The following is a 56,231-nucleotide window of genomic DNA, read 5'->3' on the forward strand; positions in this document are numbered from 1 at the left end:
CCCCCTCAACCACCATGACCCTGCCCTCCCCGCCGTCCCCGTCGTCGCTGCACCCCTGGCAGGTGATCGGCGCCGGCATCTGCGCCCTGGTACTCACCGTGGGTCTGGCCCGCTTCGCCTACACGCCGCTGTTGCCGCTGATGCGCGCCGATGCCGGGCTGAGCGCCGCGCAGGGCGGCTGGCTGGCAACGTTCAACTACCTGGGCTACCTGCTCGGCACCCTGCTGGTGGCGCGCGTCGGCGACCCGCAGCGCCGGTTCCGCTTCTACCGGGCCGGCCTGCTGCTCGCGGTGGCCGCCACGGCGCTCATGGGCTGCACCACCCGGCCGTGGCTCTGGAGCGTGCTGCGCTTCATCGCCGGCATGTCCAGTACCGCCGGCCTGCTGCTGGCCTCCGGGCTGGTGTTGAACTGGCTGCTGGCGCAGCGCCGACGACCGCGGCTTGGCCTGCATTTCGCCGGGCTCGGACTGGGTATCGCGGTGTCCGGCCTGGCGACCGCGCTCCTGGCCGGGCACGCCGGTTCGAGCGGACAATGGGTCTGGCTGGGGCTGCTCGGCGTGGTCTTCCTGGTGCCGGCGTGGCGCTGGATGCCGGCACCCGCCGCGCCGTCGGCGGCACACCTGGCCAGCGCGCCGCCACCGCCATCACGGCGCTGGCGCGTGCTCCTGGTCGCTGCCTACTTCTGCGCCGGCTTCGGCTTCGCCATTGGCGCGACCTTCATCGTCGCCATACTCGAACAGACCGCCGTCTTCAGCGGGCATGGCAGTGCGGTATGGGTGCTGGTCGGCCTGGCGGCGGTGCCGTCGACGTTCCTGTGGGATCGGCTGGCTGCGCGCGTGGGCATGATCCGCGCGCTGTGGGTCGCCTTCGCGCTGCAGGCCCTGTCGTTCGTGCTGCCGCTGCTCGACGACGGCCTCGCTGCGGGCGTCGGCAGCGCGTTGCTGTTTGGGATCACCTTCGCCGGCATCGTCAGCCTCACGCTTACCGTGGTGGGCCGCCACTATCCGCAGAACCCCGCTGCGGCGATGGCCACGCTCACGCTGAGCTACGGCGTGGCGCAGATCATCGCGCCGACGGTGGCCGGCATGCTCGCCCGCGACAGCGGTTCCTACCGCGCGTCGCTGCTGCTGGCGACGATCCTCATGGCAATCGGCATCGTGCTGCTGGCCGGCATGCGCGAGGCCGCGCGGCACCCTCAGCAGCAAATGTGAAATTTTTTTGATGAAAGGCTTGCCGAACCTCTCAGACCTCCGTATTATTCGCGTCCTCGCCAGCGGCAACGCAGCGATGAAGTGGCCGAGTAGCTCAGTTGGTAGAGCAGGGGATTGAAAATCCCCGTGTCGGCGGTTCGATTCCGTCCTCGGCCACCACTATTTGAAAAGACCTGCAGAAATGCAGGTCTTTTTTTTTGCCTCATGCCGTTCGCGGCATCCGCTGGCGGGCGCTAACTCACCTTCTTGGCAACAGTCATGCCGAGCAGGAACAGCACGACGGCGATGATGATGCCGGCCCAGAACAGGAATTTGGCGATGCCGATGGCTGCCCCGCCGATGCCGGCGAAACCGAGGGCACCGGCGATGAGGCCGATGACCAGAAAAATGATGGCCCACTTGATCATGCTGTTTTCCCCTGTCGGGATACCGTTGGAGCATTCAAGCTAGTCATCGCGCCGTCCCGTCGTCGTGAACACATCGCAGCGCATGCGTGAAAACACGGCGCCTTCCGTGCGTCCGCCTGTCGCCGATGCCCCGGCACGCCACACCGCGATGACGAAACTTTTACACCGGCGCGGCCGCCGCCTCCTAAGCTCGAGCGTCCACCGAGGAGTCCTCCCATGCGTCTGCGTCCTGCCCTGCTTGCCCTCGGCATGCTTCTGTCGGCCACCGTCGCCAGCGCCGCCGCGCCGGTGCGTTCGGTCCCCGCCCTGGACATGGGACGCTATGCCGGCCAGTGGCACGAGATCGCCCATCTGCCGGTGTCGTTCCAGAAGAAGTGCGTGGGCGACATCACCGCCACCTATGCGCTGCGCGCAGACGGTCGCATCAGCGTGCACAACGCGTGCCGCACCGGGGACGGCGGACATATCGCGGCCGAGGGCGTGGCGCGTCCGGTGCCGGATGAGCCTGGCCAGCTGCAGGTGCGCTTCGTACCGGACTGGCTGGCCTGGGTGCCGCTGGTGTGGGCCGACTACTGGGTGATCGCGCTGGACCCGGACTACCAGTGGGCGGTCGTGGGCGATCCGGACCGGAAGTACCTGTGGATCCTGTCGCGCTCGCCGAGCATGGACAAGGCGCAGTTCGCCGACCTCAAGGCCCGGGCCGAGGCGATGGGTTACGACCTGGGCCCATTGCGGGTCATGGCGCCGCTGGACTGAGCGGCGCGACGCGTCCTCCTACCTGAACGACACCGTCTCCGCCTACCCTTGCGGGGAGGCCGCCGCGCGGCCGCACAACCACCATACGCCGTAGTATGCTTTCACCCACGCAGCACCCTGCACGAGGATTGCGCCCATGTTCCACCGCTTCCGTACCGCCGCGATGATCGCCCTGGTGGCCGGCACCACCCTGGCCCTGGCCGCCTGCAACACCGGCGTAGTCAAACGCGTCTCGCCGCCGGCAGCGAGCCTGCAGCAGTTGACCGTGCGCGCCGACGGGGGCTGGGATGTCGCCCTGCGGCTGCAGAATTTCAGCTCGATGCCCATGACCTTCGATGCCGTCGCGCTGTCCCTGAAGGTGGACGACGAAGACGCGGGCACCCTGCAGACCACGCCTGCACTGTCGATCGGCGGCGAGTCCGCCGACGTCGTCACCCTGCGCCTGCAACCTTCCTCCGGCGCCCGCCTGGTAGTGGCCGACGCCCTGGCGGGCAACCGCACCCTGGCTTACAGGCTCACGGGCACCGTCAGTGCCACGCCGCAGGAAAAGAAGCAGCGCAGTTTCGAGATCGACCAACGCAGCACGCTCAACCAGGCCCCCGGCCTGCCCGGCGTGCTGCGCTGACCGGCGGCGTGTCCGCCTTCCCTTGCACCTGATCGAGACCTACCGATGAGCAGCTACACCGCCCCGCTTTCCGATATCCGTTTCGCCCTGCACGACGTCCTCAAGGTGGAATCGCTGTTTGCCCGCCTGGGCTTTGCCGATGCCACCACCGACGTGGTCGATGCCGTGTTGGAAGAAGCCGGCCGTTTCAGCACCACCGTGCTGGCACCGTTGAACAGCGTGGGCGATGAAATCGGCTGCGTGCTCGACCAGGCCACCGGTGAGGTCACCACCCCGCCCGGCTTCAAGCAGGCCTATGCGCAGTTCGTGGAGGGCGGCTGGACCGGCCTTACCGCCGCGCCCGAGCTGGGCGGCCAGGGCCTGCCGCACACGCTGGGCGTGCCGCTCAACGAAATGATCAACGCCGCCAACCTGGCGTGGGGCAACTTCCCGCTGCTCTCGCATGGCGCCATCGAAGCGCTCAAGCAGCACGGTGAAGCCTGGCAGCAGGAGGCCTTCCTGAAGCCGCTGATCGAAGGCCGCTGGACGGGCACCATGTGCCTGACCGAACCGCACTGCGGCACCGATCTGGGCCTGCTCAAGACCAAGGCCGAGCCGAACGCCGATGGCAGCTACGCGATCACCGGCACCAAAATCTTCATCACCGCCGGTGAGCACGACCTCACCGACAACATCGTGCACCTGGTGCTGGCCAAGCTCCCCGACGCCCCGGCCGGCGCCAAGGGCATCTCGCTGTTCGTCACCCCCAAGTTCAAGGTCGACCGCGACGGCAACGTGGGCGAACGCAATGCGCTGCGCTGCGGCTCGATCGAACACAAGATGGGCATCAAGGGCTCGGTCACCTGCGTCATGAACTTCGATGGCGCCCAGGGCTACCTGGTCGGCCAGCCGCACAAGGGCCTGCAGGCGATGTTCACCATGATGAACACCGCGCGCCTCGGTGTCGGCCTGCAGGGCATCGGCCTGTCCGAGCGCGCCTACCAGAACGCCCTGGCGTACGCGCGTGACCGTCTGCAGTCGCGCGCACTGAGCGGTGCCAAGTTCCCCGACAAGCCGGCCGATCCGATCCTGGTACATCCGGACGTCCGACGCATGCTGCTGACGGTCAAGTCCCTGGTCGAGGGCAGCCGCCTGCTCGCGCTGCACGCGGCCACGCTGGTCGATGTTGCCCACCACGCCGACGATGCCGCCGAGCGGGAACGCGCCGATACGCTGGTGAGCTTCCTGACCCCGATCTCCAAGGCCTGCCAGACCGAATGGGGGATCGAGAACACCTACAACGCCCTGCAGTGCTTCGGCGGCCACGGCTACATCCGCGAGCACGGCATGGAGCAGCTTGCCCGCGATGCGCGCATCACCACCCTGTACGAAGGCACCACCGGCATCCAGGCGCTGGACCTGATCGGGCGCAAGACCGCGTCCAGCCAGGGCGCGGGCCTGAAGCTGATGCTGGCCGAGATCGAGGCGTTCGCCAAGGCCAATGAGGGCGACGCGGCGCTGGCCGAGTTCATCACCCCGCTCCGCGCCAAGGCCGACGAGTGGGGCTCGCTGACCCTGGCCACCCTGCAGCGCGCGGCCGGCAACCCCGACGAGCTGGGCGCGGCCAGCTTCGACTACCTGTTCTACTCGGGCTACGTGGTGCTGGCCTACTGGTGGGCGCGCAGCGTCGCCGCCGCCGACGCCTCCGCCCAGAGCGAGGCGTTCAAGCAGGCCAAGCGCGAGACCGCGCGTTTCTACTTCGCCCGTGTGCTGCCGCGCACGCTCAGCCACGCGGCGGCCATCCAGGCCGGGGCGGAATCGCTGATGGCGATGGACGACGCGCGGTTCGGGGCCTGACTGTGCAGGGCCGGTGCCGACCGACCGTCGGCCCGGCCCGGCGCGCACCTCCGTTGCGCGCCTATACACAATTCGTAATGATTCGGGTATAAGCTGTTTTCCCGATGGAGACAGACACTACACGCTTGGGTCTGATCGATACCGGAGCCTCGTCCGCCCCGGTCGCCGAAGCATCGCCCATCGCCACGCTGCACCGGCCCGGCTCGGTCCGCCTGTTGTCGCTGGATGCCCACGGGCGGGTGCTGGACTGGATCACCTGGCAGGATGCGGCCTGCCTTTACGCCCGTGATGCCGTCGCCTGGACCCTCGGCGACCCCTGCGTGCACATCCACGGTGGCATCAGCCGCGATACCGGCCTGCGCAGCGGCATGGACCTGCACCCGATCATCGCCGCGCGCGGCCATGCGCGCTCGCGCGCGCTGGACCCCACCCCGAACCTGTCCAACCCGGCGCTGTTCGCGCGCGATTCGCACCTGTGCCTGTACTGCGGGCAGCAGTTCAATCGCCCGCAATTGACCCGCGACCACGTCATGCCGATTTCCAAGGGCGGCCTGGACGTCTGGGAGAACGTGGTCAGCGCCTGCTTCCACTGCAATTCGCGCAAGAGCAACCGGACCCCGCAGCAGGCCGGCATGCCCCTGCTGGCGGTGCCGTACCGGCCGAGCTGGATCGAGCACATGATCCTCTCCAACCGCAATATTCTGGCCGACCAGATGGCCTTCCTGCGCGCACAGCTGCCCAAGCGCTCCAAACTGGCGGCCTGAACCGCGGCAGACTGACGCAGGCACCCTCACCATTTGGTCACCGACGTGGCGGTTTGCTTGCCCCACCCCGGTTTGGGGGCGAAAATAGGCGCTTGAGAAGAAGCGCGATAAAAATGATCGATTCCGCACGCTATCCCCGCCTCGCGCGCATCCAGTCACCGGATGATCTGCGCAGGTTCGAAGAATCCGAACTGCCCGCCATTGCCGACGAGTTGCGCGCGTACCTGATCGAATCGGTCGGCAAGAGCGGCGGCCACTTCGGCGCAGGCCTGGGCGTGATCGAACTGACTGTCGCGCTTCACTATCTGTACCAGACGCCGGTCGACCAGCTGGTGTGGGACGTGGGGCACCAGACCTACCCGCACAAGATCCTGACCGGCCGCCGCGACCAGATCCACACCGTCAAGCAGAAGGACGGCGTGGCGCCGTTCCCCAAGCGCGAAGAAAGCGAATTCGACACCTTCGGCGTCGGTCATTCCTCGACCTCGATCTCGGCCGCGCTCGGCATGGCCATCGCCCGCCAGCGCGAAGGCGACGACCGCAAGGTAGTGGCGGTGATCGGCGACGGCGCGATGACCGCCGGCATGGCCTATGAGGCGCTGAACCACGCCGGCGGCATGGAGACCGAGCCGAACCTGCTGGTGATCCTCAACGACAACAACATGTCGATCTCCGAGGCCGTCGGCGGACTGACCAAGATGCTCGGCCGCGCCACCGGCAGCCGCACGCTCAATGCGCTGCGCGAGGGTGGCAAGAAGATTCTCGGCGACAAGAAGAACAACCCCACCGCGCGCTTCGTCAAGCGCTGGGAAGAGCACTGGAAAGGCATGTTCGTGCCGTCCACGTTCTTCGAGGAAATGGGCTTCCACTACACCGGGCCGATCGACGGCCACGACATTCCGGCGCTGGTGGCCACGCTGAAGACGCTCCGGAGCCTCAAGGGTCTGAAGCTGCTGCACGTGATGACCACCAAGGGCAAGGGCTACGAACGCGCCGAAGGCGACCAGATCGGCTACCACGCCGTGGGTCCGTTCGATCCGGACAAGGGCCTGATCGCCAAGGGCGGCGCCAAGAAGCCGACCTATACCGACGTCTTCAGCGACTGGCTGTGCGATGCCGCCGCCACCGAACCGCGCCTGCTCGGCATCACCCCGGCGATGCGCGAAGGGTCCGGCCTGGTGCGTTTCAGCAAGGAGTACCCGGAGCGCTACTTCGACGTGGCCATCGCCGAGCAGCATGCCGTCACCCTCGCCGCCGGCATGGCCACCCAGGGCGCCAAACCCGTCGTGGCGATCTACTCCACGTTCCTGCAGCGCGCGTACGACCAGCTGGTCCATGACGTGGCCGTCCAGCAGCTGGACGTGCTGTTCGCGATCGACCGCGCCGGCGTGGTCGGCCCGGATGGCGCCACGCACGCCGGCAACCTGGACCTGAGCTTCCTGCGCTGCGTGCCCCACATGGTGGTGATGGCGCCGTCGGACGAGGCCGAATGCCGCCAGATGCTGACCACCGGCCTGCGCTACCCCGGCCCGGCCGCTGTGCGCTACCCGCGCGGCAGCGGCACCGGCGTGGCGGCCGGGACCGACCTGTCCACACTGGAGATCGGCAAGGCCGAGGTACGCGTGCCCGGCAGTCGTGTTGCCCTGCTCGCATTCGGCAGCACCCTGCCGGCGGCCGAGGAAGTGGGCCGCGAACTCGGCCTGACGGTCGTCAACATGCGCTTCATCAAGCCGCTCGACCGCGACCTGCTGCTGGAGCTGGCGCAGCGCCATGACGGCTTTGTGACCCTCGAGGACAACGTCGTGGCCGGCGGCGCCGGCTCCGGCGTGGCCGAACTGCTCAATGCCGAGGACGTGCTGCGGCCGTTCCTGCACCTGGGCCTGCCCGACAGCTTCCAGCACCACGCCAGCCGCGAGGATCTGCTGGCCGAAGCCGGTATCGATGCCGCCGGCATCCGTGCCGCCGTGCTCAAGCGCTGGCCGACCCTGGCCACCCTCGGCCAGCCGCTCAGCGCGGCAGGCTGAGTCCCGCCGCGCGTGCCGGGCGTTGCCCGGTACCGCGCGCTCAGCCGTAGCTCACAGCTTCCACGCAGGCACCGCTGGCTTCCACACGCACCGCGCTGCGCTGGCCGGTATCGGCGTGGTGGAGGCGCGCCAACGCGTCGGCGAAATCAAAGGCGATGGCACTGTTGCGGAAACGCAGCCCGTCGGGCTTGTCCGGGTGGACCACGCGCCACAGGCGCTCGTCCAGTTGCAGGCGGATCAACATGCGTTGCTCTCTCCTTGAGGCGGCATATCGGGCCAGAGCGTGACCGCCGCCAGCGTGGCGCGGTCACTCTGGCGCGTCGGGGCCGCATTCGGCCCACGACGCGCACAGTAATCCATCGAAACTGTGATCTGTATCAGATTTTTCTGACGCCCGAGGCACGGGGCCCGGGTGGAATCAGTTGACCAGGAACTGGCCGCGGCAACCGCCGGTCACCCACACGCCATTGCGGTCCCAACCCCACGTCTGCCCCTCGATGCACGCCGTGCCCGAGGTCTGGCGTACCAGCCGCACATCGCGGCGGATAGTGACGTTGCAGCGGCGATCGCGACGGTCCTTGGAGTCGCAGCTGATGATCTCGCCACGGCCGCCGCCGTTGTTCCAGCCGCCGCCGCCATTCCAGTGGCCACCGCCATGCGAGGGACGCCCACGCTCGGCGATGAACTCCGCACGGCAGCCCCGGGTCACCCACACGCCATTGCGTGCCTGGCCCCAGGTCTCGCCTTCGATGCACGGCGAGCCGGAAATCTGCCGCACCAGCCGCGCGCGGCCGTCCAGCGGACACTGCTGGGTGCGGTTCTTGTTCGACTCGCAGCGCACCGGGCCACTGTTGTAGCCGTCGTCATAGCGTTCGTACTGCTGCGCGTGCGCGGTGGCGCCCAGCACCAGCATCGAGGGCAGCAACGCCCACAGCCATCGCTGCTTTCCCTGCCTCATCCCATTGCTCCTCATGCCTGCCTCGAAACCGTGTGTGGTGGTGGCGAACAGGATGTGGCAAAGCGGCCGTAGGCGACATAGGCCGGAAGTCGTCGATTTCATGCCCTATTTAGGTAACCGACGCCTGCCTGACTGACGCGCATGAGGTGCTGTCACATCTGCCACTGCAGACCATCACCTCCAGCATGCGCTGCGGCGGCGGCGTGTGGAACAGCCGTCGATGGCGCAGACACGGCGCGGCTGGAGCGCGATCAGCGGATCCGACGCTTCCCGGACCCGCATCGGCCACGTCCCCAGCGTATCCAGCGGACGCCGCGGGCACTGCGGCGGCTGGCGCTGGCACGGGGAACCCTCCGCCCGCGGGCGCGGTTACCCGTAACGCACCGCTTCCACTGCCGCGTCCTGCACTTCCACGCGCACGGCGCTGGCGCCGCCGGTACTGGCGTGATGCTCGCGCGCCATCGCATCGGCGAAATCAAACGCCACTGCACCATTCGGGAAATCGATGGCGTCCGGGCGCGACGGATGAACCACGCGCCATTGGCGCTCCTGGCATTGCACGGTGATCAACATGATGGGCATTCCTATCGTTTCCGTGGCGGGGGCACGCGGCGACCCTCCAGTTCCCTGGAACCGGTGGCACACGCGGGGGCATCGGGAGAGCGTCCAGCTCTCGGGAACCACGATAGATCGCCCCTTCCGTTTGGAACATCGGAATAGTCTGAATTTTCGACTCCGACCGGCCGGCGTGATCCGGCCAGCCGCTCAGTCCGGCGTGCCCAGGAACGCGAACGGTGCCGACGGCCGGAACTGCGGCAGCGCGTCGCCGGCGAACACATTGCGCTGGTCCGGTCCAAGGTCCAGCGTGAGAACCCTGCCGGTCGCCCGCGAGAAGTCGATCCTGTTGAGGTCCACCCAGAAGGTGTTCGGCGTCAGCGCGGATTCGAAGAAGTACAGCCGGCGCTTGTGGTCGGCCACGGTACGCCAGCGCGTGGATGAAATGTTCGGTTCGCCCGGCGTGGCGATGCCGTAGGGCACCGAGACGTTGCGGATCACGCTGAACACGCTGGCCAGCGCGACCACCGGGTCCTCGCTTTTGGGAATGGCGTTGACGTAGAACGACGCGCGCGCGAACCGGTCGGCCGATCGGTTCGTTCCCGGCAGCATCACCGTGCCACCGATCTGCTGCCAGTAGCTGTTGAGCGCCAGCTGCTGTTCGAACACCGGCGAGTTGGTCATCACCTGGTAGGCCCGGTCATGGTGGATGACCTGGCGGCCGCCGATGTACTCGACGATGGCACTGTCGCCGGTGGCATCGGACATGGACAGGTGCAGCGTGGCCAGCCGTGCTTCGCCGGGCACCGCATCGGTGACGATCGAGAACGGCTCGCGCTCCAGCGCGGCGACCGCCTCGGCCACGGTAGCGAAATTGTCGAGTACATACTGCGCCCACAGCGAGATCGCCAGGCCCGGCTTGCCGCTGCGCTGCTGCGGATACTCCGATTCGACCAGCCACAGCAGGTTCGCCGACAGGCCGGCCTCGTTGAGGCCGTCGGTGGTGGAGATGTCATATCCGCTGGCAATCACGCTGCCGTAGCGCGAGGTCCAGCGGATCGAATTGCGCCCGGCCTGTCCCTCGCGTGCGATACCCTGCGGAAACACCCACAGGTTGGTGGCGACGTCGGTCTTCCAGTCCATAGAGCGGGCGGTGATCACGTCCTGGTTGTCGCCCAGATACACCAGGCGGGTGCAGGCCTGCGCCGGTGGCGGCACGCACGCGGCGGCAAGCGCAATCAGGGCCCAACGCACGGCGGAAACAGGCATCATGCGGATTCTCCCGGGGCAACGCGCGGGGCTGTGCGGATGCCAGCCTCCCTGCCGTGCCCGGGCCATCACACCCAAGCGGTGGTGATGGACAGGTGAACCCCAGGCGCATCGGCGCCAGGTGAGGACGCCGTCAGGATCGCGGGCCCGCAGGGCGTTACCCTGCGGCCATCGCCCCCCGGACACCGCCCCGATGAGGACTGCCCTGTCGCTTCTGTTGTCCTGCGGCCTGCTGGCCGCCTGCTCGCCCGCGGTGCCGTCAGCGCCGCCCTCGCCCCCTGTTGTCGGCGGCGACCGCGACAGCCACGGCTGCATCGGCTCGGCCGGCTATCGCTGGTGCGCGCGCAGCGGCCAGTGCGAGCGGCCGTGGGAGCTGGCCAAGGCACAAGGCCTGGACAACACGCCTGCGGCGATCGACGCCTACTGCGCCAGCCCGGCAGCGAAAACGCCGCAACCGCGCTGAGCGGTCACGGCCTACGGCTCAATCGCCCTTGTTCTTGCCGCTGAAGTCCAGCGGCTGGTCACTGCCGCGCTTCTCGCTGGACCACACCTGGATGCTGTCGCGGCACCGGCTTTCGCGCCGGGCCACCTGGTCGGGCAGTTCCTTGACCAGCGGCGAGTCCTCGCACTGCGGCGGGCCGGCAACGTCATCGGTGGTCGCACAGGCTGACAGCGACAGCGACAGCACGGCGGCAACGGCCGCAGTACGTACACACAGGGACAGATTCATGCAGCCTCGCCAGGAAAGGGGGAACCCGACCGATTCTTCGCCCCCACGCCGGGCGCTTCGCCTGCCATAGGTCATGGCAACGCGCTGTCCAGCGGCAGCCGCATGCGGAACCGCGCGCCGCCGGTGGCCGCCTCCACCACGGCGATGGTGCCGCCGTGGCGATGCACGATCTCGCGTGCCAGGTGCAGGCCCAGCCCACTGCCGCTGCCGCTGGGACGCAGCCGGTGGAACGGTTCGAAGATCGATTCACGCTCGGCCAGCGGCACCCCGGGGCCGTCATCGCTGACACACAGCTCGGCGGCGGGGTCCAGCGCGATCTCGATGGTGCCGCGGCCGCCGCCATGCGCGATGGCGTTCTGCACCAGGCTGGCCACCACGCGGTGCAGCGCATGCGGGTCGCCACGGACCCACACCGGCTTCGACGGCGCGTCCACCGAGAACGCATAGCCGGCGTCGACCACCAGCGGCGCCACGTCGCCGGCCACGTCGCCGGTCAGTGCGGCCAGGTCCACCCGCTGCGACTGGCTGGCATGGTGGTCCAGGCGCTGCAGGTCCAACAGCTGTTCGGTGATGTTGCCCAGCCGGCTCAGGTCCAGCTGCAGGCGTGCGCGCTCGGCACCTGCGGGCAGGTTGGCGATGCGCGTGGCCAGAATCGCAATCGGCATGCGCAGTTCGTGCGCGGCGCCGGCCAGGAAACGGTCCTGCGCGTCGTAGCTTTCGCCGATCCGCCGCACGGCTGCGTTGAAGGCGTCCACCAGCGGGTAGATCTCGGCCGGCACCGCACGCGTGTCCAGCCCGGTGCCGCGCTCGGTGACCTGGATCGCGGCGGCCTGCGCGGCCATGCGGTTCACCCCGCGCAGCGAACGATGGATTACCCAGGGCGCGGCCACCAGCGTGATCACGATCAGCGGGCCGGCGATCCAGCCCCCGAGATAGCGCATCACCACCAGCATCTGCCGCCACAATCCGTGCTGCGGCATGCCGCCCATCATCACGTGCACACGGTCGTCGCCATGCTCGCCCACCATCACCCGCACGGCGAGTTCATCGCCACGGGTGCGGGTGCGGACGTCGGTGGGTTCTATGTGCTGAAGCTGCTGCACCAGCGACCGGTAGACCGGCGGCACGGTGCCGTGGGTCAAGCGCCGTCCCTGCTCATCGGCGGCCACGAACCAGAAGCCCGCCGGGCGATCACGGCTCACCGCATTCACCGCCACCCAGTCCACGCGCAGCGCGTCGTCGTGGACCTGGATCGCATCGGCCAGGGTCTGGCTCAGGTTCCAGTCGATGTAGGCCGCGCTGCGGTCGCCGTACGCCAGCACCAGCGCGCCCAGTGCGATGGCCACCATCGTGATCTGGATCAGGCAGATCTTCCAGGCCAGGCTGAAGGACAGCGAGCCGGGCTTGAGGAACTTCATGACGCCTCCTTCAACAGATAGCCGATGCCGCGCATCACGTGCACCTCCACGCGCGCATCGGCTTCGGCCAGTGCCTTGCGCAGCTTGGACACGTGCGCGTCCAGCGCGTTGGATTGGATCGCATCGTCGAAGCCGTACACCGCTTCGAGCAGCGCCGCGCGCGCCACCGTGCGTCCCTGGCGCAGCGCCAGCGCTTCAAGCACCAGCAACTGCCGTCGCGGCAGCGCGAGCAGTACACCGTCCACGCTGGCCTGGCGCGCCACGAAATCAAACTGCAGCCGCCCCAGCGCCAGTTCAGGCAATGCGATCTGCGAGGGCCGCCGCGAGATCGCACGGATGCGCGCCAGCAGCTCCTCGACCGCGAACGGCTTGGTCAGGTAATCGTCCGCACCGACGTCCAGCCCGGTCACCCGGTCGGCGACCGATCCGCGCGCGGTCAGCATGATCACCGGCAGGTTGGCGATCAGTCCGCGCGCCACCTGCACGAAGCCGGCACCGTCGCCATCGGGCAGTTGCCGGTCCAGCAGCAGGATCTGGTGCACGCCGGCGCGCAGCGCTTCGGCGGCCTGGGCCATGCTGCCCACCACGTCCACGACCATGCCGTGCCGGCCCAGGCTCACCTGGATAGCGCCGGCCATTTCCGGGTCGTCTTCGAGCAGGAGGATGCGCATGCGGGATACGGGGGGCGAGCGGGGGGCTCGATGGTACCGCGCGATCCAGCGCAACGTTCCGACAATGTAGCCCGTCCATCCTGTCCGCTGATCCTCCCCCCGCGACAGGTACATGCAGCTCCGTCTTCCCGCTCTCCCGCGTCATCCGGCCGCCACCCTGCTGGCACTGCTGCCCTTGGTGGCCGTTCCCGCCGCCCAGGCCGGGGACACCGCCCCGGCTCCCAAACGCACCAGCGTCGGAGTGGCCGTGGTGGCCCTGAAGTCGCCCTACGCCGGCTACGACACCGATACCATCCCCGCGCCGCTGATCAGCTATGAAGGCAGATCGTTCTACTTCCGCGGCGGCGCGGTGGGCTACCGCCTGGTCAATCAGGGTGGCACGGAGCTGTCGGCCACGCTGTCGCCGTACATGATGCGCTTCAAGCACCGCGACACCGACAACCCGCAGCTGCGTCAGCTCTCCAACCGCAGCCTGTCCGGCATGGCCGGTCTGGCCTGGCGCCACAGCGCCGACTGGGGCGTGGTGCAGGCCAGCGCCGAGGCCGAGGTCACCGGCCACGGCGGCGGCGTCGCTGCCGATGCGCGCTACAGCTACCCGCTGCCGGTGGGCAAGGTGCGGCTGATTCCGGGCGTGGGCGTCAACTACGCCAGCAGCAAACTCAACGATTACTACTTCGGTGTCAGCCAAGCCGAAGCGCTGCGCAGCGGCCTGGCCCGCTACGAGGCCGGCAGCGGCGCGTCGCCGTACATGGATGTCACCGTGGTGATGCCGCTGGGCACGCACTGGACCGGCACCGCCTCGCTGCGCCGCAGCCGGCTGTCCGATGCGGTGCGCGACAGCCCGATGACGCGCGGCGACCATATGGATTCGGCGGCCGTCTCCCTCAGTTACGGCTTCTGACCATGCCCGGGGGACCCGTACGTCGTATCACCGGACGCGCTCTGCAGATCGAGCCGGACCGCCGCGCCGTCATTGAATGGATTCTGTATTCCCCCGCCCGCCACGGAGTCGACCGATGAACCCGAGCAGCAAGATCACGCATGCGCCCCACCCGGGCGTACCCGTTCCCGCGACGGAGGCCAGCGCGGCCGCGGTGTTGCGCTTCGACGACGCCGTGCGCCAACGCATGGCCATCGACCCGATGGCCTACGGCCGCTTCTCGCGCGCCTACATCGCCACGCTGCTGGACGCGTCGCGCTCGGCGGCCACCGGCGCGCACACCCGCTGCGTTGAACCGGACTGGATCAGCGCCCGCCGTCGCTGGCTGCACGAGCGCCTGCAGCAGCATCCCGAAGAAGGCCGCGACCCACGCCTGATCGCGGCCCGCTACGCCGCCGACGGCGTATGGCTGCAAAGCGCCTGCACGGGACGGCCCGCCGCCGGCGACACCGACCGCGTCCTGCACGCCCTGATGGCAATGACGCGACCGGCACACTGAGCGAGGCGGCCGCATCGCCGCCGCGCCCTGCACATCCGCGCGCGGCCGGAGTGTGCATACTCCCGGCCGTGTCCGCCGCCGGCGGACGGTCCGTGGTTCCGCTGCCTGTCCGGGAGTTGTCGATGCGCCTGCCTGTTGCTGCATGCCTGCTGTTGTTCGCCGCCACCGCCCATGCCCAAGGCAGCGACGACACGCAACCGCCGTCGTTCGATCGTCCCGGCATCGGCTTCTCCACCGACACTGTGCCGCGTGGCGCGCTCGCGCTGGAACTGGGCCTGCCCAGCCTGGAACGTGATCGCGACGCCGACGGCGTGCTGAGCACGCAGTACAGCAGCGACATCACCCTGCGCATGGGCCTGGCCGAACGGCTGGAGCTGCAGGCCTTCGCCACGCCGTGGAACCGGCTGCAGCTGCGTCCGCGCGGCGGCCCCACCCACACCGAACGCGGTGCGGGCGATGCCGGCCTGGCGCTCAAATTCGCCCTGCCCACGGGATCGGACCGGCACAGTGTGGCCCTGCTCGCCAGCAGCACATTCGCCACCGGCGACCGCGACTTCTCCGAGGGCGGCACACAGTACGCGCTCGGGGCCAGCTACGAATACATCTTCAACGACCGGTGGAGCGGCGCGCTGTACGCCAACGCAGTGCGCGGCGCGGGCGCGGACGAATTCACCTGGTCGCCCAGCCTCAGCGTGGCGCTCACCGACACGGTCAGCAGCTATGTCGAACTGGGCTTCACCGACAGCGACGGCGATCCCTCCACCGCCATCGCCGGTGCCGGCGTGACCTGGATGCTGCGCCCGCGCGTGCAGCTGGATGCCTCGTTCGATGTCGGCCTGGACAACGCCAGCCCCGATCTGCAGGCCGGGCTGGGTGTGTCGTTCTACTTCGACTAGGCAGGTTGGAACAGCGTGCAACGAAAAAGGGCCCGCACATCGCTGTGCAAGCCCTTGTTCTGATCGCCAACAATGGTCGGGACGGCCGGATTTGAACCGACGACCCTCTGCCCCCCAGGCAGATGCGCTACCAGGCTGCGCTACGCCCCGATGATGCTGGCAATGTCCCCGCCTTGCAGCGGGCCGACGAGTATAAACGATCCGATCGAAAAAGGGTTCAGCGGCGCAGCAATTGCAGCACTTCTTCCAGTTCCATCCGCGTCTGCCTGATGATCTGGTTGCTCAGTGCCGATTCGTCGCGCGCGCCGGCGCCTTCCAGGCGCAGCCGCGCGCCGCCGATCGTGTAGCCCTGTTCGTAGAGCAGGCCGCGGATCTGGCGCACCATCAGCACGTCGTGGCGCTGGTAGTAGCGACGGTTGCCGCGCCGCTTGGCCGGCTCGAGACTGGGAAACTCGGTTTCCCAGTAGCGCAGCACGTGCGGTTTGACATCGCACAGCTCGCTGACCTCACCGATGGTGAAGTAGCGCTTGGCCGGTATCGGCGGAAGTTCGCGGTTACTGCCCGGATCCAGCATATGCCTCCACCCTTTCCTTGAGCTTCTGGCCCGGACGGAAGGTGACCACCGTGCGGGCGGAAATAGGAATTTCCTCGCCGGTCTTGGGATTGCGACCCGGGCGCTGGTTCTTGCGCCGCAGGTCGAAATTGCCGAAGCCGGAGAGCTTCACCTGACGTCCCTGTTCCAATGCCTCTCGCAACACATCGAAGAACGCGTCGACAAATTCCTTGGCTTCACGCTTGTTCAGACCGACTTCGTCGAACAGCTTTTCGGCCATCTCAGCCTTGGTCAATGCCATTGCCTGCTACCCCCATGCTTCCCGCTCAACCACGGATCCGGGCGTGGTGTTCACGCTCCATGACAGTGACCGCCTCGGCCACTACCGAATCCACGTCGCGGTCCGTCAGAGTGCGCGACTTGTCCTGCAAAATCAAGCCCATAGCGAGACTCTTGAAGCCTGGCTCGACCCCCTGCCCGACGTACCGGTCGAACAGGATGACTTCCCGCAGCAGCGGCCCGACGGCCCGGCGCAGGGTTGCCTCCAGGTCCGTCCAGGCGGCCGCTTCGGGCACCAGGAAGGCCAGGTCGCGGCGCACCGAGGGGTAACGCGACAGCTCGTTGGCACGCGGCAGGGCGCGGGCGGCCAACAGCGCCAGGTCCAGCTCGAAGGCGTACACGTCCACGTCGATGTCCAGCGCCTTGGCCAGGCGCGGGTGGACCTGGCCGATCCAGCCCAGGTTGACGCCGTCGCGCAGCACCTCGGCTGACCGTGCCGGGTGGCCGTAGGGGCGCTGCGACGGCTGGAAGGTCAGTACCGCGCCACTGGCGGCGGCCAGCGACTCCAGGTCGCCCTTGAGGTCGTGGAAGTCCACCTTGCGCGAAGCGATGCCCCACTGCTGGGTATCGGCGTCGCCACAGATGGCCGCAGCCACGCGCTGGGTTTCCAGCGGTGCCGGCTGGCCCTCGCCGGCCTGGCGGTGGAAGACGCGGCCCAGCTCGAACAGGCGCACGCGGCCCAGCTGGCGGGCGGCATTGCGCCCCAGCGTGGCGACCAGGCCCGGCAGCAGCGACGGGCGCATCACGGCCAGTTCGGCCGACAGCGGGTTGGCCAGCGGCACCAGCGCCTCGGCGAGCTGCCACTGCGCGAGCAGGTTGGCGTCGACGAAGGCGTAATTGATGGTTTCCTGCAGGTCGCGGGCCACCAGCTGCCGGCGGGTGCTGAGGTCGTCCAGTCGGGTCTCACTGGGCATCGCCACGCGCGAGGCACCGCCCGGCAGCGTGGTCGGGATGCGCTCGTAGCCGTGAATACGGGCCAGTTCCTCGATGAGGTCTTCTTCAATGGCGATGTCGAAGCGACGGCTCGGCGCGGTGACCTGCCAGCCCTCGGCCGCGGCGGTCACGTCCATGCCCAGCGCGCGCAGGATCCGCTCCACGTCGGCATCGGCGATCTGGATGCCCAGCACACGGGCGATGCGCGCGCGGCGCAGGGTGATGGCAGCGGTTGCCGGCAGGTCGCCGGCATTGACGGCTTCGGTCACCGGTGCCGGCGTGCCGCCGGCCAGGTCCAGGATCAGACGGGTAGCGTACTCGACCGCCGTACGCGGCAACGCCGGGTCCACGCCCCGCTCAAAGCGGTGTCCGGCATCGGTATGCAGGCCCAGCTTGCGGCCGCGGCCCATGATGGCGGCCGGCGCGAAGTGCGCCGCCTCCAGGAACACGGCAGTGGTGTCGTCGGTGACACGGGTATCGAAGCCGCCCATCAGGCCGGCCAGCGCGACCGGACGGTCCGCGTCGGTCACCACCAGGAAGCTGTCGTCCAGCGCGGCGTCGCGGCCGTCGAGCAGTTTCACGGATTCGCCGGCGCGCGAACGGCGCACGCCGATGCTGCCCTGCAGGGTGTCCAGGTCGTAGGCGTGCATCGGCTGACCCAGTTCCAGCATCACGTACTGGGTGATGTCCACCAGCAGCGACACCGGCCGCACGCCGCTGCGGCGCAGGCGCTCGGCCATCCACAGCGGGGTTGCCGCGCGCGGGTTGACGCCTTCGATGACGCGGCCAACGAAACGCGGTGCCTCGGCGCCGGCCTGCAGCGCAATGGTCAGCTCACGGCTGCCCACGGCCGCGACCGGTGCGGCATCGAACGGCACCACTTCGCTGGCGCACGCGGCGGCCACGTCGAAGGCGATGCCGCGGATGCTGAAGCAGTCGGCGCGGTTGGGGGTCAGCTTGATCTCGATGCTGGCGTCGGGCAGGCCGAGGTACTCCACCAGCGACTGGCCGACCGGCGCATCGTCGGGCAGCTCGAACAGACCCGATGCATCGCTGTCCAGGCCCAGTTCCCTGGCCGAGCACAGCATGCCGTTGGAGGCCACGCCGCGCAGCTGCGCCGGCTTGATCTTCAGCTCGCCGATCTGCGCACCAACCATCGCCAGCGGTGCAACCAGCCCGGCGCGCGCGTTCGGGGCACCGCAGACGATCTGAAGGTGCTCGCCCTGCCCTGCGTCGACCTGGCAGATCTGCAGGCGGTCGGCTTCCGGATGGCGTTCGGCGGACACGATCCGCGCCACTACCACATGCTGCAGGCCCTCGCCCAATGCATCGACCTCTTCCACTTCGAGGCCGATGGCGGTCAGCACCGCGCCGAGTTCATCGCGTGAAACGGTGGTCGGGACGTGGCTGCGCAGCCAGTTTTCAGAGAATTTCATGGTGTCACCCTGGTGGGCCGGCGCATGCGCCTGGCCGTAATTCAACAATCGTGGTGCCGGGCGCTGCCCGGCATGCCGTCATCAGGCGAATTGCTTCAGGAACCGCACATCGTTCTCGAAGAACGCGCGCAGGTCGTTGACCCCGTAGCGCAGCATCGCGAAACGCTCCACGCCCAGGCCGAACGCGAAGCCGGTGTAGCGCTCCGGATCGATGCCCACGTTGCGCAGCACGTTCGGGTGGACCATGCCGCAACCGAGCACTTCCAGCCAGCGGGTGCTGCCGTCGGGCTGCTGCCAGGCGATGTCCACTTCGGCGCCGGGTTCGACGAACGGGAAGTAGCTGGGGCGGAAGCGCATCTCGAAGTCGCGCTCGAAGAAGGCGCGCACGAACTCGGACAGCGTGCCCTTCAGGTCGGCGAAGGTGGAATGCTCGTCGACCAGCAGGCCTTCGACCTGGTGGAACATCGGCGAGTGGGTCTGGTCGCTGTCGCTGCGATAGACCTTGCCGGCGGCGATCATGCGCAGCGGCGGCGCGTGGTCGCCCATGTAGCGCACCTGCACACCGGAGGTATGCGTGCGCAGCAGGCGGCCATCGCCGAAATAGAAGGTGTCGTGCATCGCACGCGCCGGGTGGTGCGGCGGGAAGTTCAGGGCTTCGAAGTTGTGCCAGTCGTCTTCGATTTCCGGACCTTCGGACAGTTCATACCCGAGGCGGCCGAAGATCTCGGTGATGCGCTCCAGGGTACGGGTGACCGGATGCAGGCCACCACGTTCGTCGCGGCGCCCCGGCAGGGTGATGTCGATCGCTTCGGCGGCCAGGCGCGCGTCGAGCGCAGCGTCTTCCAGCACGGCCTTGCGTTCGCCCAGCGCGGTGGTCAGCGCGTCGCGGGCACGGTTGATCGCCTCACCGGCGGCCTTGCGCTCGTCGGCGGGCAGTGCGCCGAGCTGCTTGAGCTGGGCGGTGATGCTGCCGCTCTTGCCGAGCAGTGCCACGCGCAGGGCTTCCAGCGCGTCCGGGCTCTGGGCAGCAGCCACGTCGGCCAGCGCCTGGGTGGTCAGGGATTGGATGTCACTCATGGATAGCCGGAGCCTCGCGTCGGTATGCCATCGCGATGCGCGTCGGGCCGACCCCCGTCGCCACCGCTGTCGAGCGATGGCACCGGGAGGGCCATCGCCAACACAAAAAAGAATGGGGAAGGACTTGCGCCCTTCCCCATGCATTTGCCTTACCCACAGCCGTTGCGCGTGAACGGCAACGGCAGGGGAATGGACTTATGCCGCCAGTGCGCCCTTGGCCTTTTCGGCCAGTGCAGCAAAACCGGCTGCGTCGTGCACGGCGATGTCAGCCAGAACCTTGCGGTCCAGGGTGATGCCGGACTTGAGCAGGCCATTCATGAAACGGCTGTAGCTCAGGCCGTTGATGCGGGCAGCCGCGTTGATGCGGGTGATCCACAGCGAACGGAAATTGCGCTTCTTCTGCTTACGACCGATGTAGGCGTACTGCTGTGCCTTGATCACGGCCTGCTTGGCAACGCGGAAGACCTTGCGGCGAGCGTTGTAATAACCCTTCGCCAGGGTCAGGATTTTCTTGTGACGGCGACGCGCCTGTACGCCACGCTTTACTCGTGCCATGGGTCAGTCCTCAGAGGTAGGGAAGCATACGGTTCAAACGGCCTGCGTCTTCTGCACGAACATGGTTCGTCTGACGCAGATTGCGCTTCCGCTTGGTCGACTTCTTCGTGAGGATGTGGCTACGGTTGGCGTGGCCAGCCTTGAACTTGCCGGAGGCGGTCTTGCGGAAACGCTTGGCCGCCGCCCGGTTGGTCTTGATCTTGGGCATTGCAATGTCCTTGATGGTGTTTTGTCACTGACCAGGGCGGTGGCATTGCCACACTTTCCGTCCGTGCCCTTGCCTGCTTGTAAGCCCGGGATCCCCACTGGGAACCAGGCCGGTCCTGTTGCCGTTGAAAAGCGTGAAACCGTTCAAAACAGCACCCCCGCAATACGGGGCCGCCCATTATGCCCGCGCAGACAGGCACTTGCAACCGATTGATTGAACGGGCGTTTGGCGCGGGTGCGCGAACCTGAAGGGTGTGGACACCGCGCAGGGGGCGGCATCCCGCCCTGTCTACACAGAGCGGCTGAAGGCGCCGTTGGCGCCCCCTGCCTTTCACGCGAACCGACTCTGCCGGCAGCGGCGGCGGGTTCAGCCGGGCATGGCCCGGCGTCCACCCACGCGGTCGGGCGCAGGCCCGACAGCCGGTTACTTCTTCTTCGGCGCGATCATCATCACCATCTGCCGGCCTTCCAGGCGCGGACGGGACTCAATCACGATGTCCTCACCCAGATCGGCTTCGATCCGGTTGGCCATTTCGCGACCCAGTTCCTGATGGCTCATTTCACGACCACGGAAGCGGATGTTGACCTTGATCTTGTCGCCCTCTTCCAGGAACCCGCGCATCTTGCGCAGCTTGATCTGGTAGTCGCCTTCATCGGTGACCGGGCGGAACTTCACTTCCTTGATCTCGACCTGCTTGGTCTTCTTCTTGGCCTCGTTGGCCTTCTTCTGCGCTTCGAACTTGAACTTGCCGAAGTCCATGATCTTGCACACCGGCGGATCAGCCTGCGGCTGAATCTCGACCAGGTCCAGACCTTCGTCTTCGGCCATCGACAGCGCTTCGTCACGCGTCAACACGCCAATCATTTCTCCGTCGCTGCCGATCACGCGTACGCGCGGCACCCGGATTTCCTGATTCTTGCGGTTCTGTTTGTTGTCAGGGGTACTGATATTGCAATCTCCCAGAGGAATCAAACCGGCCCTGAGCGGATCATCCGCAGGGCCGGGACTTTCTTACACGGACTGTTCTGCCTGCAACCGCTCGATGAAGGCCTGGACGGACATGCTGCCCAGATCTTCGCCAGAGCGCGTACGCACGGCCACGGCGCCATTTTCCTTCTCACGGTCGCCAACCACCAGCAGGTACGGGACCCGCTGCAGCGTATGCTCGCGAATCTTATAACCGATCTTCTCGTTGCGCAAATCGGCGTTTACCCGGAAGCCTTGATCTGCAAGGGTTTTCCGGACCTCGGACACGTATTCAGCCTGCGCATCGGTGATATTGGCCACCACCACCTGGATCGGGGCCAGCCAGGACGGGAAGGCGCCGGCGTGGTGTTCGATCAGGATGCCGATGAAGCGCTCCATCGAGCCCACGATGGCCCGGTGCAGCATGACCGGGTGCTTCTTCTGGCTGTTTTCGTCCACGTACTCGGCGCCAAGGCGGCCGGGCATCATGAAATCGACCTGCATCGTGCCCAGCTGCCAGGTGCGGCCGATGGCGTCCTTGAGGTGGTACTCGATCTTCGGGCCATAGAAGGCGCCCTCACCCGGCAGTTCCTGCCATTCCACGCCGCAGCTGCCCAGCGCCGAGCGCAGCGCGCCCTCGGCCTTGTCCCAGGTGGCGTCATCACCGAGGCGCTTTTCCGGGCGCAGCGCGATCTTGATCTGGATGTCCTCGAAACCGAAGGTCGTGTACACCGCCAGCGCCTGCTGGTGGAACGCGGTCACTTCGGCTTCGATCTGCGACTCGGTGCAGAACACGTGGCCGTCGTCCTGGGTGAAACCACGCACGCGCAGGATGCCGTGCAGCGCGCCGGACGGCTCGTTGCGGTGGCACGACCCGAACTCGCCGTAGCGGATCGGCAGGTCGCGGTAGCTGTGCAGGCCCTGGTTGAACACCTGGATGTGACCCGGGCAGTTCATCGGCTTGACCGCGTACGTGCGCTTCTCCGACTCGGTGAAGAACATGTTTTCCTGGTAGTTGTCCCAGTGGCCGGACTTCTGCCACAGCGAGACATCCAGGATCTGCGGGCAGCGCACTTCGCCATAGCCGCTGTCGCGGTACACCTTGCGCATGTGCTGCTCGACCACCTGCCACAGCGCCCAGCCCTTGGGGTGCCAGAACACCAGGCCCGGCGCCTCTTCCTGCAGGTGGAACAGTTCCTGCTGCCTGCCGATGCGGCGGTGATCGCGCATCTCGGCTTCCTCGATGCGCTTGATGTACGCCTCGAGCTGCTTCTTGTCGGCCCACGCGGTGCCGTAGATGCGCTGCAGCTGCTCGTTCTTGGCATCGCCGCGCCAGTACGCACCGGAAATGCGGGTCAGCTTGAAGGCCTTGAGGAAGCGCGTGTTCGGCACGTGCGGACCACGGCACATGTCCACGTATTCCTGGTGGTAGTACATGCCCATCGCCTGGATGTCATCGGACATGTCCTCGATCAGGCGCAGCTTGTAGTCCTCGCCACGCGCCTTGAAGATCTCGATGACCTCCGCACGCGGGGTCACCTTCTTGATCACGTCGTAGTCCTGCGCGATCAGCTCGCCCATGCGCTTTTCGATCGCGGCCATGTCCTCCGGCGTGAACGGGCGCTCGGCGTAGATGTCGTAGTAGAAGCCTTCGGCGATGACCGGGCCGATCACCATCTTGACGTCGGGGTAGAGCTGCTTGACCGCATGACCGACCAGGTGGGCACAGGAGTGGCGGATGATCTCCACCCCCTCCTCGTCCTTGGCGGTGATGATGCGCAGGCTGGCATCGTGGTCGATGACGTCGCTGGCATCGACCAGCACGCCATCCACCGAACCGGCGATGGTGGCCTTGGCCAGGCCGGCGCCGATCGACTGGGCGACGTCCATGACACTGACGGGGTTTTCGAACTCACGGCGGCTGCCGTCGGGGAGCGTGATGGCGATCATGAATAGGCTTTGGCTGGTGGGCCCGCCGCGCGGGCCGAAGGTACGGAATCAGGGGAATCGGCAATAAAAAAGCGCCACGAAGGCGCCTGCGTCAGGGGCCGTCGGGACGTTCAGCGGTGGGCGGTGGTAGTGCTCATGTCACACGCTAGACCGGCGCCGGGCGCGGGCCACCTTGTTGCCATCGATAGAGATGGCTTGATCTTAAACCAATCCGGGTCGCGATGCCGCTCCGCCTGCCCGGGCAGCGCCTGAACGTGGCGCTGTGGCGCCCGGAAACCGCAATGATTACCATGCGCGGATCGCCGTGCCACGTCCGGCGACGCCTCCCCCCAAGGATCCGCCATGACACTCGCCGTCCGCCGGGCCCGGCCTGCCCGGCCCCGTCTTCCGCGCCAGGCCTGGCCCGCCCCGCCGTCGTACCCGTGACAGGTACCGACTTCGCTGCGGCGCTGTACTGCGTGCTCGGTGGCATCGCCTCGGCGTTCTCCGCGCTGGCCTTCTACGCCGCCTCGCCACATTGCCGCTGGCCGCGCCTGCGACGCGCCGGCCGACTCGGCCGCCACATCGGCCTGGTGGCGTTTGCGACCGGGCTGTGGCTGTGGATGGGGCAGCTCGGGCTGGCCGCCGGCCTGTGCGTGACCCTGGCCGGCTGGATGCTTGCCGCGATGGCCCTGTCCTACCTGGCCGCGTGGACGCGCCCGTACGCCGCGGAGCGCGGCTGATGTGGCCGCGCGCCTTCGCCGCGCTGCTGGCCGGTTTCCTGGTCGCCGCGGCGGCCACCGGCCTGGTGGCCTGGCTGCCGCCCGGCCCCTGGGAACGGGCCGTGGTGCCGAGCCTGATCGCTTTCGTCCCGCTGTGGATGCTGGCGGCGGTGTGGGCCTTCAGCTTCCGCACCGGCCTGCGTGCATGGACCGGAATGGGGGTGGCTGCCGCTCTCGGTTTCGCGCTGTTGTGGCTGCTGCGCAGCACCCAGTGGGTGCAATGACGGAGTCCCGATGAAGTTCAGCTCGTTTACGCTCCGTACGTTCACCACGCTCCACACCTGGGTCGGCCTGGTGGCTGGCTTCGCGCTGTTCGTGGCCTTCTATGCCGGTGCCATCACCGTGTTCCACCACGACCTGCCGCTGTGGCAGGCGCCGCATGCGATGGAGCAACCGGCACAGACCCTGGACGATGCCCAGCACCTGCTCGACGGCGTCCTCGCGCGGCACCCGGAGGCGCGCCGGCACATCGGCATGACCTTCCCCGGCGCGGAAACCCCGCAGACCGTGGCGTACTGGCAGGACGCCAAGGGCACCTGGCTGTTCGCCTGGGCCGACCACGTGGACGGCAGCCCCACGCCGCCCCAGGCCGGGCTGGCCGAGCTGGTCAATGAGCTGCACTACACCTTGGGCCTGCCGGTGGCCGGAATCTACCTGATGGGCGTGGTCAGCCTCCTGTATGGCGTAGCGCTGCTGTCGGGGCTGGTCATCCACCTGCCTCGACTGGCCGGCGACCTGTTCGCGCTGCGACCGGGCCGCAACCTCAAACAGATGTGGCAGGACGCGCACAACGTCATCGGTGTGCTCAGCCTGCCCTTCCACCTGCTGTTCGCGGTGACCGGCGCGCTGCTGTGCCTGATGTTCCTGCAGATGGCCGCGCTCAACCCGCTGGTCTACCAGGGCAAGCTGATGGCGGCGCTGCCGACGGCGATGGACACTGCCCCGATCCGTGCCGCCGCCGGCGAGCCGGTGCGACCGGGCAGCCTGGCCATGCTGCATGCGCGTGCGATCGCGGTGGCCACCGACCAGGGCCTGCCGCACTTCGAACCGGCATACCTGAAGCTGGCCAACGCCGGCGATGCCAACGCGGTCATCGAGATCACCGGCGAAGGCGGCGCCTCGCTCGGCCCGCTCGGCGCGGTGGCGATGGATGCCAACACCGGCCAAGTGCTGCACACGCAGTTGCCTGGCCGTCGCGATGCCAACCACGCCACGCTGGCCGCCGCGTACGCGCTGCACTTCGGCGAGTTCGGCAACGGCGCGGTGCCGTGGCTCTATTTCGCGCTCGGCCTGGGCGGCGCCTTCCTGTTCTATTCGGGCAACCTGCTGTGGATCGAATCGCGCCGCAAGCGTCGGCAGATCGAGCAGGGCCGCGCCCAGGTGAACATGGCACGGGCCACGGTCGGGATCTGCATCGGGCTGTGCGTGGCCATTTCGGCCGCGTTCGTCAGCGTCCAGCTGCTGGAACACCTGGCCCCGTCGTACGCGGACACCGGGATGCCCTGGACCTGCTTCCTGGTCTGGGGCGGCTGCGCCCTGTGGGCCGCCCTGCGGGCGCCGTCACGCGCCGCACAGGAGCTGCTCTGGGCGGCGGCGATGGTGACCGCACTGGTGCCGGTGGCCCACGGCGCCATGACCGGGCAATGGCTGTGGACCAGCGCGCTGCGCGGCTACTGGCCGTTGTTCTGGGTGGACGGTGTCGCCCTGGCAATGGCAGTGGGCTTTGCCGCGATGGCTCGCGCCACGCGACGCCGCGCCCACCACGGCGACCCCAACAGCGTGTGGGCCGATAACCGCAGGGCCACCGCGCGCGTCCCGTAGCCCATCACCGTTTGCTGCCGCGACCGTGTTTACAGTGCAGCGGTTCCTGCCCACCTGCGCAACGCCCATGACCGACCTGCACATCGACCGCCTCGACCATCTCGTACTGACCGTGGCCGACATTGATGCCACCTGCAGGTTCTACCAGCGCGTGCTGGGCATGCAGGTGGAAACCTTCGGCAGCGGGCGCACCGCACTGCGTTTTGGACTGCAGAAGATCAACCTGCACGCGCACGGGCGCGAGTTCGAACCGAAGGCCGCGCGCCCCACACCGGGGTCGGCAGACCTGTGCCTGATCACCTACGCCACGATCGATGAGATCCTCGCCCATCTGCACGCGCAGGACGTGCGCATCGAGGATGGCCCGGTGCAGCGCACCGGGGCCACCGGGCCGATCCTGTCGGTGTACTTCCGCGATCCGGACGGCAACCTGATCGAGGTATCACGCTACCTGGCGTGAGGCAGGAACGGCGCGGCCATCGCCTGCAGCAGGCTGCCCTGCGGGTCGTCGCCGGTCAGCTCCCAGGTGAACACGCCGCGCAGCTGGCGATCCCTGGCGAACTCGGCGCGCAGGCCGATCGAGGTCGGATCTTCATAACTGATGAACACGCGCTCGGCGGCGTTGTACAGCCACGGCGACTGCGCTACCGGGTGCCAATGCCGCTGCCACCCGGGCTGATCGAGGAACGCGGTCTTGATGTGGCGCCAGTCGCCCGCGTCGAACGGGGCGCTGTACGGCTGGTACAGGCCGTCGCCGCTCTGCGTGGTGACCTGGAAGCCGCGCCCGTAGAACGGCACGCCGAGCACCAGCTTGTCGGCCGGTACGCCGTGCTGCTGGTAGTAGGCCACCGCCCCCTCGACGCTGTTCCAGCGCCGCAGCGCCGGGTCCAGCGGATCGGCCGGCACCTCGCGCAGCGGCGCGTTGAACGTGGAGACTCTGGAGAAGCCGGTGCCCATGTCATAGCTCATCAGCGTGATGAAATCGAGCGCCTGCCCGAGCGCCTTGAGCTCGTAGCTCAGGGCGGGATCGTACGGACCGTCGGTCTGCACGCGGCCGGCCGGCAGCGCAGCGGTCAGCAGCCGGTGCGGACCGTGGCCGCCGTCGAGCGCGTCGAGCTGGCGGCGGAATTCCTGCACCAGCAGGGTCATGTTGCGCCGGTCTTCCGGGCGGTCGGTGATCTCCACCGGGCCACCGGACACGGGAAACTCCCAGTCGATATCGACGCCATCGAAGCTGCCGCGGTGCTGCTGGAAAAACAATGCCACGCAGGAGCGCACGAACTGCTGCCGGCGTTCGGCGGTGAGCGCCGCGTCGGAGAAGCCGCCGGCATTCCAGCCGCCGATGGAGATCAGGGTGTGCAGTGTCGGATGTGCTCGCTTGAGCGTGGCCAGCGCCTTGAAGTGCCCATCGGCCTGCGCATCGACCACGCAGCGACCGTCCTCGATGCGGGCGAATGCATAGAACAGATGGGTCAGCGTATCGGCCGGAATGGACGCCACCGGATAGCGCTCCGCAGAACCGCCGGGATAGTAGGCTCCGATCACCTTCGGCAATGGGTCGGCGGCGGAGGCGGCGATCGGCAGGCAGCCGGCGATGAGCACAGCAAGTACAGCCACGGTCTGGCGGAACATGGGATCTCCCGGGTCGAAGGCCGGGCCACGTTAGCAGACACCACGCGCGGAACAGCCCCCTTGAACGCGATGTCCGGCAATCCCGTCCGGCGGACAGACCGCACGCCCGCGCCCAGGTCAGCGCAGGGTCGGGACCGGACATGTCGACAGCGCACAATGCCATGCGATGGCATGCGCGACCGACGGGCGCAGCGGCTACAGTGCGCATGAATACCAACGATATGCCGACGCATGACCGACATCGCCGACACCACCGACACCTCACTTTCCACACCGGACAACGACACCCTCGCGGCGCTCGAAGCGGAGGCCTACGCCGCGTTCGACGCTGGCCACCTGCAGCGGGCCAGCGACCTGTTCGGTGAACTCAGCGGGCATGCCCCGCACGTGCCGTACCTGCATTACATGCGCGGCCTGGCGCACAAGTATCTGCGCGACTGGCCCGCCTCGCTGCAGCACAACCTGCGCGCGCAGACCCTGCAGGACGCGTTCGACCAGGCCTCGGCCTGGAATGCAGGGATTGCCGCCACGGCATTGGGCGACTGGGCCGAAGCGCGCCGCCAGTGGGCGAAGTGCGGCATCAACGTACCGGACGGCGACGGTCCGATCGACACCGATTTCGGCATGATCTGCGTCCGGCTTGATCCGTGGGGCAGTGGTGAGACAGTGTTCGCGCGGCGCATCGACGTGGTGCGCGCGCGGGTGCTGAACGTGCCATTCGGCAGCAGCGGGCATCGCCTGTTCGATATCGTCCTGCACGATGGTGCCAAGACCGGCGAGCGCGCGTTGAACGGCGGCACGGTGCCCGTGTTCAACGCGCTGCAGACCCTGCAGGCATCGGACCACGCCACCTTCGTGGCGTTCATCCGGTGTCCGTCAGCGGACGACATGGCGGCACTGGAGGACGCCCGGCTGCCCGGTATCGGCTATGTCGAGGACTGGAGTGCGTCGGTCCGGTCGCTGTGCCTGCGCTGCAGCTACGGCGTGCCGCACGCGCGGGACGCCCCGGCACCTCATGATGAGCGAGCCGCTGGCAACGACGATTGGCAGGTGGAGCGCAGCCTGGGTATCGGTGCACAGGGCAAGGCCGCGGTCGAGCGCCTGCTCGCCGATTGGGTCGCTGCCGGGCCCGGGCGCGTGATCGATGCGATCGAACGCCGCGAAGGCACCCCCAGCGCGCCTGCCGAAGGGCAGGTGTGGTGGTGCGATCCCACCGAGGTGGAACACGCCGGGGAAGACGACCTGGTCTAGGCGCGTCGACAGCACAGCGGACATAACGAAAAAGCGGGCCGAAGCCCGCTTTTTCGTTGTGCGAAGGTGTGAGGACCTGCGGTCCTCACGTTCCGCGAACGCGTGCGCCGATTACTCGGCCGCCACGCCCTCGCCTTCCTCGACGGCCTTCATCGACAGGCGGATACGGCCCTGCTTGTCGACTTCCAGCACCTTGACCTTGACCACATCGCCTTCCTTCAGCTTGTCGCCGACCTTCTCGACGCGCTCGCTGGAAATCTGCGACACGTGGACCAGGCCGTCCTTGCCCGGCAGGATGGTGACGAACGCACCGAAGTCCATGATCTTGGCGACCTTGCCTTCGTAGATGCGGCCCGGCTCGACGTCCGAGGTGATCTGCTCGATGCGCGACTTGGCAGCCTGCGCCGCGATCGCGTTCACCGAGGCGATGACGATGGTGCCGTCGTCCTGGATGTCGATCTGGGTGCCGGTTTCCTTGGTGATGGCCTGGATGGTGGAACCCCCCTTGCCGATCACTTCGCGGATCTTGTCCGGGTGGATCTTGATGGTCAGCAGACGCGGCGCATAGTCCGACAGCTCCTGACGCGGTGCGGTCAGGCCGTGGGCCATTTCACCGAGGATGTGCAGACGGCCAGCCTTTGCCTGCTGCAGTGCCTGCTTCATGATCTCTTCGGTAATGCCTTCGATCTTGATGTCCATCTGCAGGGCGGAGATGCCCTCAGCGGTACCGGCCACCTTGAAGTCCATGTCGCCCAGGTGATCTTCGTCACCCAGGATGTCGGACAGGACGACGAAGCGCTCGCCTTCCTTGACCAGACCCATCGCGATACCCGCAACCGGCGACTTGACCGGCACGCCGGCGTCCATCAGGGCCAGCGAGGAACCGCAGACCGAAGCCATCGACGAGGAACCGTTGGATTCGGTGATTTCCGACACCACGCGAATGGTGTACGGGAAGGCTTCCAGCGACGGCATCACTGCCAGCACGCCGCGCTTGGCGAGGCGGCCGTGGCCGATTTCGCGACGCTTGGGGCCCATCATGCGGCCGGTCTCACCCACCGAGTACGGGGGGAAGTTGTAATGGAACAGGAAGTTGTCCTTGTACTCACCGGACACGGCGTCGATGACCTGGCCATCACGGGCAGTGCCCAGGGTGATGGTCACGATGGCCTGCGTTTCACCGCGGGTGAACAGCGAGGAACCGTGGGTACGCGGCAGGATGCCGGTCTGCACGGCGATCGGGCGGACGGTGTCCAGCGCACGGCCGTCGATGCGGACCTTGGTGTCCAGCACCGAGTTGCGCATGGTGCTGTATTCCAGCTCGCCGAATTCCTTCGACAGCTCGGCCGGGTTCCAGCCGTCGGCGGCCACGCGGCCAGCCAGCGACTCGGTCACGTCCTTCTTGATCGCGGCGATCGCGTCGCGGCGCTGCAGCTTGTCGCGCACCTGGAAGGCTTCAGCCAGACGCGGGCCGACGGCTTCCTGCAGGGCGCTGATCAGCGCCTCGTTCTTGGCCGGGGCAACCCAGGTCGACGGCTTGGTGCCGGCTTCCACGGTCAGCTCGTTGATGGCGTTGATGACCTTCTGCATTTCGCGGTGACCGAAGGTCACGGCGCCCAGCATCACGTCCTCGGACAGCAGCGCGGCTTCGGATTCAACCATCAGCACGGCGTTGGCGGTACCGGCGACAACCAGTTCCAGCTCCGAATCCTTCAGCTCGGTCACGGTCGGGTTGAGGATGTACTCACCGTTCTTGTAACCCACCTTGGCAGCGGCGATCGGACCCTTGAACGGGGTACCCGCCAGCGACAGCGCGGCCGAGGCACCGATCAGCGCCGGGATGTCACCGTCGATGTCCGGGTTCAGCGACATCACCGTGGCGATGATCTGCACTTCGTTCTTGTAGTCTTCCGGGAACAGCGGACGGATCGGGCGATCGATCAGACGCGAGATCAGCGTCTCCTTTTCGGTCGCGCGGCCTTCGCGCTTGAAGAAGCCACCCGGGATACGGCCACCGGCGTAGAACTTCTCCTGATAGTCACAGGTCAGCGGGAAGAAGTCCTGGCCCTCACGCGCGCTCTTGGCAGCCACGGCGGAGACCAGCAGCACGGTGTCGTCGAACTTGACGATGACGGCGCCACCGGCCTGACGGGCGATTTCGCCGGTTTCAAGCGTGACGGTGTGCTTGCCGTACTGGAAGGTTTTGGTGATTTTTGCCACGGGGGATGTCCTTGGGATGATGCTTTCTTCGAATGGACCGCGGGCGACCCTTGCCGCCGACGGGTGACCGGTGGTCCGGTCCAGGCGTTTGATGCGGTACTACCAAAACAAAACCGCGGCGCATTCCTGCGCCGCGGTTGGGATTCCTGCTTAGCGACGCAGGCCGAGCTTTTCGATCAGGGCCTTGTAACGCACGCCATCCTTCTTCTTCAGGTAGTCGAGCAGGCTGCGGCGGCGGTTGACCATCTGCAGCAGACCACGACGGCTGTGGTGATCCTTCTTGTGGGTCTTGAAGTGGCCGGTCAGCAGTTCGATGCGGGCGGTCAGCAGGGCAACCTGGACTTCCGGGGAGCCGGTGTCAGCCGAGCTGCGCTTGTTGTCTTCAATGACCTTCTGGGTGTCGATCGACATTTTATTTTCTCTTGGATGCGTGGCCCGCAGAAACGTCCCATTGACGTACCGCGCGACTCGCCGTGAACGAAAGGATGAACCCGCGCAAGGCGGGAAGCCTGAAAAGGCCGCGAAATTGTAACGGTCGCGGCCGTCCGGGACAAGGACCAGGGTAGGCTGGCGGACCGGCGGTCAGAGGTTGAAACGGCGCTGGGAGGCCAGCAGTCCACTGGCATCAACCTGTCCCAGACCCTGAATGGCGTCCTCCGGGCCGTACACGACTACCAGCCCGGTTGGCCAGCCTTCGCCACGCTGGCGCTGGCCCACGCAGAAGCGGGCCGCCTGTTCAGCATCCAGCGTCACCCGGGGGTAATGCGCCAGACCGTCGGCCAGCGGCAGCAGCAGGCGCTCCATGCCGGCTTCATCCCCCTGGGCGGCCATCGCCCGCAGGGTGTCCAGGGTCACCATCGGCGCCTCGCGGAACGGGTCCACCCACAGGCGCCGCAGACCGGCGATATGTGCCCCGCACCCCAGGGTTTCGCCCAGGTCGCGGGCCAGGCTGCGGATGTACGTACCCGAGCCGCAGGTCACGCGCAGGGTCAACCGGGTCGGCTGCTGCGCCAGCACGTCGATGGCATGCACCTCCACCTCCCGCTCGGGCGCTTCGATCGCGTCGCCACGGCGCGCCTTCACATACAGCGGCTCGCCCCCCTGCTTGAGTGCGGAGTAGATCGGGGCACGCTGACGGATGCGTCCACGCAGCGGCGCCAGCGCGGCGTCCAGCGCCTCGGCGCTGATGGGCGGTACCGGCCGCTCACGCAGCACGACGCCATCGGCATCGTCGGTGTCGGTGGTCTGGCCCAGCACGACCTCGGCGTCATACGCCTTGGCCGAACCAAGCAGCAACCCCGCGATCTTGGTCGCCTCGCCGAAGCACAGCGGCAGCAGCCCGGTGGCCAGTGGATCCAGGCTGCCGGTATGGCCGCCCTTCTCGGCACGGAACAGGCGTCGTGCGATCTGCAGCGCCGCGTTGGAGCTCATGCCACCCGGTTTGTCGAGCAGCAGGAGGCCGTCCAGGCGACGGAACGTAATTCGGGTCATGGAATATCACCGTAGAGCCAGGCGTTGCCCGGCTGCTCGTGTCGTCGATCATTGCCGCGCGCAACGCGGCCCACCGGGCGTGGCCCGGGGCTGTATCGGGTGGCGTCAGGCCTTGTCGGCCGGCGCGGCGTCATCCGCGTCATCGGCGTCGTCGCCCTGCACGTCGCGGCTCTTCTCGGCCGCCAGCGTATCGGGCAGATCACGCAGGATGTTGTCGATGCGCTCGCCGCGGTCCACCGAATCGTCGTAGTGGAAGTGCAGCTCGGGAACGTGGCGCAGCTTCATGGCCTTGGCCAGATCCATGCGCAGCTCCCAGGCCAGCTCCTTCAGACCCTTCATCGCCTCTGCCGAACGTTCGGGCATCAGCGCGGTGACGAAGATCTTGGCATGGGCCATGTCACGGGTGATTTCGACGTCGGAAACGCTCACCGAGGGCAAGCCGTGCACACGCACCAGATTGTGCACGAGCGTACCCAGCTCACGGCGGATCTGGGCGGAAACACGGTCGGTTCGATGGAAGGTTTTTGGCACGAGACGCTCTTCAATGTTCGGATAAGCGGGTCACGACCCACGGTCGCCACCCGGAAATTTGACAGGGCCCGACCGTTGGCCGGGCCCTGTTCCCCATTACAGGGTACGCGGCACTTCGATACGCTCGAAGCACTCGATCTGGTCGCCCGGCTTGACGTCGTTGTAAGCCTTCACGCCGATACCGCATTCGGTACCGTTGCGGACTTCCTCGACGTTCTCCTTGAAGCGACGCAGCGATTCCAGCTCGCCTTCGAACACCACCACGCTGTCGCGCAGGACGCGGATCGGCTTGCTGCGCTTGACCGTACCTTCGATGACCATGCAACCGGCCACCGCACCGAACTTGGAACTGCGGAACACGTCGCGCACCTGGGCGATACCGATGATCTCTTCGCGGATTTCCACGCCGAGCAGACCGGACGCCACCTGCTTCACCTGATCGATCACGTCATAGATGATCGAGAAGTAACGCAGGTCCACGCCGTTGGATTCGATGATGCGACGCGCGGAGGCGTCGGCACGCACGTTGAAGCCGATCACGGTGGCCTTCGAAGCGACCGCCGAGTTGGCGTCCGACTCGGTGATGCCGCCCACACCGGAGTGGATCACGTTGATGCGGATGTCTTCGTTGGACAGCGCCACCAGTGCCTGGCTCAGCGCCTGCACCGAACCCTGCACGTCGGCCTTGATCACCAGGTTCAGCACCTGCTGGCCATCGCCCTTGCCCAGGGTCGCCATGATGTCTTCCATGCGGCTGCCGGCCGACTGCACCAGGCGCGATTCACGGCGCTTGGTTTCGCGCTGCTGCGCGACGTCCTTGGCCAGACGCTCGTCCTCGACCACGACGAAGTCGTCGCCTGCATCCGGCACGCCGGACAGACCCAGCACCTGCACCGGAATCGACGGACCCGCCTGGTCCGGCTGCTTGCCGGTTTCGTCGAACAGGGCGCGCACGCGGCCATACTGGATACCGCAGACCAGGTAGTCGCCCTTCTTCAGCGAACCCTGCTGCACCAGCACGGTGGCGATCGGGCCACGGCCCTTGTCCAGCGAGGACTCGATGACCACGCCGCTGGCGCGGCCATCGGCCACGGCCTTCAGCTCCAGCAGTTCGGCCTGGATCGAAATCGCGTCGAGCAGGTCGTCGATGCCCAGGCCCGCCTTGGCCGAAATCTCGACCATCTGGGTGTCGCCACCGAAGTCTTCGGACACGACCTGCTCGGTGAGCAGTTCGTTCTTGACACGCATCGGATCGGCGCCGGACTTGTCGATCTTGTTGATCGCCACGATCAGCGGCACACCCGCCGAACGGGCGTGCTGGATGGCTTCCTTGGTCTGCGGCATGACACCGTCGTCGGCCGCCACCACCAGCACCACGATGTCGGTCAGCTTGGCACCGCGGGCACGCATGGACGTAAACGCCGCGTGGCCCGGGGTATCCAGGAAGCTGATCACGCCCTTCGGCGTTTCAACGTGGTAAGCACCGATGTGCTGGGTGATGCCACCGGCTTCGCCCGTGGCGACCTTGGTGCGGCGGATGTAATCCAGCAGCGAGGTCTTGCCGTGGTCGACGTGGCCCATGATGGTGACCACCGGCGGACGTGCCACCGGCTCGCCCTGGTTGCCGCCGGCCAGCGCCAGCAGCGCGTCCTCGGCGTCGTTGGTGTTGGCACGGATCACGTTGTGGCCGAGTTCCTCGGTCACCAGCGCAGCGGTATCGTGGTCGATGGTCTGGGTGATGGTCGCCATGACGCCCATCTTGAACAGCGCCTTGACCACGTCGCCGCCCTTGACCGCCAGCTTCTGGGCCAGATCGGCCACGGTGATGGTGTCGCCGATGGTCACGTCACGCACGATCGGGGCGACCGGACGTTCGAAACCATGTGCACCACCGCCGCTGCGCGACTGGTTGCTGTCGCGACGGCCACCGTGCTGCACGCGCCCGGTCGGACGACCGCGCGAGTTGCTGTTGTTGCCGCGGCGGGCACGATCGGCGGCCGACAGATGCAGCTGGCCGGCAAAGCGGTTGCCGCCATCGTCGTCGCGCTTGGCGCCCGGGCGATTGTTGTTGTTCGAGTTGCGGTCGTCCGCACGCGGTGCCGGACGCGCCGCCGACGGAGCGGACGGACGCGGACCACGGGCCGGCGCATCGGCGGCGGCAGGCTTGGCTGCAGCCGGGGCCGGTGCGGGCGGTGCATTCCTGGCCGCTTCGGCAGCGGCTTCGGCCGCCTTGCGCTCGGCTTCGGCACGTTCCTTGGCGTCGATTTCTTCCTGACGCTTGCGGGCGATTTCTTCGTCGCGCGCACGGTCCTTCTCGGCCAGTGCGCGCTGCTCGTCCAGATTGCGCTGGCGGGATTCCTCCAGCTTGCGCAGGATGTCGGCGCGCTCCTCATCCGGCGTCATCGCCTTGCCACTGCTGTCCTTGGTGTAGGTGCGCTTCTGGCGCACTTCAACATTGACGGTGGTCTTGCTGCGGCCGGCGCTGACGGTCACTTCCTGCAACTTGCGACGGTTGAGGGTGATCTTCTTGGCGGCCTCGTCGGTGCTCTCGACGGGCTGCTCGGTCTTGCCGTGCGAACGACGAAGGAAGCCCAGGAGCTTCACCTTCTCGGTGCTGGTCACGACCTGGTCGGGACCGCTGAACTTCATGCCGGCTTCGGCAAGCTGTACAAGCAGTTTATCGACCGGAGTGTTGACCAGTTCGGCAAGCTTGCGGATGGTGGTTTGCTGCGACATTCGGATCCTATGATCTGGTTGGCGCTCCCTCGAAACGTGCGAAGGCAGCGCGGAGTCTAAGCCCTGATCGGGTCAGGGCACTGTTCATCGCTGGCTCATTCGCCGCGCTCCAAGCGGGCGATCTCCTCGGCTCGGGCGGCCAGGATCAGAGCGGCGGCGCGCTCCTGGTCCAGGTCCTCGATACCGAACTCGAGGATCTCGTCGGCGGCCAGGTCCGACAGGTCCTCACTGGTTCGCACGCCATGACCGGCCAGGGCGTAGGCAGTCGCCTCGTCCATGCCTTCCAGGGCGAGCAGGTCTTCGGACGGCGAACCATCTTCCAGACCCTCTTCCACCGCCAGCGCTTCGTTGAGCAGCGCATCGCGGGCACGGGCACGCAGCTCTTCAACGATGTCTTCGTCGAAGCCTTCCACGGCCAGCAGTTCGCCGACCGGGACGTAGGCGATTTCTTCCACGGTGTTGAAGCCTTCGGTCACCAGGATGGCGGCGATTTCTTCATCCACTTCCAGCTTGTCCATGAACAGCTGACGGGCAACGCCCTGCTCTGCCTCGGACTTGGCGGTCACCTGGTCCTGGGTCATCACATTGAGCTGCCAACCGGTCAGGCGGCTGGCAAGGCGCACGTTCTGGCCGCCCTTGCCGATCGCCTGGGCCAGGCGCTCTTCCGCCACGGCCAGGTCCATCGAATGCTTTTCTTCATCGACGATGATCGACTGCACTTCCGCCGGCGCCATCGCGTTGATGACGAAGTTGGCGGGGTTTTCGTTCCACAGCACGATGTCCACGCGCTCACCGTTGAGCTCGTTGGATACGGCCTGCACGCGCGAACCGCGCATGCCGATGCAGGCGCCGATCGGATCGGTGCGCGCGTCGTGGGCCAGCACGGCGATCTTGGCGCGGTCGCCCGGATCGCGGGCGCAGGCCTTGATCTCGACCAGGCCCTGGCCGACTTCCGGCACTTCGAGCTTGAACAGCTCGATCATGAATTCCGGCGCGGCGCGGCTGATGAACAGCTGCGGGCCACGCGGTTCCGAACGGACCTCGGCCAGGTAACCGCGCACGCGGTCGCCAGCGCGCAGCACGTCGCGCGGAATGCCCTTGTCCTTCGGAATGAAGGCCTCGGCGTTGCCGCCCAGGTCCACATAGATGTTGCCGCGCTCGGCGCGCTTGACCACACCGGTGACCAGCTCGCCAACGCGATCCTTCCACGCATCGACGACCTGCTGGCGCTCGGCTTCGCGCACGCGCTGGACGATGACCTGCTTGGCAGCCTGTGCGGCGATACGGCCGAAGTCCGGGTTCTCGATCTGCTCTTCGATGTAGTCGCCGACTTCAACGCCGTCGGCTTCGTCGATGGCATCCATCAGGCGGATCTGGCGATCCGGGGACTCCATCACCACATCATCGGCCACCACTTCCCAGCGGCGGAAGGTCTCGTAGTTGCCGTCCTTGTGGTCGATCGACACACGGGCCAGCACTTCCTGGTCCGGATAACGCTTCTTCGCGGCCGACGCCAGTGCAGCCTCGATGGCCTCGAAGATCACTTCACGCGGAACGCCCTTTTCATTGGCGACCGCATCCACTACCAGCAAAAGTTCCTTGCTCATTGGCTCACTCCGCGCGCGGCTTCTTGGCCGCCGGCTCGTTGGATGGTTTCTTGTTCGCCTTGCCACCCTGCTTGGGCGCCGGGCCAGTCGGTTTGGTCGGAGCGAGGCCGAGGGCGGCCCAGTCCGGCATGATGCGTGCCTTGTCGATGTTCTCGACATCGGCGGTGAACGGGGCATTGTCGACCTTGAAGGTGACCGTACCCTGTTCCAGATCCACGGCGAGAATCTCGCCCTGCAGACGGCGACGGCCGTCCTGCGGCAGCTTCAGCGTCACCTTGGCGGATTCGCCGATGGCGCGTTCGAACTGCTCACCCGTGAACAACGGACGATCCACGCCCGGCGAGGAAACTTCCAGCGTGTAGTTGGCGCTGATCGGGTCTTCCACGTCCAGCTGCGCGGACACTTCACGGCTGACGCGCTCGCAGTCGTCGATGTTGACGATGCGCTCGGGCTGTTCGGCCAGCGGCACGTCGATGTACAGGCGCAGGGTCGCACCGCCCGGGGCAGTCAGATACTCCACGCCCAGCAGCTCGAGACCCAGCGACTGAACGGTGGGGGCGAGCAGATTCGCGATTTCGGTTGCCTTGTCGCTCACAGTCTGCCTTGATTCGTTGAAAGAGATACTGGCGTGGCCAGTCGCGCCGGCCCAACACCCCTGGCCACATTCCGGAAACAACAAAGGGCCCGCTGGGCCCCTTGTCCGGTACAACTCCGGTCACGCTGGATTCCGGTAGCGGGAACACACGCGGTGCATGTTCCTGCGAGCCCAGCCTTCCGGGGGGTCACGGCGACCTGGTTACAGGGTGCCGTTCCTGGAAGCCGGTAGCGGGCCACATTCACGTCCGTTGAAAGGATGCGCATGAACAGTCCGCCAAGCCACTGATGATAGCCGGTGCACCGCGCTGGTGCAATGGCCTGGGGCGGTTGCAGGGTGGCCATTGCGGAACCTGAACCGGGCAACAGACGAAAGAAGGTCGATGCACAGCCGGCCTCGGGTCATCGACGCACCCGTCCGGCTCCTGCGCCCCTGTGCCCCTGTGCCGCCCCAAAGAAGCGGATTCCAGCAACGAAAAAAGCGACCCCGTTCCCGGAATCGCTTTTTCGTCTACTGCATCTGCATTGCAGATTTTCTGTGGTAGCGGGGGCAGGATTTGAACCTGCGACCTTCGGGTTATGAGCCCGACGAGCTGCCAGACTGCTCCACCCCGCAGCAGTAGCGGATGAGTTGGTTGGCCACCAAGAACGGGAACCTACCGCAACGATATTCTGGCGAAACCGCTGCATCAACAACTCAGGAAACGAATATTACACTAATTGCGCAGTTTTGTATCGTTTTTTACGCAAGATGTGCAAATGCCTGCTGGCACCAGACCATGATCGGGTTCCAGGCCAAGCCGAGCGCCAGCAGCGCCAAGGCATTCACGCCCAGCACCACGCCCAGCACACGGTCGTTGTTGGCCGGCAGCGGCTCGCCCACCGGCTCATCGAAGTACATGACCTTGATGACGCGCAGGTAATAGAAGCAGCCCACCACCGCGCACAACACACCCAGGATCGCCAGCCACAGCATGCCACCGTTGATCGCTGCGCCCAGCACGGCCAACTTGGTCCAGAAGCCCAGGAACGGAGGAATGCCGGCCATCGACGCCATGATGCACAGCACCAGGCCGGCCATCCACGGGTTGCGCGCGTTCAGACCCTTGAAGTCATTGATGTTCTCGGCCTCGAAGCCGCTGCGGGACAGCGCGATGATCGCGCCGAAGCCAGCGGTCGACATGATCGCGTAGCTCAGGGCATAGAACAGCGCCGCCGCGTAGCCCTCCTCGCCACCGCCGGCGATGCCGAGCAGCAGGAAGCCGATGTGCGACACGGTCGAGTACGCCAGCATGCGCTTGAGGTTGGTCTGGGCGATCGCCATCAGGTTGCCGACCACCAGCGACAGTGCGGCCAGGCCACCGATCAGATACTTCCACTCGTCGGACAGCGGGCCCACGCCCACTTCCAGCAGACGGTAGGCCATGCCGAACGCGGCCAGCTTCGGGGCCGAGCTGATGAACAGCGCGACCGGGGCCGGAGCGCCCTGGTACACGTCGGGCAGCCACATGTGGAACGGGGCCGCGCCCAGCTTGAACGCCACGCCGGCAATCATGAAGACCGCGCCGGTCAGCAGCAGCATCTTCTCTTCCGAATGCGGAATCGCCGCGTGGATCACGTCCAGGTGCAGCGAGCCGGTGGCACCGTAGATCAGCGACATGCCGTACAGCAGCAGACCGGAGGCCAGCGAGCCCAGCACGATGTACTTCATCGCCGCTTCGGAGGCCAGGCCGTTCTCACGGTTGCTGGCCACCAGTGCGTAGGAGCACAGCGCCAGCAGTTCCAGGCCCAGGTAGACCATCAGCAGGCTGCCGGCCGAGACCAGGATCATCATGCCGGCGGTGCCGAACAGGATCAGCACCGGAATCTCACCCTGGAACAGCTTGCGCTCGCGCAGGTAGCTCCAGCCGTAGACCAGGGTCAGGCCACTGCAGAGCACGATCACGGTCTTCATCACGTCGGCCGCGGTATCGCGGACAAACATGCCGTGGAACACCTCGCCCTGCCCGCCCACGCCGGTGGCGAGCATGAACAGCACCACGCCCAGCGCGGCGACCGAGAACAGGTGGGTCCAGATCTTGTTCTTTTCGCTGATGAACAGATCCAGGATCAACAAGGTGAAGGCGCTGCCAATCAGCACCAGCTCGGGAGCGAGCGGCGGCAGGTCGGCGGCGGTCAGTGGCAACAGCGGCGAGGTGGTCATCATCAAATCCTGGAATCAATACTCTCGACGGCCCGATTACAGCAGCTTGCTGGATGCGATCTGCATCGCCAGCTTCGCGATCGAGGGCTCCATCAGGTCGGTCAGCGGCTTGGGGTACAGGCCCAGGGCAAGCGTGCCCACGGCAAACACACCCAGCACCAGCCACTCGCGACCGTTGATGTCCTTCAGTTCGGCGACATGGGCATTGGCCACTTCACCGAAGAACACGCGCTTGTACAGCCACAGCGTATAGGCCGCGGTGATCACCAACGTGGTGGCCGCGCCCAGTGCCAGCCACGGATTGCGCTGGAAACTGGCCATGATGATCATGAACTCGCCGACGAAACCGCTGGTACCCGGCAGGCCCGCATTGGCCATGAAGAACAGCATGGCAAAGGTGGCGAACCACGGCATCACGTTGACCACGCCGCCGTAATCGGCGATGCGGCGGCTGTGCATGCGGTCGTACAGGACGCCGACGCAGGAGAACATCGCACCCGACACGAAACCGTGCGAGACCATCTGCACCATCGCGCCCTGCAGGCCCAGACGCGCGGCGTCCGGGTTGCCTGCGTCGCGCACCAGCCACAGGGCGATGAAGGTGCCCAGCGTGACAAAGCCCATGTGCGCGATCGACGAATACGCGATCAGCTTCTTCATGTCGTCCTGCACCAGGGCGACCAGGCCGACGTAGATCACGGCGATCAGCGACAGGGCGATGACCAGCCACGCCCATTCCTGCGACGCGTCCGGGACGATCGGCAGGTTGAAGCGGAGGAAACCGTACCCGCCGATCTTCAGCGCGATGGCGGCCAGGATCACCGAACCGGCGGTCGGCGCTTCCACGTGGGCATCCGGCAGCCAGGTGTGCACCGGGAACATCGGCACCTTGACCGCGAAGGCGATCAGGAAGGCGAAGAAGATCCAGGTCTGCTCGGCAGCCGACAGCTGCAGCTGGTACAGGTCGGCCAGCTGGAAGCTGCCGCCCTTCAGGTACAGGTAGATCAGCGCCACCAGCATCAGCACCGAGCCGAGGAAGGTGTACAGGAAGAACTTCATCGCCGCGTAGATGCGACGCGGGCCGCCCCAGACGCCGATGATCAGGAACATCGGGATCAGCATCGCTTCGAAGAACACGTAGAACAGCATCGCGTCGGTCGCGGCGAAGATGCCGACCGTGACGCCTTCCAGGATCAGGAAGGCGGCCACGTACTGGTTGACGCGCTTGTCGATCGCGCTCCAGGCACCGATCAGCGCGAGCACCGAGACCAGCGTGGTCAACAGGATCAGCGCGATGGCGATGCCGTCGACGCCAAGGTTGTAGCCGATCTTGTAGGACGGGATCCAGGCGCGGGTTTCGACGAACTGCAGCGCGTCGTTGGCCACGTCGTAGCCGCTGAGCAGCGACAGGCTGGCCACGAAGGTCAGCACCGCCACGCCCAGCGACGCCCAGCGGGCGGTTTGGGCGTCACGGATGGCAAGGATCAGGGCACCGCCGATGATCGGCAGCCAGATGAGAACACTGAGTAGGGGCCAGTTCGACACGTCTTCTTATTCCGTACAGGTCATCAACGCAGGTAATGCATCAGGACGCCCAGGAGGGCAATCAGGCCGATGATCATCGCGAAGGCGTAGTGATAGAGGAAACCGGATTGGGTGCGACGCAGCAGGTTGGCCGCCAGATCGATCAGGCGTGCCGAACCGTTGACCACCACACCATCGACGACATTCGTGTCGATCGCGCGCGAAACCTTGCCCAGCTTGATGCCGCCACCGGCGAAACCGCCGATCCAGAGCTTGTCGAAACCGTACTTGTTCTCCAGCACCGACACCAGCGGCGCGAAGGTCGTGCGGGCCTTGCCCGCCAGCTCCGGCTTCCACAGGTAGAACAGCACCGCCAGCAGGAAACCGGCCACGGTCAGGAAGAACGCAGGCGCCATCATGCCGTGGATCGCGAAGGCGACCGGACCGTGGAACTCTTCGGCCAGCGCACCGATGGTGTCGCGCGCCGGGTTGTAGAAGTCGACGATGCCGGTGAAGAACGAATGCACCTGGCCCGGGATGGCATGCTCGGCGTGGTCGCCCGACCAGCCGGTGCCGTACAGCATCGGACCGATGCTGAAGAAGCCGATCACGATCGAGGGAATCGCCAGCAGGATCAGCGGCAGCGTGACCACCCACGGAGCCTCGTGCGGCTCGTGCGGACCGTGGCCGTGACCGTGGTCGTCATGGTGTGCATCGGCAGCGTGCGCGTCGGCAGCAGCGTGATGGTCGGCATGGGCCGCATGATGATCGTCATGGCCGTGACCGTGGTCGTCATGCGCATCGCGGAAGCGTTCCTTGCCGTGGAAGGTCAGGAACAGCAGACGGAAGCTGTAGAAGCTGGTGACGATCACGCCACCCAGCACCGCCCAGTAACCGTAGGTCGCCACCCAGCTCGACGACACGTGCGCGTGGTGCTGCGCGGCCTCGATGATGGTGTCCTTGGAGTAGAAGCCGGAGAAGAACGGCGTACCGACCAGGGCCAGGGTGCCGATCCACATGGTCACGAACGTGACCGGCAGGTACTTGCGCAGCCCGCCCATCCTGCGCATGTCCTGCTCGTGGTGCATGGCGATGATCACCGAACCCGCGCCGAGGAACAGCAGCGCCTTGAAGAAGGCGTGGGTCATCAGATGGAACACGGCGGCCGAGTAAGCCGACACGCCCAGCGCCACGGTCATGTAGCCCAGCTGGGACAGCGTGGAGTACGCGACAACGCGCTTGATGTCGTTCTGCACGATGCCGATCAGGCCGGTGAAGAACGCGGTGGTGGCACCGATGAACAGCACGAAGTTCAGCGCGGTCTGCGACAGCTCGAACAGCGGCGACATGCGGGTGACCATGAAGATGCCCGCCGTGACCATCGTGGCGGCATGGATCAGCGCCGAGATCGGGGTCGGGCCTTCCATCGAGTCCGGCAGCCAGACGTGCAGCGGCACCTGGGCCGACTTGCCCATCGCACCGATGAACAGGCAGATGCAGATGATGGTGGCGATCGACCAGATGACCGGCTCGTTCATCAGCTGGTAGCTCTGGCCGAACAGGCTGATCGAACCCGACCACACCTGCAGCGCCATCTCCGGCTGTGCCAGCAGCGGGGCATTGGCGAACACCGTGGCGTAGTCCAGGGTGCCGAACACCCACATCACACCGGCGATGCCGAGGATGAAGCCGAAGTCGCCGACGCGGTTGACCAGGAACGCCTTCATGTTGGCGAAGATCGCCGTCGGGCGCTTGAACCAGAAGCCGATCAGCAGGTACGACACCAGACCCACCGCTTCCCAGCCGAAGAACAGCTGCAGGAAGTTGTTGCTCATCACCAGGGTGAGCATCGAGAAGGTGAACAGCGAGATGTAGCTGAAGAACCGCTGGTAGCCCGGGTCATCCTGCATGTAGCCGATGGTGTACACGTGCACCAGGAACGACACGAAGGTCACCACGACCATCATCATGGCGGTCAGTTTGTCGACCATGAAGCCGACATGGGCGGAATAGCGGCCCACTTCGAAGAACGTGTAGACGTTTTCGTTGTACGGCTGGGCGCCGCCCCACAGCAGCATGTACAGGACATAGCTGGAAAGGACGCAGCTCACTGCGACGCCGAGGATCGTGACCGCCTGCGCGCCAGCGCGACCCACCTGGCGACCGAACAGGCCAGCGATGATGCTGCCGAACAGCGGTGCAAGCACCACTGCGATCAACAGACTCTTGGAGAGAGTGATTTCCATCTACGGATCAGCCCTTCAGCGAATCGACTTCGCCGACATTGATGGTGCGGCGGTTACGGAACAGGGTTACCAGGATCGCGAGGCCGATGGCGGCCTCGGCCGCGGCCACGGTGAGGATGAAGAAGACGAACAGCTGTCCGGCCGTGTCACCCAGTTCCCGCGAGAACCCGACGAAATTGATGTTGACCGACAGCAGCATCAGCTCGACCGACATCAACAGCACGATGATGTTCTTGCGGTTGAGGAAGATGCCGGCAAGGCTGATGCAGAACAGCAGCGCGCCCAGCGCCAGAATATGGCCGAGGGTAATCATGGCTTGGCCTCCTCGTCGCTCGACGGCTTGGTAACGGTGTGCACCAGCGGCTTTTCCGCGTCCATCTTGACGATGCGCAGGCGATCGCTGCCCTTCACCATCGTCTGCAGGGACGGGTTCTGGGTCTTCAGGCCGCTGCGACGACGCAGAGTCAGCATCACGGCGGCAACCACGGCCACGGTAAGGATGACGGCAGCGAACTCGAACGGCAGCAGGTACTCGGTGAACAGGCTGCGGGCCAGCCAGGTGATGTTGGAGGTGTCGGCGGCCAGCGCGGCGGCGTTGTCGGCCGGGAACGGATTGACCGCCCTGCCCTTCACCCCGATCAGCACCAGCATCTGCACCAGCATGGTCACCGCCACCACCAGCCCGATCGGCAGGTAACGCACCCAGCCCTCACGCAGGTTGGAGGCGTCGATGTCCAGCATCATCACCACGAACAGGAACAACACCATGACCGCGCCGACGTACACCAGCACCAGGGCCACGCCCAGGAACTCGGCGCCCACCAGAATCCAGATACAGGCCACGGAGAAGAAGGTCAGGATCAGGCACAACACGGCATACACCGGATTGCGCACGCTGATCACCGCCGCAGCGGAGATGCCCGCCACGATGGAGAAGACCCAGAAAGCGATATTTACCCAATCCATCATTCGACCTCAGCGGAAAGCGGCATCGGCGGCGCGACGCTCGGCGATCTCGGCTTCAAGCCGATCACCGATGGCCAGCAGCTGCGGCTTGGTAACGATGTTCTCGCCACGATTCTCGAAGTGGTACTCGAGGATGTGGGTCTCGACGATCGAGTCCACCGGGCAGCTTTCCTCACAGAAGCCGCAGAAGATGCACTTGAACAGATCGATGTCGTAGCGGGTGGTGCGGCGGGTGCCGTCCTCGCGCTTGGCCGAGTCGATGGTGATCGCCAACGCCGGGCACACCGCTTCGCACAGCTTGCATGCGATGCAGCGCTCTTCGCCGTTGGGGTAACGGCGCAGCGCGTGCAGGCCGCGGAAACGCGGCGACTGCGGGAACTTCTCCATCGGGTACATCAGGGTGTACTTCGGCTTGAACGCGTACTTCAGGGTCAGCCACAGCCCCCCGAGCAGCTCGAGGAGCAGCAGGCTTTTGAAGTAATGGGTAATTCGATTCATCACTTAGACGCCCTTCTGGATCACGCCGTAGAACACCATCAACGCCGTCACTGCAATCCACGCGATGGTGAGCGGGATGAAGACCTTCCAGCCCAGACGCATGATCTGGTCGTAACGGAAGCGCGGGAAGCTGGCACGGAACCAGATGTACGAGCTGGCGAAGAAGAACACCTTCAGCAGCAGCCACGGCCAGCCGCCCTTCCAGATCCAGTCGATCCACGGGGAGATGTCCGCAGTGACCCAGCCCTGGATCGGGCTCAGCCAGCCGCCGAGGAAGAAGATCGAGATCAGGAAGCTGATCAGGATCATGTTGGCGTATTCGGCCAGGAAGAACAGCGCGAACGCACCACCGGAGTACTCGACCATGTGGCCGGCGACGATTTCCGACTCGCCTTCCACCACGTCGAACGGCGCGCGATTGGTTTCGGCCACGCCGGACACCCAGTACACGACGAACAGCGGGAACAGCGGCAGCAGGAACCAGTCGAACAGACCGGCGTTGCCGGCCTGGGCCAGCACGATGTTGCTCAGGTTGAGGCTGCCCGAGGCGATCATCACACCGACCAGGGCAAAGCCCATCGCGATTTCGTAGCTGATCATCTGCGCCGAGGCGCGCATCGCACCCAGGAAGGCGTACTTCGAGTTGGAGGCCCAACCGGCGAGGATGATGCCGTACACGCCCAGCGAGGTCATCGCCAGCAGATACAGCAGGCCGGCGTTGGCATTGGACAGCACGATCTTCGCATCGAAGGGAATCACCGACCACGCCGCGAAGGCCGGCGCCAGGGTGATCAGCGGTGCCAGCACGAACATGGCCTTGTGCGAGCTGGCCGGCTGGATGATTTCCTTGAACAGCAGTTTGAAGACGTCGGCGAAGGCCTGGAAGATGCCCATGCCCACGTACATCGGACCGTGGCGGACGTGCATCCAGCCGATCAGCTTGCGCTCCCAGACCACGTAGAAGGCCACCGAGATGATCACCGGCATGGTGATCACCAGGATCTTCAGGATGATCCAGGCCAGCGCGCCGATCTCGCCCAGCGACAGCAGCCACTGGTGCAGCGGGTCGACCGCGTTCAACAGCAATTCGTTCATGCAGCCACCACCGTTACGCGTGCGGCACCCAGCGGCGCGGTAGCACCGTGGCCCGATTCAATCCAGACCGACCCCGCGGCGACGCGGGCGTCGACCACCACCGGCAGCGTGGCGCGACCGGCATCGGTGCCGACCTTGGCCATCTGCCCTTCAACCAGCTGCAGGCGGGCTGCGTCGTCGGCGTTGAGCACGATGCGCGGCGCGTTGTTGAGCGGGTGCGACTGCAGCGCCTGGGCGCGACGGACCACAGCATCGGTGCGGTAGATCGCGGCGGTCGAGGCCACTTCCAGGCCTTCCACAGCGACCGGCGCGGCGGCGGACGGCGCAACGGTGACGCTGACCGGCGCCAGGCTGGCGCGCAGGCCGGCCAGATCGATGAACTCGAAACCGGCCAGCGACAGCTCGCCGCCCAGCGCACGCAGCACGCGCCAGCCTTCACGCGCCTCGCCCGGCAGCTTGCCGCCGGCACGGGCCGTCTGCTCGCGACCATCGAGGTTGGTCAGGGTGGCGTCGACTTCCGGCAGTGCGCCGATCGGCAGGATCACGTCGGCCACATCGCGGGTCGAGGCGCAGGCGAACTGGCTGAAGGCCACCACCTGTGCACCGGCCAGCGCCTTGCGGGCAGCAGCGGCGTCGGCAAAGTCCAGGCCCGGCTCGATGCCGTACAGGACATAGGCCTTGCGCGGCTGGGCCAGCATGGCGTTGACGTCCTTGCCGGTCGGCAGCACGCCGGCGCGGGCCAGGCCCACGGCGTTGGCGCCCTGCGGGATGCGGCACAGCCTGGCACCGGTAGCGGCGGCGAAATCGCGCGCGGCGGCGCGGATGGCGGCGGCCTGCGGGTGGTTCTCGGCGATCGCGCCGACGATGAGGACGGCGTTGTTGGCCCCCTTCACGGCCTCGCGCAGCTCGGCATTGCCCAGCGCGTCGATGAACTTCGACGGTGCAACGATCTGCTTGCCGGCCAGCTTGAAGGCGAAGTCGAAGTCGACCGGGTTGACCGCGTGGATCTTCGCGTTGCGCGTGGTCTGTGCCTTGCGCAGGCGGGCGTGCAGCAACGGCAGCTCGTGGCGGATGTTGCTGCCGAGCACGACGATGCTGTCCGCGCCTTCGATCTCGGCCAGCGGGAGGCCGAACACCTCGGCCACGGCAGCGTCGGAGAAGTCGCGGTTGTTGATGCGGTGGTCGATGTTGGAGGTGCCCAGGCCCTTGGCCAGTCGCGCCAGCAGCGCGCCTTCCTCGTTGGAGGCCGACGGGTGCACCAGCACGCCGAGGTCGTCGCCCTGATGGGCGGCGAAGATCTCCTTGGCGGCGGCCAGGCCTTCAGCCCAGCTCACTTCCTTCCACTCGCCGTTGACCTTGCGCAGCGGCTTGACCGCACGGTCGTCGCTGTACAGGCCCTGGTGGGAGTAGCGGTCGCGATCGGACAGCCAGCATTCGTTGACCGACTCGTTGTCGCGCGGCACCGCGCGCAGCACTTCGCCGCGACGCACGTGCAGGAACAGGTTCGAGCCCATCGCGTCGTGATAGCCCAGCGATTCGCGCGCGGTCAGTTCCCACGGACGGGCGCGGAACTGGAACACCTTGTTGGTCAGCGCACCGACCGGGCACACGTCGACGACGTTGCCGGACAGCTCGGTGGTCAGCGGCTTGCCGTCGTAGGTGCCGATCTGCAGGTTCTCACCGCGGTACATGCCACCCAGTTCATAGGTACCGGCAACGTCGGCGGTGAAGCGGACGCAGCGCGTGCACTGGATGCAGCGGGTCATCTCGGTGGCGACCAGCGGGCCCATGTCCTCGTCCGGCACCACGCGCTTGCGCTCGTTGAAGCGGCTCACCGAACGGCCATAGCCGAGCGAGACGTCCTGCAGCTCGCACTCGCCGCCCTGATCGCAGATCGGGCAGTCCAGCGGATGGTTGATCAGCAGGAATTCCATCACCGAGCGCTGGAACTTCAGTGCCTTCTCACTGCGGGTGGCGACCTTCATGCCATCCATGACCGGCGTGGCGCAGGCCGGCGCCGGCTTGGGCGACTTCTCGACGTCGACCAGGCACATGCGGCAGTTGGCCGCGATCGGCAGCTTCTCGTGGTAGCAGAAGCGCGGGATCGGAATGCCGGCCTTGTCGGCGGCCTGGATGATCATCGAGCCCTTGGGCACGACCAGGGACTGGCCGTCGATTTCGACGGTCACATGATCCGGTGGCACGCTCGGATTTACGGGTTGCGCGCTCATGCAGCGGCTGCCTCCACCTTCTTGCCGTCAACCATCGAATGACCGTTGACGATGTAGTACTCGAATTCGTCCCAGAACTGGCGCAGGAAGCCCTGGATGGGCCATGCCGCCGCTTCACCGAACGCGCAGATGGTGTGGCCTTCGATCTGGCCGGCCACTGCCTTCAACTGGTGCAGGTCTTCCATCGTGGCCTTGCCGGCAACGATGCGTTCCAGGACGCGGTGCATCCAGCCGGTGCCTTCGCGGCACGGGGTGCACTGGCCACAGGATTCCTTGTGGAAGAACTGCGAGATGCGGCAGGCGAACTTGACGCAGCAGACGCTGTCGTCGAGCACCACGATGGCGCCCGAGCCCAGACCGGTGCCCAGGGCACGCAGGGTGTCGTAGTCCATCTGCAGGCCCTTGAGTTCTTCGGCCTTGAGCACCGGCATCGACACACCGCCCGGAACCGCGCCCTTCAGGGTGCGACCCGGCTTGAGGCCGCCGGCCATCTCCAGCAGCTCGTCGAAAGTGGTGCCCAGCGGCACTTCGAAGTTGCCGCCCTTCTGCACACAGCCGGAAACCGAGAAGATCTTCGGACCGCCGTTCTTGGTCAGGCTCAGGCTCTGGAACCACTCCGGGCCGTTGCGGATGATCGCCGGCACCGAGGCATAGGTCTCGGTGTTGTTGATCGTCGACGGCTTGCCGTACAGGCCGAAGTTGGCCGGGAACGGCGGCTTGTAGCGCGGCTGGCCCTTCTTGCCTTCCAGCGACTCCATCAGCGCGGTTTCTTCGCCGCAGATGTAAGCGCCGGCACCGAGCGCACCGTAGATGTCGATGTCCACGCCGCTGCCGAGGATGTTCTTGCCCAGCCAGCCGTTCGCGTACGCGTCAGCCAGGGCCTGCTCGAAGTGCTCGAAGGGCTCGTGGTGGAACTCACCGCGCAGGTAGTTGTAGCCCACGGTACTGCCGGTGGCGTAGCAGGCGATTGCCATGCCTTCCACGACCGAATGCGGGTTGTAGCGCAGGATGTCGCGATCCTTGCAGGTGCCCGGCTCGGATTCATCCGAGTTGCAGAGGATGTACTTCTGCATGGTGCCCTTGGGCATGAAGGACCACTTCAGGCCGGTCGGGAAGCCGGCGCCACCGCGGCCGCGCAGGTTGGACTGCTTGACCATCTCGATGACCTGTTCCGGCGAGATCTTCTCTTCGAGGATCTTGCGCAGGGCGGCGTAGCCACCGGTCTTGAGGTAGCTTTCGTACGACCACGGGGTGTCGTAGTGCAGCGTGGTGTAGACCACCTGGTGCGGCAGCGGCGCAGGACCGACCGGACCCGTGGGTGCGTGATGATGTGCCATGTCTTACTCCAACCCGTCCAGCAGCTCGTCGACTTTCTCGACGGTCAGGCGCTCGTGGTAATGGCCGTTGATGACCATCATCGGCGCACCGGCGCAACCGGCCAGGCATTCTTCTTCGCGCTTGAGGTAGACGCGGCCGTCGGCGGTGGACTGGCCGGTCTTGCAGCCGAGCTTCTTCTCGGCGTGCGCAACCAGGTCCTCGGCGCCATTCAGCCAGCAGCTGATGTTGGTGCAGAAGGCGACGTTGTGGCGGCCAACCTTCTCGGTCTCGAACATCGAGTAGAAGCTGGCAACCTCATAGGCCCACACCGGCGGCAGATCCAGATACCTGGCGACGCCGGCGATCAACTCGTCGGTCAGCCAGCCCTGGTTCTGTTCCTGTGCCGCATGCAGGCCCTGCAACACGGCCGAGCGCTTGCGATCCGGCGGGAACTTGGCCAGCCAGTGATCGATGTGCGCGCGCGTCTTGTCGCTCAACACCACCAACGGGTCGACGTCGCGCGCCGCCTCGAAATTACCTGTCGCCTTCATCGGCCGACCTCAGCGAATACCAAATCGTGAAAGACCAGAACCTGCAGCGCCGGCAGAAGCCGGCGGGTGTCAGGCATCGTGCATGCGGCCGGGATCACCGGTCCACCTCACCGAACACCAGGTCGTAGGTGCCGATCATGGCCACCACGTCGGCGAGCATGTGCCCGCGCACGACCGAGTCGATCGAGGACAGATGGGCGAAACCCGGCGCGCGCAGGTGCACGCGGAACGGCTTGTTGGCGCCATCGGACATCAGGTAGCAGCCGAACTCGCCCTTGGGCGCTTCGACCGCGGCGTAGGTTTCGCCGGCGGGGACGCAGTAGCCTTCACTGAACAGCTTGAAGTGATGGATCAGCGCTTCCATGTCCTCCTTCATGTCCTCGCGGCTGGGCGGCGCGACCTTGAAGTTCTTGACCATGACCGGGCCGGGGTTGGCACGCAGCCACTGCACGCACTGCTTGATGATGCGGTTGGACTCGCGCATCTCGGCCACGCGGACCAGGTAGCGGTCGTAGCAGTCGCCTTCCTTGCCCAGCGGAATGTCGAACTCGACGGCATCGTACTTGGCGTACGGCTGCTTCTTGCGCAGATCCCAGGCAATGCCCGAGCCACGCAGCATCACCCCGGTCATGCCCCACGCATGGGCCAGTTCCGGGCTGACCACGCCGATGCCGACGGTACGCTGCTTCCAGATACGGTTGTCGGTCAGCAGGGTCTCGTACTCGTCGACACGCTTGGGGAACTCGACGGTGAAGTTCTCGAGGAAATCGAGCAGCGACCCTTCGCGCGCGGCGTTGAGGTTCTTCAGGGCCTTGCCCTTGTGCCAGCGCGATTCCTTGTACTTGGGCATACGATCCGGCAGGTCGCGATAGACGCCACCCGGACGGTAGTAGGCCGCGTGCATGCGCGCGCCGGAGACCGCTTCGTAGCAGTCCATCAGCTCTTCACGCTCACGGAAGGCGTACAGCATCACCGCCATCGCGCCCAGATCGAGCGCGTTGGAACCCAGCCACATCAGGTGGTTCAGGATGCGGGTGATTTCGTCGAACATGGTGCGGATGTACTGCGCGCGTTCGGGCGCTTCGATCCCCATCAGGGTTTCGATCGCGCGCACGTAGGCGTGCTCGTTGCACATCATCGACACGTAATCCAGGCGATCCATGTAGCCGATCGACTGGTTGAAGGGCTTGGACTCGGCCAGCTTCTCGGTACCACGGTGCAGCAGGCCCACATGGGGGTCGGCACGCATGATGGTTTCGCCGTCCATTTCCAGGATCAGGCGCAGCACACCGTGCGCGGCCGGATGCTGCGGGCCGAAGTTCATCGTGTAGTTGCGGATTTCCTGCCGGCTTTCGGCGGGATTGCTCGCAAAGGCCTGGCTGGCCTGGTGGAATTCACTCACTTTACTGCCTCCGTCTGCGCGCTTTCGCCGGCAGCGGTCTGGAAACGGGCATCGTCACGGATCACGCGCGGCACGCCGACACGCGGCTCCACCGAGGTCACCGGCTCGTAGATCACGCGCTTCTTCTCTTCGTCGTAGCGCACTTCGACGTTGCCGATCAGCGGGAAATCCTTGCGGAACGGATGGCCGACGAAACCGTAATCGGTCAGGATCCGGCGCAGGTCCGGGTGACCTTCGAAGATCACGCCGTAGAGGTCGAACGCTTCGCGCTCGAACCAGTTCAGGCCCGGCCAGACGCTGGTCAGCGACGCGACCACCGGCAGTTCCTCATTCGGCGCGAAGCAGCGGATGCGCATGGTGAGGTTGTGCTGGTAGGAACGCAGCTGGGCGACCACGGCGAAACGCTGCAGCGGGATCGGCTGCGGCTGGGCGCCATCGCTGGTTTCGCGGGTGGGGAACTCGCCCCATGCGAAACGACCGACGGACTTGCCCTCGACGCCGCGGCTGAAGCCCTGGGACGACACGTCGGCCGTATCCCATTCGTCGCTGCCGTAGCCGAGGTAGTCCAGGCCGCACAGGTCGACGGACTGCTCGAAACCGAATTCGTCGCGCAGCGCCAGGGCGGTGGCATGCCAGTCAGCGGCGGGCACTTCCAGCGTCACTTCGCCGCGGGGTTCGACCACGAAGACCTGCGCACCGGCAAAGCGTGCGGAGAGTCGGTCGATGAAGGATGCTTGCTCTGCCATGGGGGCTTGGCGTGCTCTTGTCAGGAGGAATGTCAGCGGGCGATGGTCTGCGTACGCCAGATCTTCTTCTGCAGCTGCAGGATCCCGTACACCAGCGCTTCGGCGGTAGGCGGACACCCGGGAACGTAGACGTCCACCGGGACCACGCGGTCGCAACCACGCACTACTGCATAGGAGTAGTGGTAGTAGCCGCCACCGTTGGCACAGCTGCCCATCGAAATGACCCACTTCGGGTCCGGCATCTGGTCGTAGACCTTGCGCAGCGCCGGGGCCATCTTGTTGACCAGGGTGCCGGCCACGATCATCACGTCGGACTGACGCGGCGACGGGCGGAACACCACGCCGTAGCGGTCAAGATCCAGGCGCGCCGCGCCGGCATGCATCATCTCCACCGCGCAGCAGGCCAGACCAAAGGTCATCGGCCACATCGAGCCGGTCCGCGCCCAGTTCAACAGCGCATCGACGCTGGTGGTCACGTAGCCCTTTTCGAGCAGCGGGTTGTCGCCTTCGGGGCGCAGGATGTCGTCGACCCGCCCTTCCGGGACCGGGTTGTTCATCAGGCCATCGAGAGTCTGAATCACTCCCATTCCAGCGCTCCCTTCTTCCAGACGTAAATGAAACCGAGGAAAAGCATGCCCACGAACAGGCCCATCGTGACCAGCGAACGCGCACCCAGTTCCATGAAGACCTGGGTCCACGGCACGATGAAAATGATTTCCAAGTCAAATACGATGAACTGGATCGCGATCAGGTAGTAGCGCACATCGAACTTCATGCGCGCGTCCTCGAAAGCCTCGAAGCCGCACTCGTACGGCGAGAGCTTTTCCAGATCAGGACGTCGTGGACCGAGGAATCGGCCGACCAGCATCAGCGCAACGCCGATACCGGTGGCAACGATCAGAAACAGCAGAGACGGCAAATATTCGGCCAGCACAGCGATTCTCTCTTGCCTCTGCCGCTGCGCCTGCAGGCGCTTTGGCATGGGGGAGTGGACGGACTCCGCACCCTGGCGCCGTGCGCGCCAGACGAAATCCGCTTACAAACAATGGTGCCCAAGAGGGGACTCGAACCCCTACGACTCTCGTCGCTACCACCTCAAGGTAGTGCGTCTACCAATTCCGCCACCTGGGCTTACGATCGCACCGGGGGTTACTTCCCAATGCGCCGCATATTGTAACCGTCTTCAGCGATTCTGGGTGCCTTCCGAAGGCTTTTCTTCACCAGAAGTTTTCGCTCCCGCCTCAGCCGGCACAGTGGCCTGCGGAACCGGCTGCTGGACCGGGGTCTGGACGGGTGCTGCCGGGGCCTTCGGCACGGCCGGCAACTCACCTGCCGGCGCTGCCGGCACGCTTTCCACCGGGGCCGACATCAGGCCCAGGTCCTGCTGCGCTGCCGGGCGCGAGCCGTGGCTGGCGTACCAGGCCATGAAGAGGCTGATGCCGAAGAACACCACGGCCAGCCACTTGGTCGACTTGGACAGGAAATTGGACGCGCCGCGCGCGCCGAACACGGTCCCCGAGGCGCCCGCGCCGAAACCCGAACCCGCGGCCGCGCCGGAACCACGCTGCATCAGGATGAGCGCGATCATGGCCACCGCCACCAGCACGTAGACCACATTGAGGATCAACATCAGCATTTCGAATCCGTCCTCGGACATGTCGCGCCGACGGTCGGTCGGCACATTATCTTGTTAGCGCCCGGCCGCCGCATCGACGATGGCCAGGAAGTCCGCGGCCACCAGGGAGGCGCCGCCCACCAGCCCACCATCGACATCGGGCTGCGCGAACAGTTCCCCAGCGTTGTCGGGCTTCACGCTGCCGCCGTAAAGGATCGGCAACGAATCAGCGATTCTAGCATCCAGCTTGGCCACTTCGCCACGGATGAAGGCATGGACCTGCTGGGCCTGCTCTTTGCTGGCGGTCCGGCCGGTGCCGATGGCCCAGACCGGCTCATAGGCGACCACGGCATGCTGGAAGCCGGAGGGGCCCACCAGGGCCAGCACCGGGGCCAGCTGGGCGGCGATGACCTGCTCGGTCTGGCCGGCCTCGCGCTGCTCCAGCGTCTCGCCCACGCAGAGCACCGGGACCAGGCCGGCATGCAGGGCGGCGGCGAACTTGCGTGCCACCAGCTCGCTGGATTCATTGTGGTACTGGCGGCGCTCGGAATGGCCGACCAGGCCATAGCGGGCGCCGACCTCGGCCAGCATCGAGGCCGAGACCTCGCCGGTGTAGGCGCCCTTCTCGTTGGAGCTCACGTCCTGGGAGCCAAAGGCGATGGCCCGGCCCTCGAAGTCCTCGACCAGTTCGCCCAGGTACGGCAGGGGCGGCAGGATGACCACCTCCACCCCATCGCGCGGCAGGCTGGCGACCAGGTCACTGACCAGGTCGGTGGCGAATTGGCGGCTGCCGTGCAGCTTCCAGTTACCGGCGACGATCTTGCGGCGCATGGCGGGGCTCCAGTTGGGTATCAACGGGCAATGATACCGGATGTAACGAATCAGCGCCCCGCCGAAAACGCTTACATTTCAAATGGATAATGATCTGTGGCTGGGTTTGGCGCGAAGAGCGCGGCTGTTCATTGTTGTCGGAGAGGGGGCCGGGTCCGGTACGCCCCTCCGGGACACGCACGTAAACCCATCCCTGGGGGCTTGTCGAAAACATCCATGTTTTCGACAGTCCCTCCGGGGCGTACCGGCCCCAGCCCCCTACAGATGATGGCGACCGGACGGCAGAAGCGGCCCATGCCGACGGCTTGAATCTGCTTTCCGATCCGGTCGACGGACTGCTTGAGGGGTGAGGACCGGTGCACCCCGCAGCGACGCTCCAAAACATGGATGTTTTGGAGCAGCCCCCAGGGATGGGTTCACGGCGTGTCGCGGAGGGGTGTGCCGGGCCTCGCCCCGCGCTGATAGCAATGAGCAGCCGCGCCGTTCGCGACAAACAAAAAGGCCACCATGACGGTGGCCTTTTGGCAGCCTTCCGGGGCGTACCGACCAGCGGTCGGTACCTGCCGGTTCGGTCGGATGGGCGGTTACTTCAGCTTGATCTCGCGCAGGCGCTCTTCCAGGAAGCCGTGGGCAGTGATCGGCTCCGGGTAGCGGCTCGGGTTGTCCGGGGTGATGCAGGTCGGCAGCACGTCGATCAGGAAGTCCGGGTTGGGGTGCAGGAAGAACGGCACCGAGTAACGCGGCTGGCGCGCCTGCTCGCCCGGGGGATTGACCACGCGATGGATG

Annotated in this window: 56 protein-coding genes and 4 tRNA genes (1 of these 60 running past the window's edge); 16 read left to right on the plus strand and 44 right to left on the minus strand. The window is 66.2% G+C overall.

All coding sequences use genetic code 11. The annotated features are described in order from the left end of the window. On the plus strand, positions 1-1,211 hold a 1,211-nt coding region (locus OC534_RS08650; protein WP_316044057.1), incomplete at its 5' end, for a YbfB/YjiJ family MFS transporter. Positions 1,212-1,294: 83 nt separating this feature from the next. After that, positions 1,295-1,370, plus strand: a tRNA-Phe gene (locus OC534_RS08655). A gap of 74 nt (positions 1,371-1,444) precedes the next feature. Here OC534_RS08655 and OC534_RS08660 read toward each other — a convergent pair. Further along, positions 1,445-1,618 carry a DUF1328 family protein gene (locus OC534_RS08660; RefSeq protein WP_017355244.1) on the minus strand — a complete coding sequence of 58 codons (174 nt, stop codon included), beginning with the start codon at positions 1,616-1,618 and terminating at the stop codon, positions 1,445-1,447. A gap of 216 nt (positions 1,619-1,834) precedes the next feature. On the opposite strand from OC534_RS08660, the gene OC534_RS08665 reads away from it, so the two are divergent. From OC534_RS08665 to dxs, 5 genes are all read left to right on the plus strand, one after another. Further along, the gene (locus OC534_RS08665; RefSeq protein ID WP_017355245.1) at positions 1,835-2,374 is read left to right on the plus strand and encodes a lipocalin family protein; all 540 of its coding nucleotides are present in this window, start codon (positions 1,835-1,837) and stop codon (positions 2,372-2,374) included. 136 nt (positions 2,375-2,510) lie between these two features. After that, a complete protein-coding gene (locus OC534_RS08670; protein WP_017355246.1) occupies positions 2,511-2,999 on the plus strand; it encodes an LEA type 2 family protein in 489 nt (162 codons plus the stop codon). Positions 3,000-3,044: 45 nt separating this feature from the next. Next, on the plus strand, positions 3,045-4,835 hold the full coding sequence (locus OC534_RS08675; protein ID WP_136003234.1) for an acyl-CoA dehydrogenase C-terminal domain-containing protein: 1,791 nt from the start codon (positions 3,045-3,047) through the stop codon (positions 4,833-4,835). A gap of 104 nt (positions 4,836-4,939) precedes the next feature. Next, positions 4,940-5,599, plus strand: coding sequence for an HNH endonuclease (locus tag OC534_RS08680; RefSeq protein WP_136003233.1), 660 nt, complete (start codon positions 4,940-4,942; stop codon positions 5,597-5,599). A 113-nt stretch (positions 5,600-5,712) separates the two neighbouring features. After that, the gene (dxs, locus tag OC534_RS08685) at positions 5,713-7,623 is read left to right on the plus strand and encodes a 1-deoxy-D-xylulose-5-phosphate synthase (protein ID WP_262071668.1); all 1,911 of its coding nucleotides are present in this window, start codon (positions 5,713-5,715) and stop codon (positions 7,621-7,623) included. Positions 7,624-7,663: 40 nt separating this feature from the next. Here the strand turns inward: dxs and OC534_RS08690 are convergent, their stop codons facing one another. From OC534_RS08690 to OC534_RS08705, 4 genes are all read right to left on the minus strand, one after another. Continuing rightward, positions 7,664-7,867 carry a hypothetical protein gene (locus OC534_RS08690; protein ID WP_017355250.1) on the minus strand — a complete coding sequence of 68 codons (204 nt, stop codon included), beginning with the start codon at positions 7,865-7,867 and terminating at the stop codon, positions 7,664-7,666. A 174-nt stretch (positions 7,868-8,041) separates the two neighbouring features. Then, positions 8,042-8,581 carry a DUF3011 domain-containing protein gene (locus tag OC534_RS08695; RefSeq protein WP_229296531.1) on the minus strand — a complete coding sequence of 180 codons (540 nt, stop codon included), beginning with the start codon at positions 8,579-8,581 and terminating at the stop codon, positions 8,042-8,044. 369 nt (positions 8,582-8,950) lie between these two features. Beyond that, entirely contained in the window at positions 8,951-9,154 is a 204-nt protein-coding gene (locus tag OC534_RS08700) for a hypothetical protein (RefSeq protein ID WP_017355252.1), read from the minus strand. A gap of 192 nt (positions 9,155-9,346) precedes the next feature. Further along, entirely contained in the window at positions 9,347-10,408 is a 1,062-nt protein-coding gene (locus tag OC534_RS08705; protein ID WP_017355253.1) for a linear amide C-N hydrolase, read from the minus strand. 190 nt (positions 10,409-10,598) lie between these two features. Here OC534_RS08705 and OC534_RS08710 point away from each other — a divergent pair, with 190 nt between their 5' ends. After that, positions 10,599-10,868 (plus strand): peptidase, encoded by a 270-nt coding sequence (locus tag OC534_RS08710; protein WP_165699822.1) that lies wholly within the window; start codon positions 10,599-10,601, stop codon positions 10,866-10,868. An 18-nt stretch (positions 10,869-10,886) separates the two neighbouring features. On the opposite strand, the gene OC534_RS08715 is transcribed toward OC534_RS08710, so the two are convergent. The 3 genes from OC534_RS08715 to OC534_RS08725 all read right to left on the minus strand — a co-directional run bounded on the left by OC534_RS08715 (position 10,887) and on the right by OC534_RS08725 (position 13,224). Then, positions 10,887-11,135: a hypothetical protein gene (locus tag OC534_RS08715; protein WP_017355255.1), complete on the minus strand. Its 249-nt coding sequence runs from the start codon at positions 11,133-11,135 to the stop codon at positions 10,887-10,889. A 71-nt stretch (positions 11,136-11,206) separates the two neighbouring features. Continuing rightward, positions 11,207-12,553: a HAMP domain-containing sensor histidine kinase gene (locus OC534_RS08720; RefSeq protein WP_262071669.1), complete on the minus strand. Its 1,347-nt coding sequence runs from the start codon at positions 12,551-12,553 to the stop codon at positions 11,207-11,209. After that, entirely contained in the window at positions 12,550-13,224 is a 675-nt protein-coding gene (locus OC534_RS08725; protein WP_017355257.1) for a response regulator transcription factor, read from the minus strand. Before OC534_RS08725 ends, OC534_RS08720 begins: the two co-directional genes overlap by 4 nt. 112 nt (positions 13,225-13,336) lie before the next feature. Here OC534_RS08725 and OC534_RS08730 point away from each other — a divergent pair, with 112 nt between their 5' ends. The 3 genes from OC534_RS08730 to OC534_RS08740 all read left to right on the plus strand — a co-directional run bounded on the left by OC534_RS08730 (position 13,337) and on the right by OC534_RS08740 (position 15,559). Then, the gene (locus OC534_RS08730; RefSeq protein WP_229296532.1) at positions 13,337-14,125 is read left to right on the plus strand and encodes a MipA/OmpV family protein; all 789 of its coding nucleotides are present in this window, start codon (positions 13,337-13,339) and stop codon (positions 14,123-14,125) included. A 115-nt stretch (positions 14,126-14,240) separates the two neighbouring features. Continuing rightward, positions 14,241-14,663 carry a hypothetical protein gene (locus OC534_RS08735; RefSeq protein ID WP_153165173.1) on the plus strand — a complete coding sequence of 141 codons (423 nt, stop codon included), beginning with the start codon at positions 14,241-14,243 and terminating at the stop codon, positions 14,661-14,663. Positions 14,664-14,785: 122 nt separating this feature from the next. Continuing rightward, the gene (locus OC534_RS08740) at positions 14,786-15,559 is read left to right on the plus strand and encodes a transporter (protein ID WP_262071670.1); all 774 of its coding nucleotides are present in this window, start codon (positions 14,786-14,788) and stop codon (positions 15,557-15,559) included. Positions 15,560-15,632: 73 nt separating this feature from the next. On the opposite strand, the gene OC534_RS08745 is transcribed toward OC534_RS08740, so the two are convergent. The 9 genes from OC534_RS08745 to thrS form a co-directional block, all read right to left on the minus strand. Beyond that, positions 15,633-15,709 (minus strand) — tRNA-Pro (locus tag OC534_RS08745). Between the two features lie 67 nt (positions 15,710-15,776). Then, the gene (locus OC534_RS08750; protein ID WP_017355261.1) at positions 15,777-16,133 is read right to left on the minus strand and encodes a MerR family transcriptional regulator; all 357 of its coding nucleotides are present in this window, start codon (positions 16,131-16,133) and stop codon (positions 15,777-15,779) included. Then, the gene (locus tag OC534_RS08755; protein WP_005410432.1) at positions 16,114-16,413 is read right to left on the minus strand and encodes an integration host factor subunit alpha; all 300 of its coding nucleotides are present in this window, start codon (positions 16,411-16,413) and stop codon (positions 16,114-16,116) included. The genes OC534_RS08750 and OC534_RS08755 overlap by 20 nt, the downstream gene beginning before the upstream one ends. 25 nt (positions 16,414-16,438) lie before the next feature. Further along, a complete protein-coding gene (gene pheT, locus OC534_RS08760; RefSeq protein WP_026070649.1) occupies positions 16,439-18,820 on the minus strand; it encodes a phenylalanine--tRNA ligase subunit beta in 2,382 nt (793 codons plus the stop codon). Between the two features lie 81 nt (positions 18,821-18,901). Then, the gene (locus OC534_RS08765; RefSeq protein ID WP_017355263.1) at positions 18,902-19,897 is read right to left on the minus strand and encodes a phenylalanine--tRNA ligase subunit alpha; all 996 of its coding nucleotides are present in this window, start codon (positions 19,895-19,897) and stop codon (positions 18,902-18,904) included. A 195-nt stretch (positions 19,898-20,092) separates the two neighbouring features. Next, positions 20,093-20,452 (minus strand): 50S ribosomal protein L20, encoded by a 360-nt coding sequence (rplT, locus tag OC534_RS08770; RefSeq protein WP_017355264.1) that lies wholly within the window; start codon positions 20,450-20,452, stop codon positions 20,093-20,095. Positions 20,453-20,462: 10 nt separating this feature from the next. Then, entirely contained in the window at positions 20,463-20,660 is a 198-nt protein-coding gene (gene rpmI / locus OC534_RS08775) for a 50S ribosomal protein L35 (RefSeq protein WP_017355265.1), read from the minus strand. Between the two features lie 423 nt (positions 20,661-21,083). Then, positions 21,084-21,623 (minus strand): translation initiation factor IF-3, encoded by a 540-nt coding sequence (gene infC, locus OC534_RS08780; RefSeq protein ID WP_026070650.1) that lies wholly within the window; start codon positions 21,621-21,623, stop codon positions 21,084-21,086. A 48-nt stretch (positions 21,624-21,671) separates the two neighbouring features. Next, a complete protein-coding gene (thrS, locus tag OC534_RS08785; RefSeq protein WP_017355267.1) occupies positions 21,672-23,576 on the minus strand; it encodes a threonine--tRNA ligase in 1,905 nt (634 codons plus the stop codon). A 422-nt stretch (positions 23,577-23,998) separates the two neighbouring features. Between thrS and OC534_RS08790 the strand changes: the two genes are divergently transcribed. The 4 genes from OC534_RS08790 to OC534_RS08805 all read left to right on the plus strand — a co-directional run bounded on the left by OC534_RS08790 (position 23,999) and on the right by OC534_RS08805 (position 26,618). Next, positions 23,999-24,298, plus strand: coding sequence for a hypothetical protein (locus OC534_RS08790; RefSeq protein ID WP_262071671.1), 300 nt, complete (start codon positions 23,999-24,001; stop codon positions 24,296-24,298). Further along, positions 24,298-24,561, plus strand: a complete 264-nt coding sequence (locus tag OC534_RS08795; protein ID WP_136003224.1) for a hypothetical protein — start codon at positions 24,298-24,300, stop codon at positions 24,559-24,561. Before OC534_RS08790 ends, OC534_RS08795 begins: the two co-directional genes overlap by 1 nt. A 10-nt stretch (positions 24,562-24,571) precedes the next feature. After that, a complete protein-coding gene (locus tag OC534_RS08800; protein WP_262071673.1) occupies positions 24,572-26,158 on the plus strand; it encodes a PepSY-associated TM helix domain-containing protein in 1,587 nt (528 codons plus the stop codon). A gap of 76 nt (positions 26,159-26,234) precedes the next feature. Next, the gene (locus OC534_RS08805) at positions 26,235-26,618 is read left to right on the plus strand and encodes a VOC family protein (RefSeq protein ID WP_026070757.1); all 384 of its coding nucleotides are present in this window, start codon (positions 26,235-26,237) and stop codon (positions 26,616-26,618) included. Here the strand turns inward: OC534_RS08805 and OC534_RS08810 are convergent. Next, a complete protein-coding gene (locus OC534_RS08810) occupies positions 26,606-27,790 on the minus strand; it encodes a glycoside hydrolase family 18 protein (protein ID WP_017355944.1) in 1,185 nt (394 codons plus the stop codon). The two genes, OC534_RS08805 and OC534_RS08810, sit on opposite strands and share 13 nt — an antisense overlap. 231 nt (positions 27,791-28,021) lie before the next feature. Between OC534_RS08810 and OC534_RS08815 the strand changes: the two genes are divergently transcribed. After that, positions 28,022-29,041 carry a hypothetical protein gene (locus OC534_RS08815; protein ID WP_136003221.1) on the plus strand — a complete coding sequence of 340 codons (1,020 nt, stop codon included), beginning with the start codon at positions 28,022-28,024 and terminating at the stop codon, positions 29,039-29,041. Between the two features lie 111 nt (positions 29,042-29,152). Here the strand turns inward: OC534_RS08815 and pnp are convergent, their stop codons facing one another. The 26 genes from pnp to OC534_RS08945 form a co-directional block, all read right to left on the minus strand. Beyond that, positions 29,153-31,261, minus strand: a complete 2,109-nt coding sequence (pnp, locus tag OC534_RS08820; protein WP_017355942.1) for a polyribonucleotide nucleotidyltransferase — start codon at positions 31,259-31,261, stop codon at positions 29,153-29,155. 150 nt (positions 31,262-31,411) lie between these two features. Further along, positions 31,412-31,672 carry a 30S ribosomal protein S15 gene (gene rpsO, locus OC534_RS08825; RefSeq protein WP_017355941.1) on the minus strand — a complete coding sequence of 87 codons (261 nt, stop codon included), beginning with the start codon at positions 31,670-31,672 and terminating at the stop codon, positions 31,412-31,414. A gap of 171 nt (positions 31,673-31,843) precedes the next feature. Further along, positions 31,844-32,752, minus strand: coding sequence for a tRNA pseudouridine(55) synthase TruB (truB, locus tag OC534_RS08830; RefSeq protein ID WP_262071674.1), 909 nt, complete (start codon positions 32,750-32,752; stop codon positions 31,844-31,846). Positions 32,753-32,857: 105 nt separating this feature from the next. Next, entirely contained in the window at positions 32,858-33,283 is a 426-nt protein-coding gene (rbfA, locus tag OC534_RS08835; protein WP_136003220.1) for a 30S ribosome-binding factor RbfA, read from the minus strand. Between the two features lie 96 nt (positions 33,284-33,379). Next, the gene (infB, locus tag OC534_RS08840; protein WP_017355938.1) at positions 33,380-36,019 is read right to left on the minus strand and encodes a translation initiation factor IF-2; all 2,640 of its coding nucleotides are present in this window, start codon (positions 36,017-36,019) and stop codon (positions 33,380-33,382) included. A 95-nt stretch (positions 36,020-36,114) separates the two neighbouring features. Continuing rightward, positions 36,115-37,626, minus strand: a complete 1,512-nt coding sequence (nusA, locus tag OC534_RS08845) for a transcription termination factor NusA (protein ID WP_017355937.1) — start codon at positions 37,624-37,626, stop codon at positions 36,115-36,117. 4 nt (positions 37,627-37,630) lie between these two features. Next, positions 37,631-38,221, minus strand: a complete 591-nt coding sequence (rimP, locus tag OC534_RS08850) for a ribosome maturation factor RimP (RefSeq protein WP_017355936.1) — start codon at positions 38,219-38,221, stop codon at positions 37,631-37,633. A gap of 538 nt (positions 38,222-38,759) precedes the next feature. Next, a tRNA-Met gene (locus tag OC534_RS08855) sits at positions 38,760-38,836 on the minus strand. Between the two features lie 126 nt (positions 38,837-38,962). Continuing rightward, positions 38,963-40,423 carry an NADH-quinone oxidoreductase subunit NuoN gene (gene nuoN, locus OC534_RS08860; protein ID WP_153165180.1) on the minus strand — a complete coding sequence of 487 codons (1,461 nt, stop codon included), beginning with the start codon at positions 40,421-40,423 and terminating at the stop codon, positions 38,963-38,965. A 36-nt stretch (positions 40,424-40,459) separates the two neighbouring features. Next, positions 40,460-41,968, minus strand: a complete 1,509-nt coding sequence (locus OC534_RS08865) for an NADH-quinone oxidoreductase subunit M (RefSeq protein WP_017355934.1) — start codon at positions 41,966-41,968, stop codon at positions 40,460-40,462. Between the two features lie 23 nt (positions 41,969-41,991). Further along, a complete protein-coding gene (gene nuoL, locus OC534_RS08870; RefSeq protein ID WP_136003218.1) occupies positions 41,992-44,193 on the minus strand; it encodes an NADH-quinone oxidoreductase subunit L in 2,202 nt (733 codons plus the stop codon). A 7-nt stretch (positions 44,194-44,200) separates the two neighbouring features. Continuing rightward, on the minus strand, positions 44,201-44,506 hold the full coding sequence (nuoK, locus tag OC534_RS08875) for an NADH-quinone oxidoreductase subunit NuoK (RefSeq protein WP_017355932.1): 306 nt from the start codon (positions 44,504-44,506) through the stop codon (positions 44,201-44,203). Next, a complete protein-coding gene (locus OC534_RS08880) occupies positions 44,503-45,162 on the minus strand; it encodes an NADH-quinone oxidoreductase subunit J (RefSeq protein ID WP_017355931.1) in 660 nt (219 codons plus the stop codon). Before OC534_RS08880 ends, nuoK begins: the two co-directional genes overlap by 4 nt. A 6-nt stretch (positions 45,163-45,168) precedes the next feature. Continuing rightward, the gene (gene nuoI / locus OC534_RS08885; RefSeq protein ID WP_017355930.1) at positions 45,169-45,657 is read right to left on the minus strand and encodes an NADH-quinone oxidoreductase subunit NuoI; all 489 of its coding nucleotides are present in this window, start codon (positions 45,655-45,657) and stop codon (positions 45,169-45,171) included. Between the two features lie 3 nt (positions 45,658-45,660). Next, the gene (gene nuoH / locus OC534_RS08890; protein ID WP_017355929.1) at positions 45,661-46,752 is read right to left on the minus strand and encodes an NADH-quinone oxidoreductase subunit NuoH; all 1,092 of its coding nucleotides are present in this window, start codon (positions 46,750-46,752) and stop codon (positions 45,661-45,663) included. Further along, on the minus strand, positions 46,749-48,983 hold the full coding sequence (gene nuoG, locus OC534_RS08895; protein ID WP_153165181.1) for an NADH-quinone oxidoreductase subunit NuoG: 2,235 nt from the start codon (positions 48,981-48,983) through the stop codon (positions 46,749-46,751). Before nuoG ends, nuoH begins: the two co-directional genes overlap by 4 nt. Beyond that, positions 48,980-50,320 carry an NADH-quinone oxidoreductase subunit NuoF gene (gene nuoF, locus OC534_RS08900; RefSeq protein WP_017354661.1) on the minus strand — a complete coding sequence of 447 codons (1,341 nt, stop codon included), beginning with the start codon at positions 50,318-50,320 and terminating at the stop codon, positions 48,980-48,982. The genes nuoG and nuoF overlap by 4 nt, the downstream gene beginning before the upstream one ends. Before the next feature lie 3 nt (positions 50,321-50,323). Beyond that, positions 50,324-50,851 carry an NADH-quinone oxidoreductase subunit NuoE gene (nuoE, locus tag OC534_RS08905; RefSeq protein WP_262071676.1) on the minus strand — a complete coding sequence of 176 codons (528 nt, stop codon included), beginning with the start codon at positions 50,849-50,851 and terminating at the stop codon, positions 50,324-50,326. A gap of 94 nt (positions 50,852-50,945) precedes the next feature. Then, positions 50,946-52,253: an NADH-quinone oxidoreductase subunit D gene (locus OC534_RS08910; protein ID WP_262071677.1), complete on the minus strand. Its 1,308-nt coding sequence runs from the start codon at positions 52,251-52,253 to the stop codon at positions 50,946-50,948. Next, positions 52,250-52,999, minus strand: coding sequence for an NADH-quinone oxidoreductase subunit C (locus OC534_RS08915; RefSeq protein ID WP_017354658.1), 750 nt, complete (start codon positions 52,997-52,999; stop codon positions 52,250-52,252). The genes OC534_RS08910 and OC534_RS08915 overlap by 4 nt, the downstream gene beginning before the upstream one ends. Positions 53,000-53,031: 32 nt before the next feature. Further along, complete coding sequence (locus tag OC534_RS08920) at positions 53,032-53,586, minus strand: NADH-quinone oxidoreductase subunit B (protein ID WP_017354657.1); 555 nt, start codon at positions 53,584-53,586, stop codon at positions 53,032-53,034. Further along, positions 53,577-53,933 carry an NADH-quinone oxidoreductase subunit A gene (locus tag OC534_RS08925; protein WP_026070543.1) on the minus strand — a complete coding sequence of 119 codons (357 nt, stop codon included), beginning with the start codon at positions 53,931-53,933 and terminating at the stop codon, positions 53,577-53,579. The genes OC534_RS08920 and OC534_RS08925 overlap by 10 nt, the downstream gene beginning before the upstream one ends. A gap of 112 nt (positions 53,934-54,045) precedes the next feature. After that, positions 54,046-54,130, minus strand: a tRNA-Leu gene (locus OC534_RS08930). A gap of 52 nt (positions 54,131-54,182) precedes the next feature. Further along, positions 54,183-54,635: a preprotein translocase subunit SecG gene (secG, locus tag OC534_RS08935; protein WP_026070542.1), complete on the minus strand. Its 453-nt coding sequence runs from the start codon at positions 54,633-54,635 to the stop codon at positions 54,183-54,185. A 54-nt stretch (positions 54,636-54,689) separates the two neighbouring features. Further along, positions 54,690-55,445, minus strand: coding sequence for a triose-phosphate isomerase (tpiA, locus tag OC534_RS08940; protein ID WP_017354654.1), 756 nt, complete (start codon positions 55,443-55,445; stop codon positions 54,690-54,692). Between the two features lie 584 nt (positions 55,446-56,029). Then, on the minus strand, positions 56,030-56,231 hold the end of the coding sequence (locus OC534_RS08945; RefSeq protein WP_136003216.1) for a 2-oxoglutarate and iron-dependent oxygenase domain-containing protein. 734 nt of this gene lie beyond the right edge of the window; the window shows 202 of its 936 coding nt (coding positions 735-936); its start codon lies beyond the right edge, outside the window — the gene reads right to left on this strand; it ends in the stop codon at positions 56,030-56,032.

Source organism: Stenotrophomonas sp. Marseille-Q5258 (genome assembly GCF_946900935.1).
GTDB lineage: Bacteria > Pseudomonadota > Gammaproteobacteria > Xanthomonadales > Xanthomonadaceae > Stenotrophomonas > Stenotrophomonas nematodicola.

Excerpts from the sequence above, each read along its gene's own strand:
- OC534_RS08660 (WP_017355244.1), bottom strand. The coding sequence starts at position 1,618 with ATGATCAAGTGGGCCATCATTTTTCTGGTCATCGGCCTCATCGCCGGT.
- OC534_RS08665 (WP_017355245.1), top strand. The coding sequence starts at position 1,835 with ATGCGTCTGCGTCCTGCCCTGCTTGCCCTCGGCATGCTTCTGTCGGCC.
- OC534_RS08670 (WP_017355246.1), top strand. The coding sequence starts at position 2,511 with ATGTTCCACCGCTTCCGTACCGCCGCGATGATCGCCCTGGTGGCCGGC.
- OC534_RS08675 (WP_136003234.1), top strand. The coding sequence starts at position 3,045 with ATGAGCAGCTACACCGCCCCGCTTTCCGATATCCGTTTCGCCCTGCAC.
- OC534_RS08680 (WP_136003233.1), top strand. The coding sequence starts at position 4,940 with ATGGAGACAGACACTACACGCTTGGGTCTGATCGATACCGGAGCCTCG.
- dxs (WP_262071668.1), top strand. The coding sequence starts at position 5,713 with ATGATCGATTCCGCACGCTATCCCCGCCTCGCGCGCATCCAGTCACCG.
- OC534_RS08690 (WP_017355250.1), bottom strand. The coding sequence starts at position 7,867 with ATGTTGATCCGCCTGCAACTGGACGAGCGCCTGTGGCGCGTGGTCCAC.
- OC534_RS08695 (WP_229296531.1), bottom strand. The coding sequence starts at position 8,581 with ATGAGGCAGGGAAAGCAGCGATGGCTGTGGGCGTTGCTGCCCTCGATG.
- OC534_RS08700 (WP_017355252.1), bottom strand. The coding sequence starts at position 9,154 with ATGTTGATCACCGTGCAATGCCAGGAGCGCCAATGGCGCGTGGTTCAT.
- OC534_RS08705 (WP_017355253.1), bottom strand. The coding sequence starts at position 10,408 with ATGATGCCTGTTTCCGCCGTGCGTTGGGCCCTGATTGCGCTTGCCGCC.
- OC534_RS08710 (WP_165699822.1), top strand. The coding sequence starts at position 10,599 with ATGAGGACTGCCCTGTCGCTTCTGTTGTCCTGCGGCCTGCTGGCCGCC.
- OC534_RS08715 (WP_017355255.1), bottom strand. The coding sequence starts at position 11,135 with ATGAATCTGTCCCTGTGTGTACGTACTGCGGCCGTTGCCGCCGTGCTG.
- OC534_RS08720 (WP_262071669.1), bottom strand. The coding sequence starts at position 12,553 with ATGAAGTTCCTCAAGCCCGGCTCGCTGTCCTTCAGCCTGGCCTGGAAG.
- OC534_RS08725 (WP_017355257.1), bottom strand. The coding sequence starts at position 13,224 with ATGCGCATCCTCCTGCTCGAAGACGACCCGGAAATGGCCGGCGCTATC.
- OC534_RS08730 (WP_229296532.1), top strand. The coding sequence starts at position 13,337 with ATGCAGCTCCGTCTTCCCGCTCTCCCGCGTCATCCGGCCGCCACCCTG.
- OC534_RS08735 (WP_153165173.1), top strand. The coding sequence starts at position 14,241 with ATGAACCCGAGCAGCAAGATCACGCATGCGCCCCACCCGGGCGTACCC.
- OC534_RS08740 (WP_262071670.1), top strand. The coding sequence starts at position 14,786 with ATGCGCCTGCCTGTTGCTGCATGCCTGCTGTTGTTCGCCGCCACCGCC.
- OC534_RS08750 (WP_017355261.1), bottom strand. The coding sequence starts at position 16,133 with ATGCTGGATCCGGGCAGTAACCGCGAACTTCCGCCGATACCGGCCAAG.
- OC534_RS08755 (WP_005410432.1), bottom strand. The coding sequence starts at position 16,413 with ATGGCATTGACCAAGGCTGAGATGGCCGAAAAGCTGTTCGACGAAGTC.
- pheT (WP_026070649.1), bottom strand. The coding sequence starts at position 18,820 with ATGAAATTCTCTGAAAACTGGCTGCGCAGCCACGTCCCGACCACCGTT.
- OC534_RS08765 (WP_017355263.1), bottom strand. The coding sequence starts at position 19,897 with ATGAGTGACATCCAATCCCTGACCACCCAGGCGCTGGCCGACGTGGCT.
- rplT (WP_017355264.1), bottom strand. The coding sequence starts at position 20,452 with ATGGCACGAGTAAAGCGTGGCGTACAGGCGCGTCGCCGTCACAAGAAA.
- rpmI (WP_017355265.1), bottom strand. The coding sequence starts at position 20,660 with ATGCCCAAGATCAAGACCAACCGGGCGGCGGCCAAGCGTTTCCGCAAG.
- thrS (WP_017355267.1), bottom strand. The coding sequence starts at position 23,576 with ATGATCGCCATCACGCTCCCCGACGGCAGCCGCCGTGAGTTCGAAAAC.
- OC534_RS08795 (WP_136003224.1), top strand. The coding sequence starts at position 24,298 with ATGTGGCCGCGCGCCTTCGCCGCGCTGCTGGCCGGTTTCCTGGTCGCC.
- OC534_RS08800 (WP_262071673.1), top strand. The coding sequence starts at position 24,572 with ATGAAGTTCAGCTCGTTTACGCTCCGTACGTTCACCACGCTCCACACC.
- OC534_RS08810 (WP_017355944.1), bottom strand. The coding sequence starts at position 27,790 with ATGTTCCGCCAGACCGTGGCTGTACTTGCTGTGCTCATCGCCGGCTGC.
- OC534_RS08815 (WP_136003221.1), top strand. The coding sequence starts at position 28,022 with ATGACCGACATCGCCGACACCACCGACACCTCACTTTCCACACCGGAC.
- rpsO (WP_017355941.1), bottom strand. The coding sequence starts at position 31,672 with ATGTCGATCGACACCCAGAAGGTCATTGAAGACAACAAGCGCAGCTCG.
- truB (WP_262071674.1), bottom strand. The coding sequence starts at position 32,752 with ATGACCCGAATTACGTTCCGTCGCCTGGACGGCCTCCTGCTGCTCGAC.
- infB (WP_017355938.1), bottom strand. The coding sequence starts at position 36,019 with ATGTCGCAGCAAACCACCATCCGCAAGCTTGCCGAACTGGTCAACACT.
- nusA (WP_017355937.1), bottom strand. The coding sequence starts at position 37,626 with ATGAGCAAGGAACTTTTGCTGGTAGTGGATGCGGTCGCCAATGAAAAG.
- nuoN (WP_153165180.1), bottom strand. The coding sequence starts at position 40,423 with ATGACCACCTCGCCGCTGTTGCCACTGACCGCCGCCGACCTGCCGCCG.
- nuoL (WP_136003218.1), bottom strand. The coding sequence starts at position 44,193 with ATGGAAATCACTCTCTCCAAGAGTCTGTTGATCGCAGTGGTGCTTGCA.
- nuoK (WP_017355932.1), bottom strand. The coding sequence starts at position 44,506 with ATGATTACCCTCGGCCATATTCTGGCGCTGGGCGCGCTGCTGTTCTGC.
- OC534_RS08880 (WP_017355931.1), bottom strand. The coding sequence starts at position 45,162 with ATGATGGATTGGGTAAATATCGCTTTCTGGGTCTTCTCCATCGTGGCG.
- nuoI (WP_017355930.1), bottom strand. The coding sequence starts at position 45,657 with ATGAATCGAATTACCCATTACTTCAAAAGCCTGCTGCTCCTCGAGCTG.
- nuoH (WP_017355929.1), bottom strand. The coding sequence starts at position 46,752 with ATGAACGAATTGCTGTTGAACGCGGTCGACCCGCTGCACCAGTGGCTG.
- nuoG (WP_153165181.1), bottom strand. The coding sequence starts at position 48,983 with ATGAGCGCGCAACCCGTAAATCCGAGCGTGCCACCGGATCATGTGACC.
- nuoF (WP_017354661.1), bottom strand. The coding sequence starts at position 50,320 with ATGGCACATCATCACGCACCCACGGGTCCGGTCGGTCCTGCGCCGCTG.
- nuoE (WP_262071676.1), bottom strand. The coding sequence starts at position 50,851 with ATGAAGGCGACAGGTAATTTCGAGGCGGCGCGCGACGTCGACCCGTTG.
- OC534_RS08915 (WP_017354658.1), bottom strand. The coding sequence starts at position 52,999 with ATGGCAGAGCAAGCATCCTTCATCGACCGACTCTCCGCACGCTTTGCC.
- OC534_RS08920 (WP_017354657.1), bottom strand. The coding sequence starts at position 53,586 with ATGGGAGTGATTCAGACTCTCGATGGCCTGATGAACAACCCGGTCCCG.
- secG (WP_026070542.1), bottom strand. The coding sequence starts at position 54,635 with ATGCTGATGTTGATCCTCAATGTGGTCTACGTGCTGGTGGCGGTGGCC.
- tpiA (WP_017354654.1), bottom strand. The coding sequence starts at position 55,445 with ATGCGCCGCAAGATCGTCGCCGGTAACTGGAAGCTGCACGGCAGCCGC.